Source organism: Specibacter sp. AOP5-B1-6, from assembly GCF_052376555.1.
Taxonomy (GTDB): domain Bacteria; phylum Actinomycetota; class Actinomycetes; order Actinomycetales; family Micrococcaceae; genus Specibacter.
Map to the genome: position 1 here is coordinate 1 of NZ_JBQSVT010000032.1, position 41,443 is coordinate 41,443.

The 41,443-nt window shown below is 62.9% G+C and carries 39 protein-coding genes; 18 read left to right on the plus strand and 21 right to left on the minus strand.

The features are described from left to right. Positions 1-72: 72 nt before the first annotated feature. Together xylB and ACT3TS_RS14645 are read right to left on the minus strand one after the other, a co-directional pair. Positions 73-1,584 carry a xylulokinase gene (gene xylB, locus ACT3TS_RS14640; RefSeq protein ID WP_444532251.1) on the minus strand — a complete coding sequence of 504 codons (1,512 nt, stop codon included), beginning with the start codon at positions 1,582-1,584 and terminating at the stop codon, positions 73-75. Continuing rightward, positions 1,581-2,534, minus strand: a complete 954-nt coding sequence (locus ACT3TS_RS14645; protein WP_444532252.1) for a sugar-binding transcriptional regulator — start codon at positions 2,532-2,534, stop codon at positions 1,581-1,583. Before ACT3TS_RS14645 ends, xylB begins: the two co-directional genes overlap by 4 nt. A gap of 126 nt (positions 2,535-2,660) precedes the next feature. Here ACT3TS_RS14645 and ACT3TS_RS14650 point away from each other — a divergent pair, with 126 nt between their 5' ends. From ACT3TS_RS14650 to ACT3TS_RS14665, 4 genes are read left to right on the plus strand one after another with little or no spacing between them, the layout of a single operon-like run. Then, positions 2,661-4,049, plus strand: a complete 1,389-nt coding sequence (locus tag ACT3TS_RS14650; RefSeq protein ID WP_444532253.1) for an ABC transporter substrate-binding protein — start codon at positions 2,661-2,663, stop codon at positions 4,047-4,049. Further along, on the plus strand, positions 4,049-5,014 hold the full coding sequence (locus ACT3TS_RS14655) for a carbohydrate ABC transporter permease (protein ID WP_444532254.1): 966 nt from the start codon (positions 4,049-4,051) through the stop codon (positions 5,012-5,014). Before ACT3TS_RS14650 ends, ACT3TS_RS14655 begins: the two co-directional genes overlap by 1 nt. Before the next feature lie 3 nt (positions 5,015-5,017). Further along, positions 5,018-5,920, plus strand: a complete 903-nt coding sequence (locus ACT3TS_RS14660) for a carbohydrate ABC transporter permease (protein WP_444532255.1) — start codon at positions 5,018-5,020, stop codon at positions 5,918-5,920. Positions 5,921-5,924: 4 nt separating this feature from the next. Beyond that, the gene (locus ACT3TS_RS14665; protein ID WP_444532256.1) at positions 5,925-6,974 is read left to right on the plus strand and encodes an NAD(P)-dependent alcohol dehydrogenase; all 1,050 of its coding nucleotides are present in this window, start codon (positions 5,925-5,927) and stop codon (positions 6,972-6,974) included. Between the two features lie 44 nt (positions 6,975-7,018). On the opposite strand, the gene ACT3TS_RS14670 is transcribed toward ACT3TS_RS14665, so the two are convergent. Genes ACT3TS_RS14670 through ACT3TS_RS14690 form a run of 5 tightly spaced genes read right to left on the minus strand, consistent with a single transcriptional unit; the run spans position 7,019 to position 9,905 of the window. After that, complete coding sequence (locus ACT3TS_RS14670; protein WP_444532257.1) at positions 7,019-7,438, minus strand: MarR family winged helix-turn-helix transcriptional regulator; 420 nt, start codon at positions 7,436-7,438, stop codon at positions 7,019-7,021. Next, positions 7,435-7,782, minus strand: a complete 348-nt coding sequence (locus tag ACT3TS_RS14675; protein ID WP_444532258.1) for a DUF6204 family protein — start codon at positions 7,780-7,782, stop codon at positions 7,435-7,437. The genes ACT3TS_RS14670 and ACT3TS_RS14675 overlap by 4 nt, the downstream gene beginning before the upstream one ends. Continuing rightward, complete coding sequence (locus ACT3TS_RS14680) at positions 7,775-8,425, minus strand: TetR/AcrR family transcriptional regulator (RefSeq protein ID WP_444532259.1); 651 nt, start codon at positions 8,423-8,425, stop codon at positions 7,775-7,777. The genes ACT3TS_RS14675 and ACT3TS_RS14680 overlap by 8 nt, the downstream gene beginning before the upstream one ends. 54 nt (positions 8,426-8,479) lie before the next feature. After that, positions 8,480-8,752 carry a MoaD/ThiS family protein gene (locus ACT3TS_RS14685; RefSeq protein ID WP_444532260.1) on the minus strand — a complete coding sequence of 91 codons (273 nt, stop codon included), beginning with the start codon at positions 8,750-8,752 and terminating at the stop codon, positions 8,480-8,482. A gap of 28 nt (positions 8,753-8,780) precedes the next feature. Continuing rightward, a complete protein-coding gene (locus tag ACT3TS_RS14690; RefSeq protein ID WP_444532261.1) occupies positions 8,781-9,905 on the minus strand; it encodes a WD40/YVTN/BNR-like repeat-containing protein in 1,125 nt (374 codons plus the stop codon). 149 nt (positions 9,906-10,054) lie between these two features. On the opposite strand from ACT3TS_RS14690, the gene ACT3TS_RS14695 reads away from it, so the two are divergent. Genes ACT3TS_RS14695 through ACT3TS_RS14705 form a run of 3 tightly spaced genes read left to right on the plus strand, consistent with a single transcriptional unit; the run spans position 10,055 to position 13,058 of the window. Then, positions 10,055-10,399: a metal-sensitive transcriptional regulator gene (locus ACT3TS_RS14695; protein ID WP_444532262.1), complete on the plus strand. Its 345-nt coding sequence runs from the start codon at positions 10,055-10,057 to the stop codon at positions 10,397-10,399. A gap of 4 nt (positions 10,400-10,403) precedes the next feature. Then, positions 10,404-10,631: a heavy-metal-associated domain-containing protein gene (locus tag ACT3TS_RS14700; RefSeq protein WP_444532263.1), complete on the plus strand. Its 228-nt coding sequence runs from the start codon at positions 10,404-10,406 to the stop codon at positions 10,629-10,631. Between the two features lie 51 nt (positions 10,632-10,682). Further along, positions 10,683-13,058, plus strand: a complete 2,376-nt coding sequence (locus tag ACT3TS_RS14705) for a heavy metal translocating P-type ATPase (RefSeq protein ID WP_444532264.1) — start codon at positions 10,683-10,685, stop codon at positions 13,056-13,058. Here ACT3TS_RS14705 and ACT3TS_RS14710 read toward each other — a convergent pair. Next, entirely contained in the window at positions 13,032-14,090 is a 1,059-nt protein-coding gene (locus ACT3TS_RS14710; protein ID WP_444532265.1) for an EamA family transporter, read from the minus strand. The two genes, ACT3TS_RS14705 and ACT3TS_RS14710, sit on opposite strands and share 27 nt — an antisense overlap. Before the next feature lie 71 nt (positions 14,091-14,161). On the opposite strand from ACT3TS_RS14710, the gene ACT3TS_RS14715 reads away from it, so the two are divergent. Further along, a complete protein-coding gene (locus tag ACT3TS_RS14715) occupies positions 14,162-14,743 on the plus strand; it encodes a CGNR zinc finger domain-containing protein (RefSeq protein ID WP_444532286.1) in 582 nt (193 codons plus the stop codon). A gap of 129 nt (positions 14,744-14,872) precedes the next feature. Here ACT3TS_RS14715 and ACT3TS_RS14720 read toward each other — a convergent pair whose 3' ends face one another. The 5 genes from ACT3TS_RS14720 to ACT3TS_RS14740 form a co-directional block, all read right to left on the minus strand. Further along, positions 14,873-15,664: a carbohydrate ABC transporter permease gene (locus ACT3TS_RS14720; RefSeq protein WP_444532287.1), complete on the minus strand. Its 792-nt coding sequence runs from the start codon at positions 15,662-15,664 to the stop codon at positions 14,873-14,875. Positions 15,665-15,765: 101 nt separating this feature from the next. Continuing rightward, positions 15,766-16,761 (minus strand): carbohydrate ABC transporter permease, encoded by a 996-nt coding sequence (locus tag ACT3TS_RS14725; protein ID WP_444532266.1) that lies wholly within the window; start codon positions 16,759-16,761, stop codon positions 15,766-15,768. Further along, positions 16,758-18,176 (minus strand): N-acetylglucosamine/diacetylchitobiose ABC transporter substrate-binding protein, encoded by a 1,419-nt coding sequence (gene ngcE / locus ACT3TS_RS14730; protein ID WP_444532267.1) that lies wholly within the window; start codon positions 18,174-18,176, stop codon positions 16,758-16,760. The genes ACT3TS_RS14725 and ngcE overlap by 4 nt, the downstream gene beginning before the upstream one ends. A 140-nt stretch (positions 18,177-18,316) precedes the next feature. Further along, entirely contained in the window at positions 18,317-19,090 is a 774-nt protein-coding gene (locus ACT3TS_RS14735; RefSeq protein ID WP_444532268.1) for a sugar isomerase domain-containing protein, read from the minus strand. Beyond that, positions 19,074-20,045 (minus strand): MurR/RpiR family transcriptional regulator, encoded by a 972-nt coding sequence (locus ACT3TS_RS14740; RefSeq protein WP_444532269.1) that lies wholly within the window; start codon positions 20,043-20,045, stop codon positions 19,074-19,076. Before ACT3TS_RS14740 ends, ACT3TS_RS14735 begins: the two co-directional genes overlap by 17 nt. A 92-nt stretch (positions 20,046-20,137) precedes the next feature. On the opposite strand from ACT3TS_RS14740, the gene ACT3TS_RS14745 reads away from it, so the two are divergent. Continuing rightward, entirely contained in the window at positions 20,138-21,262 is a 1,125-nt protein-coding gene (locus ACT3TS_RS14745) for an N-acetylglucosamine kinase (protein WP_444532270.1), read from the plus strand. Between the two features lie 129 nt (positions 21,263-21,391). Here ACT3TS_RS14745 and ACT3TS_RS14750 read toward each other — a convergent pair whose 3' ends face one another. The 4 genes from ACT3TS_RS14750 to dnaB all read right to left on the minus strand — a co-directional run bounded on the left by ACT3TS_RS14750 (position 21,392) and on the right by dnaB (position 25,239). Continuing rightward, positions 21,392-21,754, minus strand: coding sequence for a hypothetical protein (locus tag ACT3TS_RS14750; RefSeq protein WP_444532271.1), 363 nt, complete (start codon positions 21,752-21,754; stop codon positions 21,392-21,394). A 74-nt stretch (positions 21,755-21,828) separates the two neighbouring features. Next, positions 21,829-22,437: a hypothetical protein gene (locus ACT3TS_RS14755; protein WP_444532272.1), complete on the minus strand. Its 609-nt coding sequence runs from the start codon at positions 22,435-22,437 to the stop codon at positions 21,829-21,831. A gap of 9 nt (positions 22,438-22,446) precedes the next feature. Beyond that, positions 22,447-23,820 carry an MATE family efflux transporter gene (locus ACT3TS_RS14760; protein WP_444532273.1) on the minus strand — a complete coding sequence of 458 codons (1,374 nt, stop codon included), beginning with the start codon at positions 23,818-23,820 and terminating at the stop codon, positions 22,447-22,449. A 39-nt stretch (positions 23,821-23,859) separates the two neighbouring features. Continuing rightward, positions 23,860-25,239, minus strand: a complete 1,380-nt coding sequence (gene dnaB / locus ACT3TS_RS14765) for a replicative DNA helicase (protein ID WP_444532274.1) — start codon at positions 25,237-25,239, stop codon at positions 23,860-23,862. 564 nt (positions 25,240-25,803) lie between these two features. On the opposite strand from dnaB, the gene ACT3TS_RS14770 reads away from it, so the two are divergent. Then, complete coding sequence (locus ACT3TS_RS14770) at positions 25,804-26,274, plus strand: DUF1801 domain-containing protein (protein ID WP_444532275.1); 471 nt, start codon at positions 25,804-25,806, stop codon at positions 26,272-26,274. A 64-nt stretch (positions 26,275-26,338) separates the two neighbouring features. On the opposite strand, the gene rplI is transcribed toward ACT3TS_RS14770, so the two are convergent. The 4 genes from rplI to rpsF all read right to left on the minus strand — a co-directional run bounded on the left by rplI (position 26,339) and on the right by rpsF (position 28,117). Continuing rightward, positions 26,339-26,788, minus strand: a complete 450-nt coding sequence (rplI, locus tag ACT3TS_RS14775) for a 50S ribosomal protein L9 (RefSeq protein ID WP_444532276.1) — start codon at positions 26,786-26,788, stop codon at positions 26,339-26,341. Positions 26,789-26,803: 15 nt separating this feature from the next. Next, a complete protein-coding gene (gene rpsR, locus ACT3TS_RS14780) occupies positions 26,804-27,043 on the minus strand; it encodes a 30S ribosomal protein S18 (RefSeq protein WP_003800144.1) in 240 nt (79 codons plus the stop codon). Positions 27,044-27,137: 94 nt separating this feature from the next. Beyond that, positions 27,138-27,749, minus strand: coding sequence for a single-stranded DNA-binding protein (locus tag ACT3TS_RS14785; protein ID WP_444532277.1), 612 nt, complete (start codon positions 27,747-27,749; stop codon positions 27,138-27,140). Between the two features lie 62 nt (positions 27,750-27,811). Continuing rightward, a complete protein-coding gene (gene rpsF, locus ACT3TS_RS14790; protein WP_062286061.1) occupies positions 27,812-28,117 on the minus strand; it encodes a 30S ribosomal protein S6 in 306 nt (101 codons plus the stop codon). A 447-nt stretch (positions 28,118-28,564) separates the two neighbouring features. Here rpsF and ACT3TS_RS14795 point away from each other — a divergent pair, with 447 nt between their 5' ends. The 8 genes from ACT3TS_RS14795 to ACT3TS_RS14830 all read left to right on the plus strand — a co-directional run bounded on the left by ACT3TS_RS14795 (position 28,565) and on the right by ACT3TS_RS14830 (position 41,417). Continuing rightward, the gene (locus tag ACT3TS_RS14795) at positions 28,565-32,122 is read left to right on the plus strand and encodes a DEAD/DEAH box helicase family protein (RefSeq protein WP_444532278.1); all 3,558 of its coding nucleotides are present in this window, start codon (positions 28,565-28,567) and stop codon (positions 32,120-32,122) included. After that, complete coding sequence (locus ACT3TS_RS14800) at positions 32,119-33,408, plus strand: restriction endonuclease subunit S (RefSeq protein WP_444532279.1); 1,290 nt, start codon at positions 32,119-32,121, stop codon at positions 33,406-33,408. The genes ACT3TS_RS14795 and ACT3TS_RS14800 overlap by 4 nt, the downstream gene beginning before the upstream one ends. Positions 33,409-33,542: 134 nt before the next feature. Next, on the plus strand, positions 33,543-33,755 hold the full coding sequence (locus ACT3TS_RS14805; RefSeq protein ID WP_444532280.1) for a hypothetical protein: 213 nt from the start codon (positions 33,543-33,545) through the stop codon (positions 33,753-33,755). 5 nt (positions 33,756-33,760) lie between these two features. Then, positions 33,761-34,360, plus strand: coding sequence for a Fic/DOC family protein (locus tag ACT3TS_RS14810; RefSeq protein ID WP_444532281.1), 600 nt, complete (start codon positions 33,761-33,763; stop codon positions 34,358-34,360). Further along, entirely contained in the window at positions 34,357-35,862 is a 1,506-nt protein-coding gene (locus ACT3TS_RS14815) for an N-6 DNA methylase (RefSeq protein ID WP_444532282.1), read from the plus strand. Before ACT3TS_RS14810 ends, ACT3TS_RS14815 begins: the two co-directional genes overlap by 4 nt. A gap of 82 nt (positions 35,863-35,944) precedes the next feature. Continuing rightward, on the plus strand, positions 35,945-37,402 hold the full coding sequence (locus ACT3TS_RS14820; protein WP_444532283.1) for a DUF3375 domain-containing protein: 1,458 nt from the start codon (positions 35,945-35,947) through the stop codon (positions 37,400-37,402). Then, complete coding sequence (locus ACT3TS_RS14825; RefSeq protein ID WP_444532284.1) at positions 37,399-38,127, plus strand: DUF4194 domain-containing protein; 729 nt, start codon at positions 37,399-37,401, stop codon at positions 38,125-38,127. Before ACT3TS_RS14820 ends, ACT3TS_RS14825 begins: the two co-directional genes overlap by 4 nt. Beyond that, complete coding sequence (locus tag ACT3TS_RS14830) at positions 38,124-41,417, plus strand: ATP-binding protein (RefSeq protein ID WP_444532285.1); 3,294 nt, start codon at positions 38,124-38,126, stop codon at positions 41,415-41,417. The genes ACT3TS_RS14825 and ACT3TS_RS14830 overlap by 4 nt, the downstream gene beginning before the upstream one ends. Positions 41,418-41,443: the final 26 nt, after the last annotated feature.

Consider the following 41,443-nt stretch of genomic DNA (forward strand, 5'->3'; position numbering starts at 1 on the left):
AACTTTGCCCTCCTGTCGCCAGCCTGCCACGTCATCGGCACCGGCCGGGCACCGAATACCGGCCGGGGTCGTCTACTGCCCGTAGACCACCTTCCGGGCAGCAACGTACCGCCCGCGCACCTTGGCGCCCCATCCGCCGTCGGGTATGAAGGACTCCTCGATCTGCCGGCCCCACACGGGCAGCTCCCCGGTGGCTGCCCAGGCTGCCTGCCGGGCGGCACCCAGGGCCACGTATTCGCGGGGTTCAGGGACATCAACGGGCACGCCAAACACCGTGGCCGCCGCCTCCCGCAGCGCCCGGGACTTCGCACCGCCGCCAATGAGCAGCACCCGCTCCACCGGAACGCCAAAGGACGCCAGCGAGTCCAGCGCGTCGGCCAGCGAGTTCAACACCGCCAGCACGGAGGCCCGCGCCAGGTTTTCCGGCGTCATGTTGGCGCGGGTCAGGCCCACCATGGACCCCGTGGCATCGGGCAGGTTCGGCGTGCGTTCGCCGTCAAGGTAAGGCAACAGTGTCAGGCCGCCGGAATCGGGAGCGGCCGCGAGCGCCAGCCGGTCAAATTCGGCCAGGTCAACGTTGAGCATGGCGGCACCGGCCACCATCACGCGGGCGGCATTGATGGTCGCCTGCAGCGGCAGGTGCCGCCCCGTGGCGTCGGCAAAGCCCGCGAGTTGCCCCGAAACGTCGTGCACCGGCTCCTCGGAGACGGTAAAAACGGTGCCCGAGGTGCCAATCGAGACGACCACCTCCCCCGGCGCCAATTCCAGGCCCAGTGCCGCACCGGCGTTGTCGCCCATGCCGGCACCAACGACGGCGGCACTTGAGCCCCAGCGCGGGAGCAGCTGCCCGGCACTTTCGTTGGGCGCGAGAACCTGGGGCAGGGAGGGCGCGGCGCCGAAGAACCGTTCCAGCAGCTCGGCCCGGTACTTGTTGGCAACCGGGTCGAAATAAGCGGTGCCGGAGGCGTCGCTGCGGTCGGTGGACCATGCCCCCGAGAGCTGCAGGTTCAGCCAGTCGTGCGGCAGTCCCACGGTTTTCAGCCGGGCGGCCGCGTCGGGGCGGTGCCTGGCCAGCCACGCCAGCTTGGTCAGCGTAAAGGAGGCCACGGGGAGCAGATTGACCGCATCCACCCATGCTTTCGCACCCAACTCGGCAACCATGCGGCCGGCTTCTTCGGCACTGCGCACATCGTTCCACAACAGGGCATCATGGACGGGCTCATTGTCCCCGTCAACAGCCACCATGCCGTGCTGCTGGGCGGCCACAGCCACACCGGCCACCCGCGTCCCCAGCCCCGGAATCCCCGCCGCATTCCACGCTTCCTCCAGCGCGGACGTCCAAAGATGGGGGTCGATGGACGTGCCGTCCGGATGCGACGAGGCGCCGGCAGCCACCTGCGCCCCGGTGGCCAGATCAACGGCCACAACCTTGCACGACTGGGTGGAGGAATCAACACCCACCACCAGCCTGCCTGCCGGCCTGCCTGCCCGCCTGGCTGCTGAGGGCTCCGTTCGAATCTCGCCTGCAGCAGTCTCTGCAACAGTTTCGGCGCTCACGGCATCGGCGGCCAATGCGGCGCTCATGCCGACACCCCGTGGCCGGCAGAAAATTCCTGCAGCGCCATGGCGAGGGACTCATCCATGACGAGGGTGTGGACAATCCCCGCGGCAATGCAGGCGCGCACGGCGTCGGCACGCACAGCACCTTGGGCCACGGCAATGACCTTGGGGGTGCGCTGCAACTGTTCCACCGTGACGGACAGAATCCGGGCGTCGAGCTCCGCAACCACGGCCGTTCCGTCCCCGGCCAGCAACCGGCCGGAACACTCGGCGACGGCACCCTTGTCGACGCCGTCCCGGCGCACCGCGTTGTCCACGCGGTCCCACACCGTCGACAGGTTCGGGGCCCAGGCGCCGATGGCCACCACTGCCAGGTCCAGCGAGTCCGCCTTGCGCATGGCGTCGGCGATCTCCGGCTGGCGGCGCAGCCCTGTGGCCGTTGCGGCACTGTCGACGACGAGGGGCGCCCACATGGGCCAGGTCCGTCCGCCGCCCACACGCCCCAGGCGCTGGATGAGCTCCAGCGGGTTGCCTCCGCCAGGGACCGGGAGCGCCCCGGCCAGCTGGACGATATTGCATTTGGGCAGTTCCGGCACATGCCGTGCGGCCAGGTCCAGGGTCCGGGACCAGGAAATGCCAACCGTCATGCCTGTGCGCGCCTCGCGCATCAGCTCGTCCGCCACCGCGTGGGCCTGCAGGTCCCGCTGCTGGAAGTCGTCGCCAACTGTTGCCACGACCACGATCCGCCGAATCCCCAGCGCCGCGGCCAGCGCTTCCGTATCGATTGCCGCCGCCCTGCCCGGGGTGCGGATTTCAATGTGAACAATCCCCCGGGCGCGGGCCTCATCCAGGAAGCGCGCCACCTGAAACCGTGAAATTCCATGCTCGTTGGAGATTTCAACCTTCGACTGATTGTCAAGGTAATAAGCCCGCCCGATGCGGGCCAGCAGCTCCTCATGGGATATTTCCGGCACGGTGCACCTTCCTAAACTGAAACATTTGAGCGATTGCTCTTGCTCAAATGAGTATATATGACTAGAGTCACTTAACAAATGAGCGAGATCATCTTCTCAAATGAGCAACGAGATTGAGAGTGACCAATGAAGTTCCCCCCATTCCGCGCCCCGAAAGCGCCCCGCAGCCGCACGGGCACCCGGGCAGCCAAATTGTTGGCCGTTGCCGCCGCCGCAATGCTTGCCCTGGGCGGCTGCGCGCCCGCCGGATCCGCGCAGGACACCATCGTGGTGGCGATCGTGGCCAACCCGCAGATGAAGGACGCCGTCTCCCTGCAGGATGACTTCAAGGCCAAGCACCCCAACGTCAACGTCAAGTTCGTGACCCTGCCCGAGAACGAGGCCCGCGCCAAGATCACCGCCTCGGTCGCCACCGGCGGCGGTGAGTTCGACGTCGTCATGATCTCCAACTACGAAACCGAAATGTGGGCCAAAAACGGTTGGATCGAAAACCTCCAGCCCCTTGCCGACGCCACTGAAGGTTACGACACCGACGATTTCATCCCCACCATCAAGGACGCGCTGAGCTACCAGGACGACATGTACTCGGTCCCGTTCTACGGCGAGTCCTCGTTCCTGGTCTACCGCGAGGACCTGTTCAAGGAAGCCGGCATCACCATGCCGGAGCACCCCACCTGGGATGAGATCGGCGCGATTGCCCGCAAGCTCAACGACCCGGACAAGGATTTCGCCGGCATCTGCCTGCGCGGCCTGGCAGGCTGGGGCGAGGTCATGGCCCCGCTGGGCACCGTCATCAACACCTACGGCGGCCAATGGTTCGACATGGACTGGAACGCCAAGCTGGATTCGCCCGAGGTCAACGCCGCCGTCACCGACTATGTGGACCTGTTGCACGACGCCGGCCAGCCCGGCGCCGCAACCAGCGGCTACGGGGACTGCATCACCCGCTACAGCCAGGGCAAGGCGGCCATGTGGTACGACGCCACGGCCATGGTTTCCAGCATTGAAGACCCGTCATCCTCACTGGTTGCCGGGAAGTCGAAATACGCCCCGGCGCCGGTGGAGAAGACGGAGTCGGCGGGCTGGCTGTACAGCTGGTCGCTGGCCATTCCCACCACCTCCGAGCACAAGGACGAGGCCTGGGACTTCGTCTCCTGGATGACGAACAAGGACTACATCAAGCTTGTCGGCAACCAGATCGGCTGGGAACGCGTCCCTCCCGGCAGCCGCCAGTCCACGTATGAGATCCCCGAATATGCGGCCGTCGCCGAGGCTTACGCCAAGCCCACCCTTGACGCCATGTACAACGCCAAGCAGGAGACGTCCATGGTCAACCCCGTCCCCTACCCGGGCCTGCAGTTTGTGGGGATCCCGGAATTTCAGGACCTGGGCACCCGGGTCAGCCAGCAAATCTCGGCCGCCATTGCCGGGCAAAAAACAGTTGACGAAGCACTCAAGCAGGCCCAGCAATACGCCGTGCCCGTTGCCGAGTCCTACCAAGAAGGAGGCAAGTAGTGGCTACCACGCTGGTTGACAAGCACAACCTCAAACAACACGGCCGCAAAAGCGGCAGGGACGCCAAGAACAGCGGGGACGGCTCCGGCGTCTCCAGGGCTGAGGGGTGGCGCCGCCGCGGGCCACTCCTGCCGGCACTGATCTTTACCATCGTCATTACGCAGCTGCCCTTCCTGGTCACCATCTGGTACTCGCTGCGCAACTGGAACCTGCTGCGCCCCGACGGCAACCAGTTCATCGGACTGCAGAACTATGTGGACATCTTCCTGGATTCCACGTTCCGCAGCTCGGCCTTGAACAGCATTGTCATCACTCTTGGCTGCGTCTTCCTTGCCATGGTCCTTGGCATCATCTTCGCGCTCCTTCTGGACCGCAAGTTCCGCGGCCAGGGCATTGTGCGCACCATGCTGATCACCCCGTTTTTGATCATGCCCGTCGCCGGCGCCACGCTGTGGAGCATCTCCATGCTGAACCCGAGCTTCGGCCTGGTCAACTGGGTGATCTCACTGGTGGGCATCCCGCCCGTCGACTGGACGGCGTCGCACCCCATCGTCTCCATCCTCATGGCCTTGGTGTGGCAGTGGACCCCGTTCACCATGCTGTTGGTCCTGGCCGGGCTGCAGTCCCAGCCCAAGGATGTCCTGGAAGCCGCGCAGATCGACGGCGCCGGCTGGACCAAGACGTTCATCTGGGTCACGCTGCCCCAACTGCGCCGCTACATTGAGCTGGGCGTGCTGCTGGGCACCATCTACGTCGTCAACACCTTTGACCAGATCTACCTCATGACCGCCGGCGGGCCGGGCACCGCCAGCGCCAACCTGCCGTTTTACATCTACCAGCGGGCCTTCCTGGGCTTCGACATCGGCCAGGCCGCCGCGATGGGCGTTGTGGTTGTCATCGCCACGATCATCATCGCCACCTTCGCCCTCCGCCTGATCTTCCGCAGCTTTGACGCAAAGGACTAAGCCGTGACCAACACCTTCACTCCCCCCGCCCCCAAGCCGGCAGCCGCCGTTTCCCCGGCGCCGAAATCCGCTGAGCGGAAGTCCCGTGAGGCACGACGGCGTTTCACCGGTTCCAGCATCACCACAGTTACGTGGTTGCTTGCCTTTGTCTTCTTCGCCCCCGTGATCTGGCTGGTCATGACGGCCTTCAAGCCCGAATCGGCCGCGGCGTCGAACCCGCCGGTGTTCTTCTTCGTCCCCACCTTCGAGCAGTTTGAGGCGGTGCTGAGCAACGGTGCGGGCGCCTACTTCCTGAATTCGTTGATCGCCACGGGTGTCTCGACGATCCTTGTCATTCTGCTGGCTGTGCCGGCCGCCTATGCCGTGAGCATCCGGCCGGTGAAGAAAACCTCGGATGTGCTGTTCTTCTTCATCTCCACCAAGATGCTTCCCGTCGTGGCGGTCATCATGCCCATCTACGTCATCGCCGGGCAGCTCAAGGTGCTGGACAACATCGGCACGCTCGTCATCCTGTACACGGCCATGAACCTGCCGATTGCCGTCTGGATGATGCGCTCCTTCTTCCAGGAAGTGCCGGCCGAGGTTCTCGAGGCCGCGGCCATGGACGGCGCCGGACTGATCAAGACCCTGCGCACCATCTTGATTCCCATGGTCACGCCGGGACTGGCAGCCACGGCCCTGATTTGCGTGATCTTTGCCTGGAACGAGTTTTTCTTCGCCCTGAACCTCACCGCCGCCAACGCCGCCACGGTGCCGGTGTTCCTCGTCTCGCAGATGACGAGTGAGGGATTGTTCCTGGCCAAGCTGTCAGCCGCCTCGGTACTGGCGTCGCTGCCGGTCGTCATTGCCGGTTGGGTCGCACAAAAGCAGCTCGTTCGCGGGCTGTCGATGGGTGCGGTGAAGTAACACCATGGCAACGCGCAATACTGAGACCGCCACTTCCGCATCGCCGCTCCCGGAATCCATGACGGCCTCCGTCCTGGTCCGGCAGGGCGAGCTGCGCACCGAGCAGCGCTCCGTGCCCGCGCCTGGTCCCGGCGAGGTGCTGGTGCGCATCAGCTCGGTGGGCGTGTGCGGATCCGACACGCATTACTTCACCGAGGGCCGGATCGGCAGCTTCGTCGTCGAGGCGCCGCTGGTCCTGGGCCACGAGCCCGCCGGCGTCGTTGTGGCATTGGGTGAAGGCGTCACGAATCGTGAGGTTGGCCAGCGGGTCTCCCTTGAACCGGGCATCCCCGATCCGCTCTCGGAACAGTCGCTGGCAGGCTGTTACAACCTTGACCCGGGCGTGCGCTTCTTTGCCACGCCTCCCATCGACGGCGTATTTTCCGAATATGCGGTGCACCCGGCGGCGTTTTGCCACCCTGTCCCCGACGCTGTTTCCGACGATGCGGCTGCCCTGCTGGAGCCGCTCAGCGTGGCCCTTGCGGCCAGGGCTGCGGGCCGGATCCAGCTCGGCGACAAGGTTCTCGTGGCCGGGGCCGGCCCCATCGGACTGCTGATTTCAAAGGTGGCGCAGCTGGCGGGCGCCATCGTCACGTTGACGGACGTGCGCGCCGAGCGCCTTGAAATTGCGGGCAAATACGGCGCGGCGCACACGTTCACGGCGGCCGAACAGCCGCCTGTCGAGCCGGAGTTCAACGTGTTCATTGATGCCAGTGGCGCCGAGCGGGCCATCCTGGGCGGCTTGGCCCGGCTCGCCCCGCGCGGGCGCGCCGTCCTGGTTGGCATGGGCGCAGACACCATCGCCCTGCCCGTGCCGCTGGTCCAGGGCCGGGAACTCATGATCACGGGCACGTTCCGCTACGCGAATACGTGGCCGACGGCCATTGCCCTGGCGGCGTCGGGGGACATCGACCTTGACGGACTTGTCACCTCGACGCACGGCCTCGACGCCGTTGAGGCTGCTCTCACGGCAGGCGCCACTCCGGGGGCGCTGAAGGCCATGGTTCATCCCTGACCTGTTCATCCCTGGCCTTCGCGGAACCTGAAAATTCGGAATCGCTAATCGTCGCTGGGAGCCGGGCCCGTCTTCGCCAGCAGGGCCGAGAGTGTTTCGCGTTCAGCGCTGCTGAAACAGGACTCGAGGTACCGCTCGGTGGCGTCGGCGCAAATATCCCGGCCCTCGGCCTCGATTCCCTGACCGCTCTCCGTCAAAATGAAGGCAGCCGGTCCGAGGCGTTCGATCCATCCCAGCTTCTCCAGCGGCCGCACGCGGCGCAGGGCTGCGGAACCAGGCACGGACAGTGCACCGGCCGCACTGCTGATTGATGTGCCGGCCGGCCCGCCGGCCGCCACGGCGGACAGCACCCGCAGTTCGTCGGCACCGAGGCCAATCCTGGCCAGGGCACGGTCAAGCACCAATGTCGCAGCCGCGGCCGTGTCGAGCAGGTCAAGCAGGGCCGCCCGGCCGGCGCCGCTCATGAGGTTTCCGCCGGTTGCCGGGTTTTGATGTTGTCCATGCTGGTCAGGGCGACTTTCAGTATCCGGCCCGTCAGTCCCCGTGACAGCAGGGCGCCGGCAGTCAGCTCTTTAGCCACCATGGCGACCTCGACTTCGGCGTCGGCGGGGCTGGGCTCGTTGGATGTCAGCTCGTACCTGAATTGGAAGTTCACCAGTTCCCGCTCGTACAGGAACATGCCCTCGGGTGTGAATCGCGCTGAAAAAATCCCGTGGTCGTGCTGCCGTGCCAGCAGCTCGGCGCGTTGCCCGCCGTCGAGCACGCCAAATCTGCCGCGCACCGTCACCCTGAATGTCCGTTCAGTCATTGCTGGTCCTTCGGGTCGCTTGAATAAAGGTGTTCGCAATCTCGTCTGCGAGCTGCTCCCACCCGGGCTGTGCAGTCCCGGAATGTGTGGCGCTGCGGCTGAATTCCATCGAGTGGGCGTCGAGGGCGCTGCGGAGCGTCAACGCCATCATCCCCGGGTCAAAGGCACGCATCTGCCCTGCACGCTGCCCGGCGGCAAAAAGCTCAACAATCCCGGCCAGGCTCTCCCCAGCGCGGGCCTCGTAGCTGCCGCTTTGCTGCTGGCTTTGTTCGCGCACTATGGCAATCAGGGCCTGGGCCCGCTCCGGGCGCTCCGCGCAGAATTGCACGTAGCACCGGATGTATCCTTCCAGTCGCGCCAGGCTGTCGGCGCTGGACGTGAGGATGGCGCCCAACTGCGGTGCCAGGGAGGCGATGACGGCGCTCGAGACCGCGTCGAGCAATTCGTCCTTGCCGCTGAAGTTGCTGTGGAACGCGCCGCGGCTGTAGCCGGCATGCTCGGCAACGAGTTGGAGGGAAACTGCCGTCACGCCATGGCGGGCATAGAGCTCGATGGCAGAGTCGACCAGCCGCGCCCTGGTCTCCTCACGACTCTCGGCCCGTGTGCGGCGCAACGGGATTTCCGGGTGGCTGAGGTTTTTCACTCCACAAGCATACCATCCCGTATTTGAATACGTGATGGTATGACGGTGCTCATGTCAGCCTCCCGCCACTGACTGGATCACCATCAGTTCACGGCCCGCGGCCACCCGGGTTTTCAAGCCATCCAGGCGCCGCAGCTCGTCGCCGTCCAGATAGATGTTGACGTATCTGCGCAGCGCCCCGGTTTCATCGCGCAGCCGCCGGTCAAAGACGGGAAACTCGGCCTTGATGGCATCCAGCAGCTCGGCAACGCTGGCCCCCTCCCCCACGTCAAGACGCAATTCCCCACTGCCGCCAACCAGGGGCTGCAGCAGTCTCGGCACCAGCACTTTCACTTCCCCGGCCACGTCCGGTCCGCTACAGCTCGACGGCGGCGGCACGGACACACAAGACGTCCGGCAGGTGGGTGAGGACCGCACTGAAATGCCCGCCTTCGTCGGCGCTGGCATACACGGTGCCGCCGCGGGTGCCAAAGAACAGCCCCGCCGGCTCGGCCGTGTCAACGGCCGCGGCATCCCTGAGCACCACGTTGAATTCGGGCTGCGCCAGACCGTCGGCCAGACGCGTCCAGGACTCCCCGCCGTCGTCAGTCCGGTGCACGGCAAGCTGTCCGTCCGGCGGGATCCGCTCGGCATCGGCCTTGATGGGGATGACCCACGCGGTGCCGGAGCGGCGCGGGTGGGTGAGCACGGTGAAGCCGAAGTCCGCCGGCAGGCCCCGGGCGATGTAGTCCCACGTGTCGCCGTTGTTGCCGCTGCGGTATACGCCGCCGTGATTTTGCGCGAACAGCACCTCGGGCCGGTTGGCGTCGCGGGCCACCTTGTGGACGCACTGGCCGAACTCCGGGGTCTCCTCCGGCAGGAAGGTTGCGCCGATCCCCTTGTTCCGGGGCTCCCACGACGCGCCTGCATCCGTGCTGCGGTACACGCCGCCGGTGCTCATGGCCACGTGGATGGTGTTGGGGTCGGCGGGGCTGGGCAAGACGGTGTGGGCTGCGGCGCCGCCAAATCCGGCACCCCATTCAAGGCGGTGGGGGTGGTCCCACAATCCCCTGTTCAGTTCGAAATGTTCGCCGCCGTCCACGGACTTCCAGACGGAGATGGGTTCGCAGCCGGCCCACACAACGCCCGGCCGTCCGGCAGAATCGGGTCGGATCTGCCACACCCGCTCCAACGCGGTGTCGGTGTCGGCCGGGAAGATGATGGCACCGTTCTCGGGTTCGTGCCAGGTGGCGCCAAAATCGTCGGAGTGCGCCACCGTGGGCCCCCAGTGCTCGCTGCGCAGGCCCACGAGAATGCGGGTGGCACCACCACGCGTGTCGATGCCGATGCTGGGAATCTCCTGCATCAAGAAATGCGGCCCGGTGAAGGTGTAATTAACACGGTCCGGGCTCGTGCCCAGCCACAGGCCCTTCTTCGTGCCCACGGCCAGCAGGTGGGTTGTTCCGGAGCGCACGACGTCCGAAGATTCACTGTTTTCCATGGGTTAAAGTCGACCACCGCAACCACGGCCCGGCAAGGGTTACCTGCTGGTAACTTGCGCCGCCGGGCCACGTTCTGGGCGCACCGGCACGGCGGCTATACCCCCAGGGGGTACTTGACCCATACCCTATGGGGGTATACATTGGGGTTATGGACACAGCAGACATGGACGCAGCGCACATGGACACAGAACAGCACAGCCACGGCTATACCGACGAAAAGCAGGCCTATCTGCGGCGCCTCAAACGCGCTGAAGGCCAGGTGCGCGGCATTGCCCGGATGGTCGAGGAGGACAAGTACTGCATCGACATCCTCACCCAAATGGCAGCCGTCAACAAGGCCCTGCATGCAGTCAGCATCGGCCTGCTCGAAGACCACATAGCGCACTGTGTCGTCAATGCCGCCAACGAATCCCAGGCCACCGGGAACCCGGAGATCGTCTCCGAAAAGGTTTCCGAGGCCACCGCCGCCATTTCCCGCCTACTCAGGAGCTAATCACATGAGCAACACCACCACCATCAACGTTTCAGGCATGACCTGCGGGCACTTCGTCAACTCCGTCACCGAGGAACTGACTGGCCTGAAAGGCGTTGAAAACGTCACCGTTGACCTCAATGCCGGTGGCGTCTCCGAGGTCACCATCACCTCCACCCTGACGCTCGACCCCGCGGAAATCGGCGAGGCCGTCGCCGAAGCCGGCTACCTGGTCGTCGCCAACAATGCCTGAACCAACAGTGCCTGAAGCTCCAACGTTCAGGCCACCACAGTAAGGAGCGCCATGAGCGCCTCAGACATTTTGTCCCAAACCGCCATACCCGGCCCCCGCATGGTCGAGATCGACATCGAAGGCATGACCTGTGCCTCGTGCGTCAGCCGGGTTGAGCGCAAGTTGGGCAAACTCGAAGGCGTCAGCGCTTCCGTGAACCTCCCGCTGGAAACAGCTACGGTCACGGTCCCCGCCGGCATTACCGACCAACAAATCATCGACACCGTCAAGGCCACCGGCTACAAGGCCCGGCTGAAGAACCCACCGGCCCAGCGCGCCATCAAGCACGACGCCGGACACCCCCTGCCGCACGATTCCCACCCGGGTGCCACCCAAGCAGGCGGCTCCGCGCAGGGCGGCCACACCGGCGAGCATGCCGGGCACGACGAGGCAGATAGTTCCCATGAGGACCACATGGCCCATGGCGGCACGGCGTCCACCCTGCGCCCGCGCCTGATCCTGGCTGCGGTCCTGACCATCCCAGTCTTCCTCGTCTCCATGTTCCCGGCCCTGCAGTTCCCGCATTGGGGCTGGGTTGCCGGCATCCTGACACTGCCCGTGGTGACGTGGGCGGCCTGGCCGTTCCACCGCGCGGCAGCAATCAATGCCCGCCACCTCGCCTCCACCATGGACACCCTGGTCTCCATCGGCGTCAGCGCCGCGTTCCTGTTTTCCGCCGTGGAACTCGGCCTGGACCCGATGATGACCGAACACGGCAACACCATGGCAGGCCACGCCCCGCTGTACTTTGAGGTCTCGGCCGTTGTCGTCACCTTCCTGCTGCTGGGCCGCTACCTGGAGGCGCGGGCCAAGGCGAAGGCCGGCGACGCACTCAAGGCGCTGCTCAGCCTGGGCGCCAAGGAGGCAACCGTCCTTCGTGGCGGCGTCGAGGTCAAAATTCCGGCGGCGGAACTGGCCGTGGATGAGATTTTCGTGGTCCGCCCCGGCGAGAAGATCGCCACCGACGGCATCATCACCGACGGCACCTCCGCCATCGACACCTCCCTCATCACCGGCGAATCCCTGCCCGTCAACGTCACCGTCAATGACACGGTCACCGGCGCCACCATCAACACCTCCGGCCGCCTCCTCGTCAAGGCCACCCGCGTCGGCAGCGAAACCACGCTCGCCCAAATGGGCAGGCTGGTCAGCGCCGCCCAGGCAGCCAAGGCGCCCATCGCCCGTCTTGCGGACCGCATCAGCGCCGTGTTCGTGCCGATCGTGCTCGTCATCGCGGTGGTCACGTTCACCCTCTGGCTGCTTCTCAGCGGCGACATCCAAGCCGCTTTCACGGCAGCCGTCGCCGTACTGATCATCGCCTGCCCCTGCGCCCTGGGCCTGGCCACGCCGGTCGGCCTGCTGACCGGAACCGGCCGCGCCGCCCAGCTGGGCATCCTGATCAAGGGCCCGCAGGTCCTCGAGGACACACGCACGGTGGACACCATCCTGCTGGACAAGACCGGCACCGTCACCGAGGGCCGCCTGTCAGTGGTCGACGTCGTTCCCCTCACCCAGGTGCCCGCCGCCGAAATCCTGCGGCTGGCCGGGGCCGTCGAATCCCACAGCGAACATCCCATCGCCCACGCCATCACGGCCCACGCCCGCCAACAGGCTGGCGAAAATGGCACCCTCCCCGAACTGTCCGACTTCATGTCGGCACCGGGCGGCGGCGTCCGTGCCGTCATCGAAGGGCACACCGTGCTGGCCGGAAGGGCAGGCTGGCTGGAGGAAAACGGCGTCGAGCTTTCACAGGCAGCCAAGACTGCACTGCTGGAACAGCAGCAACGCGGCACCACGGCAATCTGGGTTGCGGTGGACGGTGACGCTGCGGGTCTGATCGCCCTCAAGGACACCGTCAAGGCCGGGTCCAAGGAGGCCATCGCCAAGCTGAAGGAACTGGGCCTGCGCCCGATCCTGCTGACCGGCGACAACGCCGCCGTCGCCGCCCAGGTTGCCACAATGGTGGGCATCGCGCCGGAGGATGTCTACGCGGACGTCCTGCCCGAAGGCAAGGTGGAAGCCGTCAAGAGGCTGCAGGCGGAGGGCGCCACGGTCGCCATGGCCGGCGACGGCGTGAACGACGCCGCCGCCCTGGCGCAGGCCGACCTCGGCATCGCCATGGGATCCGGCACGGATGTTGCCATCGCGGCCGCCGACCTGACGGTCATGGGCAGCGATTTGGGACAGGTGGCCACCGCCATTGAGCTGTCCCGCAAGACCCTGGGGACCATCAAGACGAACCTGTTCTGGGCCTTTTTCTACAACGCCATCGGCATCCCGGTCGCCGCGCTGGGGCTGCTCAATCCGATGATCGCCGGCGCCGCCATGGCCGCCAGCTCGGTGCTGGTGGTGGCCAACTCGCTACGGCTGCGGCGCTTCGGCAGGTAGCCTGCCGGCCGGCAACCCGTCAGGATCAGAACCAGCATCAGTGTCAAGGTCGACGGCGTGGGACGGGCCGCGGCGGGGAGGCCCGCGCAGCTCGTCCAGCCTGACCAGCACCACACCGCCCATGATGCACAGCCCGCCAAGGAGCTGGACCGCCCGGGGCAGCTCGCCGAGCAGGATCCACGCCCAAATCACCGCGAACAGCACCTCGAACAAGGCCACAAAGGACGCCACCTTTGAGCCCAGCCCGCGCGTTGAGATGATGCCCAGGATGTAGGCGAAGACAGTGGTGATCAGCACCAGGCCCAGTACCGGCACCAGCCAGTGCACCTCGGTCCCGGCAAACACGGGATTGTTGAAGGTGAACACCATGGGCAGCACGCCGACCACGCCCAGCCCCAGGATCATGGCCGCACCAAACACCATTCCGCCGCCGGCCATGAGAATGGGCGGGACCTTGTCGCCCGTCCGGGACGACATGATGAAGAACACGGCCGAACACACCGCCGCGGCAAGCCCCCACAGGATTCCCTCAATGCTGACCTTCTGGCTTCCCGCCACATCCAGGACCAGCACCAGGCCGGACATGGCGCTGATGGCGCCCACAATAGTCAACACACGAGGACGCTGCCTCGTGATGACCCAAGCCCACCCCACCAGCAGCACCGGGGAAAGATATTCCAGCAGCAGCGCCACACCCACCGACAGGTGCTGGACGGCATTGAAGTAAAACAACTGGCACAGCGCTATGGGCACAACTCCGTAGATCGCGATCCGCCCCAGCGAACCTTTCACCTCGGACCAGTGCCGCAGCAGGGCGAGAAGTGCGGGGATGAGAAGCACGACGGCGGCACCCCCAATGCGGACGGCAACGGCGGCGCCGGGCGACCAGCCGACGTCGAACAACGACTTGGCAAAGGAGCCGGACAAGGCAAAAGCCGCGGCCGAGACGAAGGCCAGCAGGAGCGCCGGCGACGCCAGGGCCCTGCGTGCCACCGGCCCGGACAGTGGGAAAGTGTTCATCGGAGTGGTCATGAAATTCCCCATGTCAGGAGTGATTGACGTTATGCTAGTGACACTACGCTCGCGCAATGTCAGGAGTCAACATGGTCTTTAGTCATGACACGGAGGTGGCGCTGCTCTCTGCCGTCAACCTCATCAACACGGCACCCATTACAGTTGCCGCCGACAACGAGGTGACAGGCCCCGACTCACTGGAAACCCTGGCCGCGCTGGACGCCTTTGTTGAACAGGAGCAGTTTTCAGGGTCACGCGAGCGCTCTGCCGCTGAATTGGCGGAAGTGCGGGACATGCGCCGGGAATTGCGCACAATTTTTACGGCTGGCGAGACAACTGCCGCGAGCATGGTCAATGCCCTGCTTGCGCGCGCACAGGCCTTGCCGCAGCTTGTCAGGCACGACCAGTGGGACTGGCACCTGCACGCAACAGCACCCGCCGCGCCTCTTGCCCAGCGCATGGGCGTGGAAGCGGCCATGGCCCTGGCGGATGTCATTCGAGGCAAGGAGCTCGACCGCTTGAAGGTGTGCGCAGCCCCCGACTGCTGCGCCGTGGTGATCGACCTGTCCAAGAACCGATCGCGCAGGTATTGCGACACCGGAAACTGCGGCAACCGGGCCCACGTTGCCGCGTACCGCCGTCGAAAGTCCGACCAACGCCCGGAACAGTGAGCCAGGCAACAGTGAGCCGAACCCTGGGCAGCCACCGCTTGTCCCAGCTCCAGGCCGGGAGCAAACCGCAAGGGGCCCGCACCACCAACAGATGCGGGCCCCTTGCGGGCAATTCGATGGTGCAGGAAACTACTTCATGGTCCCCGCCGACACCGAGCCCTGGAGCTGGCGCTGGAACAGGACGTACATGATCAAAACAGGGACAATCACAATGATGGCGGCCGCGAACAGTGCGCCGAAGTCCACCGCATAGCCCATCTGGCCCGCGTACCGTGCAATACCCTGCGAGAGCACATAGTTCTCTTGCTTGGTGTTGATGGCCACCGGGATCAGGTACTGGTTCCACAGGCCCAGGAAGTTGAAGATGGCAACGGAGGCCATGCCCGGCTTGGCCATGGGCAGCATGACCTGGAAAAAGGTGCGCCATTCACCGGCACCGTCAATTTGGGCCGCTTCGGCAATCTCGTTCGGGAGTGCCTTGAAGAAGGAGAACAGGAAGAACACGGTGAAGGGCAGCGCGAACGCCACGTACACAATGATCAGGCCGGGGAGCGTGTTCAACAGTCCGAGGTTCTTCAGGATGAAGAACAAGGGCACGATGGCCAGAAAGACCGGGAACGTCAGGCCCGCGAGCATCAGGTAGTAGATGGCGCGCGACCCCGGGAACACGTAGCGGGCCAAAACATAGGCACACATGGCACCCAGAACCATCACAATGACGAGGGCAAACCCCACCACGATGACGGTGTTGAAGAAGTACTGGCCAATGCCGGCGGTATTCCAGGCGTTGATGTAGTTTTCGAATTTCCAGTCGGCGGGAAGCGCGAAGGGCGAGGCGAAAATTTCGGACGTGGTCTTAAACGACGACAGCAGGGTCCAGCCGAGGGGAATAAGCACCAGCAGCGCCCAAAGGGCGAGCATGGTGTGCGAGACGCCGGCTACAACCTTGTCACCCTTGGTGTCCTGCCCCTTGCGCTCAACATGGTCGTTGAGCGCCGTGGTTTTTGAAAGTTGGATTGACATTATTCAGACACATCCTTGCTGCCGCCGGTGATCCTGTTGACCAGGAATACGAGCGCAGAGAAGAGCAGGGTGATGACAGCCAGCACCACGCCCATGGCACACGCCAGGCCAAACTGGCTCTTGCCAAAGGCCGTGGAGAACAGTTTCTGGGACATGACGAGCGTGGAGTTTTCCGGTCCGCCCGTGGAGTTCAACACGGACATGTAGACGAAGGCGTCCAAGGCCAGGATCCCCATGTAGACATAGGCCGTCTGGATGTTGTCGCGGATGAGCGGGATGGTGATGTTGATTGCAGTGCGGAAACGTCCCGCACCGTCAATGCGGGCAGCCTCAAACGTCTCAGCCGGGATGCCCTTGATGGCCGCAATGAACAAGATCATGTAGAAGCCGACGAAGCCCCATACAATGACAAACATGGAGGCGATCATGGCCGTGCGTGAGTCACCCAGCCACGGGTAGTCCTTGAACCCCTCCAGGCCGATGCCCGTCAGGATGCCGTTGAGCAGACCATTGCTTGGGTTGAAAATCTGCTGCCAAATGATGCCGATGACAACGGCGGGGATGACGTAGGGGAAGAAGGAGATGACGCGGTAGAAGCCGGATCCCTTGAGTCCCTTGATCTGCCCTCGGCTGCTGCCGCCAATCGTGACCAGCGTGGCCAGGATAAGCGACAAAATCACGGTGATGACCGGCAGGAAGACGGCCAAGGTGACGCTGTTGCGCACCGAAATCATAAAGATGTCGTCGTTGAAGAGCTTGACATAGTTGTCGAAGCCAATGAACGGCATGTTGTTGTCGAAGCCGCCCCAGCTGGTCATTGAGTAGTACACCGCCTGGACAAACGGCGAGATTACAAAGACCAGATAGATCACCAGCGGCAGTCCCAGGAAGACCGCCATGAAGCTGACCTTGTCGAATGTCAGTTTTTTCCGGCGCCGCCGGGCGGTGGCGACAACGCCACCGCCCGATCGCACGTCTTGTGTTGCTTGAGTCACTTCACTTCAATCTTCGTAACCGAGTCGTCTTTCGCAACCTTGTCGGTGATCTCCTGCAGGGCCTTGGTCAGGCCGGCCACGTCGAGCTTGCCGTCAAGGAAGGAGTTCCACGGCACCAGCTGGTCGGGGTTCATCCCGTAGGTGTCCACGAAGTTCCAGGTGAAGATGTTCTTGCCTGCCTTCTCCAACATGCCGGTCTGGGAGACCAGTGCGGTGGAACCGAAGCCGTCGGCAGGAACGGTACCCTTGACAACTGTCGGAGCCAATTTTTCCTTGGCGAAGTTGGTGGCAGCTTCCTTGGAGAGCATGATGCGCAGCAATTCCTTGCCTGCAGCAGGATTCGCACCCTTTGTCGGGACGATGAAGGGCTCGCCGCCTGCGGAGCGCACGCCCTGCTGGTCGATCTTCGGGCTGTCGGAAACAACCGGAACCGGAGCGCCCGTCATTTCAAAGCCGGCCTTGGTCTGGTCCTTCATCTCGTTTTCGATCCAGGAACCGGAAGGGTAGAGCAGAGCTTCCTGGCCGTTGCTCCACTGGGCTTGTGCAGCAGTGAACACGGTGCCGGAGCCGCCGGGCTTGAAGAAGCCGGCCTTGACAATCTTTTCCATGGCGGTGAAGACACTCTGGACGGCAGGCAGTGACCAGCAGTCGGGCTTCAGGTTTTCAAGGCTGAGGCGGACTTCATCGCCGCCTTCCTTGATGGCCGACTCGATGGCCATGGTCTGGTAGTACGTTGCGGCTTCCTTGCCCCAGACAAACAGGTATTTGCCCTTTTCCTTGGCCTTGGCGCCGAGATCGTAGGCTTCGTCCCAGGTGGTGGGAACGGTCCAGCCGTTCTCCTTGAACAGGCTGGCGGAGTACCACCAGGCGTAGACGGTCAGCACGTAGTTGATGGCCGCGAGCTTGCCGTCAAATGTGCCCGGTGCCAGCACGCCGTCGAAGAGCGTGTCAGCGATCTTGGTGCCTTCGAGGTTGTTCGCATCGACGATTGACTGGAGGTCCTCGAGCTGGTCAAGGATGGTGCTGAAGCCAATGGACTTGGCACCCGAGTTGTCAATCAAGTCAGGAGGGGTGCCACCGGCAAAGCGTGGCTGCAGTTCCTGGGCGATGTCGGTGGACGGGTTGATGCTGACGTCAACGTCGGGGAAGTTCTTGGCGAAGATCTTGCCGGCAAATTCTACGTAGTCAATGCCATACCCGCCCTTGAAGATGACCGCGTCAAGCTTGCCCGTTGAGGCAACACCGAACGGGTTCTTCTGGGGGTCCACTTCTCCGCCCGGTGCGGCCGAGCTTGACGACGAGTCGCCGCCGCCCGCACAGGATGCCAAGGCTCCACCCAAGGGCAAAAGCACGGCGGTGGCCAGGGCTCCGCGGAGGAACCCGCGACGCTGCAGAGGCTTGTTTTGAATGTTCATTCTGTGTACTGCCTTCCATTGATGGTACGAGCGCTAAATCGGTACGGCGTTGTACTTTTTAGTACAGTTACTGCATTTCACTGCAATTCATTCGGCTGACTTCATGCGATGTAGCTGACTTCAACTACGTGCCGTTGGAATCATGCCTCACGCCTGAGCCGGCCAACATACTGGCCCACCAGTGCGGTATTGTGTTCGTCCCCGCCCGGGATATTTGCTGAAATATAGATGGGCGGTTTCTTCCCTGCACGGATCAGGCATTGGGTCGTCTCAATGGTCAGCAGCTGCGCAATGTACGCGGCCGTGATCGAGGAGACGGCACCAACACCTCCTCCGCCGGAAACTTCGAGGGTCGTGTCGCCATAGGGCGCACGATTGTCGATAACAATGTCTGCAATCTCGCTGAGCCGCAGCCCACTGGGATGTTTTGTTTCGACAGCGTTGGTGTGTTCGATGCTGGTGACGGCGATGACCTTGTGGCCGCGTTCCTTGGCAGCCAGGGCCAATCCCACGATCGAGCCGTTCACACCGGAGTTTGAGGCAATGATGAAGATGTCGCGCGGATCGACAAGGGAGAGGTTGAACAGCTCCTCGGCAACCCCCGTGTCACGCTCCAGTACGGAGCCTTCCAGCGAGTCCAGCTCAGCAACGTCCCGGTTGCCATGGAGGACCAGGTCGCGCAGGGCGATTTTGCTGGTGGGAATCAGTCCCCCGGCGCGGCCGGCGATCTCCATGGCGAAAGCCTCGGAATGGCCGGTGCCGAACGCCTGAATGACGCCCCCGCTGGCGAGTGCGTCCGCCATTGCGGTGGCGGCGTCGCTGACGCCGCCGGCAACAGCCCATGCCGTGATGGCCTCAAGCCTGCCGGAGACTTCAAGTCCAAAGGCGGTAATGGTGTCAGGAATGATCTTCACCCTTTCCAATCTTGCGCTGGCCGCGGTGCGTACTGACTTCAAGGCGGGCAGCCCGGGTGGGACGCCTGTGCGGCGACACGGCCATGGCGGACGCTGCGAGTTTTGAGGTGGTCTGAGCGAAATTCACCTGGGCCACAAGCAAATACAGGACATCGATGACGAGCAATTGCACATGCTTGGCGGAGAGGTCGTCCGGCTGCAGGAATTGCTCATGGACAGAGGTGATGATGGATTCATCGGCGCTCTCAGCCAGTGGGGAACCCGGGTTGTTGCTCAGGGCCACCGTCAGTGCTCCGGCCTCGCCTGCTTCACGCAACATTTGCAGCGTCTCGTCGGTGCGGCCCGTATTTGAAATGCCGATTGCCACGGTGTTGGTGTCCTGGATCGCTGCACTTGTCAGGCCGGCGTGGACCTCCGACCAGTGGTGGGCGTTGATGCCAATCCGATACAGACGCGACTGCAGCTCCTCGGCCATGACTGCGCTGCCGCCAATGCCGTAGATATCCACGTGGGAGCTCATGGCGATGCGGCGGGCAATCTTGTTCATCAAGGACAGGTCCATGACGGCCGCAGTTTCCTCCAGTGAACGCGTGTGGGCGTTGACAAGGGTGCTGAGCACATCCCGCGGGGAATCATCGGGGCCAAAGGCGCGTCCGATGTCAGCCTTCCAGGACTCCCGGGCGTCGCTGCGGCCCAGCTCGGAGGCGATGCTGACCCGGAAGGGGACATAGCCGGCGTAGCCCAGCAGGCGGCAAAAGCGTGTCACAGTGGCAGGAGAGGTCTTGGTTTGTTCCGCCAGTTCCATGATCGAAAGTTCCAAGGGAGCCTGGGGATGTTCCAGAAGGAAAATGCCGATTTTTGCCATGGCTGCCGGCATGTCAGGTAGCTTGGCCTGAATGCGGTTCACGACGCCGGCAGCTGTCACCGCTGCGAGAGGGGACGTGAAGGTTGACATGTGAAAATCCATTTCTTCTAAGTGGGTACATAATGAAAACTATTATCGTCCCGCATGTAAGTCAAGTCACACCTAGACACAGAATGATAACGATGCCTAATTTCCTTGCCATTGATGCCGGCGGCACCTCCACCAGGGCCGCAATTCTCAATTCCTCGGGACTTTGTCTCGGGTACGGGACAGCAGGGGGTGGAAACCCGGTTTCCCGCGGATTTGAACCGGCCCTGGAGGCACTCACACAGGCTTCGGCCGCGGCCCTCGGGGACGCGCCCGCCCCGTTTTCGGAAGTACTGCTGGCGATGGCCGGCGCATCCCTTGAACTGCCGACACAGCTGTTCCGCGACCGGTTCGCCACACTCGGGTTGGCCGGAAATGTGATGATTGAATCTGATTTATTGGCAGCCTTTTACTCTGGAACCCATCATGACCATGGGTGCGCATTGATAGCGGGCACCGGCGCCGTCGGTGCCCGCATCGCAGGCAGCCGGCTGGCCGCCGTTGCCGATGGGACCGGCTGGCTGCTGGGGGACGCCGGTGCGGGCTTCTGGCTGGGCAGGGAGGTCGCCCGCGCCGTCGCGTCGGCCCTTGATGGCCGCGGCCAGGCAACTTCCCTAACCGGACTCGTGCTGGCCGAGCTGGACATCACCCTTGACCCCGGCGCACGCACCCAGGGCCGGCTCCGCGCCCAGCAGCAGCTGATTCTCAAGGTCTACGAGCGCAGCGCCATTGAGCTTTCACGTTTTGCCCCGCTGGTGTTTGCCGCGCCTGACGACATCGTTGCCCGGGACATCATTGAGCGCGCGGCCCAGGCCCTGGCCCGCACCCTGCTGGCCGTCAGCGAGGGTGCCTCAGACGAGGCTGCAGCTGATGGGGCTGCTGGTGATGGGCCGGGTCAAGCAGTGCCCCTCGTCCCGCCTTTCGCCGGAGCGGCACTTCCGGGCGCGCAGGCGGCCGGGGCCGGGTCGTTCCGCATGACGGATCAGCCATTGATTTTTGGCGGAAGTGTGCTGACCAAGGGTGGGACAGTGGCATCGGCAGTGGTCGACCTTCTGACAGCCGGGACAGCAGAGCCGGCCGGGACCACGGAACCGATCACGCCCGTGTTGGTTGAGGACGGCATGGTCGGCGCTGCCGTGCTGGTGCTCAAGCGCAATGGCATTGAGGTGGATGCGTCCGTTTTTGCCCGCATCCAGGGCAGCTTGGCGGCCCTGCGGTGAGACAGCGCGACTGCCGGCAAGAGGCACGGCCGCGGTAACGGCCGCGCCGTCGTGAGAGGCATGCCGCGGCTTGGGACGCGGCAGCACATCGGACCCTCGCCCAGGGGCGGCCGAGGGCCTGCTGCGGGCTTAGTGCCCGGCGGTTTCGCCGTCGTCGTCAGTGTCCTTGCCAGTCCGGGCAGCACCATTCTCGGCGTCGTTTTTTGTCTTTCCCAAACGGTCGGAGGACCTGCGGTTCACTCCTGAACCTTCACTGAGGGAGGGGTCATTTTCCTTGTGGCCCATGACCAGCAGGGAGGCAATAAGGAGGGTGGCCACGAAAGCGATGCCGAAGGCAATGGCGCCCAGGTCCCAGCGGAGCCCGTGGTCAGTTCCGCCGGCGGACACCACCAGGGTGACAAGTCCGGCAACGGCACCCAAGGCGAACGAGAAGCTGAGGGGAAACTTGATGGAATTACGCGAATTCGGGTTCTGCGGCTCTACACTGCCCACAATTGGTCCTTTGGCTTGTTTGGTGTCTCAGGCACCACGCGATTCTACGCACAGTAGAACATACGGTGCCTAGTTTACTGGGCTTTTGCCCTGCCGCCGTCATGGCGCAATGTGAGGGCTGACAATGTCCACAACGCTCCCGTCATCAAGGCCCCGCCGCCGGCGACACCCATCAGCGCATGCGGCCCGGCCGCGGCAAAGAAGGGCAGCAAAATTCCCGTGCCCAGGCCGAGGATGCCGGAGATCATCCAGTCGCTGCGAAGTGAGGATTTGGCTCGGGAGCTCCCGGCAGGCTTGTGCAGTGCAGCGAAAAGTTCGGCGGCACCCATGACCGCCAGGGCCGCGCCGCCAAGCCAGGCGGCCACAACCGCGCTGACGGAGACGGCCACCACCACGCCGCTTACGGCCAGCAGGGCGGAGGCGCCCAGCACCACCAGCCGCCGCCTGTCACCGAGGGGAAGCGCAACGGATCGCAAAACCACATACTGGGCTGCGGCCACCGCCAGGAAGTAAGCGGCGAAAAGGACGCAGAGGCCCAGGGCCCCCGGCGCTCCCCAAAAGACTGTAATCAGGCCAAAAGCCAGTGTGGCCAGCGCCCGCAACAGCACAGGCTGCCACAACGGGGCGGTGCCGTCCACGGCGTGGTTGGCATTGGCAGGCTGGGGCAGGGCAGTTTCACTCACCCTGCAAGTCTAGCCGCGGCTGGCAGGCACGCCGACCTGCATCCACCGGCCGGTGCGCGCACGCAGCCCCAGCGTCAGTCCGCGGGCCCCCATGTAGCCCACACTGAACGCTGCCCAGACCCAGAACATCCCGGACACGGTGTCGCCAAACTGCAGGTGGGACACCCAGAACAGCAACGGCAGGTAGATCACCAGGTTGCCCACGCCCACCAAGGCCAGGTAGCGGGCGTCCCCTGCCCCGATGAGAACGCCGTCGAGCACAAAGACGTACCCGGCCAGCGGCTGTCCCACGGCCATGACGAGCAGGGCCGCGGTGAGTGCGGCATGGACACCCGCATCCGTGGTGAAGATCCACCCGACGGCGCCGGACGCCGCCCACAGCCCCAGCCCGGTGAGCACGCCAAAGCCAAGACCCCAGCGCGTCATGGTCCGGGTCAGGACCCGGACCTGCGGTATGTTCCCACCCCCAAGCTCCTTGCCAATCAAGGCTTGGGCGGCGATGGCAAGTGCGTCAAGGGCGAAGGCCAGGAAGCTGAAGAGTGTCATCGCCAGCTGGTGGGCGGCCAGGTTCGTGGGGCCCTGCGCCGTCACCACGAGCACTGTGACCAGGATGGCGGCGCGCAGCGACAAGGTGCGCAGCATGAGCCAGCTGCCCACGCGTGAGACCGCGCGGACCCCCGCCCAGTCGGGACGGAGTCCCACATCATGGCGGCGGGCTGCCCGGCCAACGATGACAAGGTACACGGCTGCCATGCCCCATTGGGCGATGACGGTACCCAAGGCGGCACCGCCAACAGACATCCCCAGGCCGTAGACAAAGAAGAAGTTCATGACGATGTTCACGCCAAAACCGGCTGCGGCGACGAGCAGCGGCGTCTTTGTGTCCTGCAGGCCGCGCAGCACGCCCATGGCTGCCATTACCAGGAGCATGGCGGGTATTCCCGCCAGGCTGATCATGAAGTACTCGTGTGCGTATTCAAATACGTCGCCCCTGGCGCCCATGGCATTGAGCAGCCCGCCCCCGGCAAACATGCCTGCAACGGCAAGCACGAGGCCAAGAAGTGCTGCCAGCCACAGGCCGTCCCGACCAACAGCGAGGGCGTCAGCATGCCGCCCGGCTCCCAACAACCGTGCAACGGCAGGGGTGGTGGAGTATGCCAGGAACACCATGAGTCCCACTACGGTCTGGAGAACCGTCGCAGCCAAACCCACCCCTGCCAGCTGCGGAACACCCAAGTGTCCGACGATGGCCGAGTCAGCCAGGAGGAACAGCGGCTCGGCGATGAGGGCGCCAAAGGCCGGGATGGCCAGCGCCCGAATTGCTCTTGCCGTTGAGCGGCGGTCGGGCGCGGAGGCGCCTTTTGGCGTCACTGATTCAGGCATGGCTCAACAATATCTGTCCCCTGGAGTGACATCCGCCGGTTAGTAGCCCTGGCCGCTGTCGCTGGCCATGTTGGCGAAGCGTGAGTAGTGGCCCTGGAAGCCAAGCACGATTGTCTTGGTGGGACCGTTACGGTGCTTGGCCACGATCACGTCGGCCTCACCTGCGCGGGCAGATTCCTTGTCGTAAATGTCTTCACGGTGCAGGAGGATCACCATGTCGGCGTCCTGCTCGATCGATCCCGATTCACGCAGGTCCGAAACCATGGGCTTCTTGTCGGTTCGCTGCTCGGAACCACGGTTCAGCTGTGACAACGCCACCACCGGAACCTGTAGTTCCTTGGCCAGCAGCTTCAAGGCACGGGAGAATTCGGAGACTTCCTGCTGGCGGGATTCCACACGCTTGCCCGAGGACATCAGCTGCAGGTAGTCAAGAACAACCAGCTTCAGGTCATGCTGCTGCTTCAGGCGGCGGCACTTGGCCCGAATTTCCATCAGTGACATGTTGGGGGAATCATCGATGAAGAGCGGGGCCTCGTTCATCCTGCCCATCGTCGTTGCGATCTTTGACCACTGGTCGTCCTTGACCGTGCCCTTGCGCAGGTCCTGCAGGCTGATGGTGGCCTCGGCCGACAGCAGGCGCATGGCAATTTCGTTGCGGCCCATCTCCAGGGAGAACACCACGGTGGCCATATTGTGGTCAATCGCTGCCGAACGCGCCCAGTCCAGGGCAAACGTCGACTTGCCAACGGCCGGCCTCGCCGCAATCACGATCATCTGTCCCGGGTGCAAACCGTTGGTCAGTTCATCAAATTCATAGAAACCGGTGGGCACGCCTGTCATGCCCTGGCCCTTGTGCCCCGACGCCTCAATTTCGTCGACGGTGGCTTCCATGACGTCCTTCAGAAGCACATAGTCCTCTGTGGTGCGACGCTCCGCCACGGCAAAGATCTCGGCCTGGGCGGCGTTGACGACCTCTTCAACTTCACCGTCCTGGGAGTAGCCCATCTGGACAATTTTGGTTCCGGCCGTGACCAGCCGGCGCAGCACGGCACGCTCAGCAACGATTTCGGCATAGAACCCGGCGTTGGCCGCAGTGGGCACTGACTGGATCAGTTGGTGCAGGTAGGCGGCGCCGCCTACTTTGGTGATCTCGCCGCGCTTGGTCAGCTCGTCGGCCACTGTCACGGCATCGGCTGGCTCGCCGCGTCCGTAGAGATCCAGGGTGGCCTCGTAGATGCTTTCGTGGGAGGGCCGGTAGAAGTCGCTGCCGCGCAGGACTTCGACCACATCTGCGATGGCATCCTTGGAGAGCATCATGCCGCCCAGGACGCTTTGTTCAGCGACGAGGTCCTGCGGAGGTGTTCTGGCGAAATCCGGTTCGCGGGAGGAAGAGCCTGACTCTTTGGTTGGTGCCGACATGATGTTTGGTGCCCTCTTTCTGCCCTGCTGGCCGGGCTTTCACCACCTCAAGGCGATGCATTTCCTGGTGCTGCCACTCCTTACCAGCTGGTGCCGACAAAGGTGTCGTTGCGGAGAGCTCAATTGCAACGTTAGACGCTGAAAGGGCATCCACCAACCCCGTTGTCCACCGGGCCTGTGGACAACCGGTGCATTAACTGCCCCAGCTTGTGCACAGGATGTGGGCAAGAATGTGGATAAGTCTCGACTCGGTCCACAAACAGGCTTCTGACCTGCATAAATACTGTCCACCGCCTGTGGAGAAAAAGAATTCTGCCCGCAAAGGCGGGCTCAAAGCGGGGGCTTGACGCAGGCGATACTCAGGAGTACGGGTGTGATATCCACAGATATATGTCCCGGTGTGGATATCCTCGCCCGCACCGCGCCAACGGCGGCATCTGCCACCATGCGCACCCCGGCATGTACAGATTGGAGAAGAAGCGTGAAGCTGGGCCCACGCCTGAGCCCGCCCCGTTCCCACGGCCTGCAGGCACTAAGCTGCAGGAAGGAACAAGGAGGCACACAATGGGCGATGTCCCTGCCCCGCAGAAGGCGTCCCGTACGGTCAACAAGACAGTCCCCACCACAGTGGATCCGCTGGCGTTCATCAACACCGTGGACACCACCGCAACGCGACGCTCCGACGCGCTCGTGCTGGTGGAGATGATGCAGGAAATCACAGGAGAACCGCCGCGCATATGGGGGCCTAGCATCATCGGCTTTGGCAAGTACCACTACAAGTACGCGTCGGGGCGTGAAGGTGACGCGGCCGCCGTCGGATTTTCACCGAGGAAGGCGAACCTGGTGCTTTACGGGCTCAGTCAACCGCCGGCCTCGGCACCACTGCTGGCGACGTTGGGCAAGTTCAAATCAAGTGTGGCCTGCGTGTACATCAACAAGCTGGCCGACGTCGACCTGGCCGTGCTTCGTGAACTGATCGGGTTGGCCTACCGGCACTTTACGACGCAGGACATCGCCTCGCTGCAATCACAATAGGATTAACCAAAGAAGCCCGGCCCCCATAACGGGGACCGGGCGCTTTGAAGCGGTGCAGCGGGTATTAGCCTGCTACAACGTTCAAGGTGATCGTCGCTGAAACGTCGTCGTGGAGACGGAGCGTTGCAGTGTGCTTGCCGGTGCTCTTGATGTGAGCAGGCAGTTCAACCTTGCGCTTGTCAATGGTTCCCAGACCTGCATCGGCAACAGCCTTTGCAACGTCGGCAGCCTTGACGGTGCCGAACAGGCGGCCGGAGTCGCCTGCCTTGACCTTGAGGACAACGGGGTGTGCCTGCAGGGCAGTTGCCTGCTCCTGGGCAGCCTCGATGGAAGCGTGTGCGTGAGCAACACGTGCAGCCTTGATGGTCTCCACCTGCTTCTCACCGCCCTTGCTCCAGGTCAGGGCGAAGCCGCGGGGCAGAAGGAAGTTACGTGCGTAACCGTTCTTCACCTCAACGATGTCGCCGGCGGCACCGAGGCCGCTTACTTCGTGGGTCAAAATGAGCTTTGCCATGTTTATTTATCTCCCTTAACCGCGGCCAGCGCCGGAGTAGGGCAGCAGTGCAACTTCGCGGGCATTCTTGATTGCCTGGGCGATCTTGCGCTGCTCCTGAACGGTGACACCCGTGACGCGGCGCGCACGGATCTTTCCGCGATCAGAGATGAACTTGCGCAGCAATGCTACGTCCTTGTAGTCGATGACGGTGATGTCAGCGGCCTTCAAGGGATTGGACTTTGGTTTGGGCTTACGGAGTTCAGCCTTAGCCATCGTGGAGCTCCTTAGTATTCGTGGAGCCCGTGGATATTAATCCGCGGGATGGAGTGCGTACGGCGGTTGCCGCACATTTCTTGTAAAACGTTTGTTAGAAGGGAGGCTCGGAGTTGTCCGCGCCTGCGCCCCAGCCACCGGAAGAGTTGCCACCGGGCGTTGCCCAGGGGTCTGCTGCCGGTGCGGATTGCTGCTGCTGGCCGCCATTGCCGCCGAAGTTTCCTCCGCCGGAATTGCCGCCACCATAGCCGCCTTGTCCTCCGCCGGCGTTGCCGCCGCCGAAGTTTCCGCCCTGGCCGCCATTGCCGCCACCGAAGTTGCCCCCACCCTGACCGCCGGAGCGTTGGGTGCGGTTGACCTTGGCGTTGGCATAGCGCAGCGAGGGGCCGATCTCGTCGACCTCAAGCTCCATGACGGTGCGCTTTTCGCCTTCTTTGGTGTCGTAGGTCCGCGACTTCAGCCGGCCCGAAACGATGACCCGCATTCCCTTTGTCAGGGATTCGGCAACGTTTTCGGCCGCTTCCCGCCAGATCGACGCGCGGAGGAACAGCGTTTCGCCGTCCTTCCACTCGTTTGACTGGCGGTCCAAGGTCCGCGGAGTCGACGCAACGGTGAAGTTCGCTACTGCTGAACCGCTCGGGGTAAACCGAAGTTCCGGGTCACCGGTGAGATTACCAATGACCGTGATAGTCGTATCGCCTGCCATCTGCTCCTGCTTCCTGCTTGGTGTTTTCCTACAAAGAAAAAGCTATAAAGGGTTGACCGAAATTACTCGGCAACAACCTTCTGCTCTTCCGGACGTGTGATCTTGGTGCGCAGGATGGTCTCGTTGATACCAAGCAAGCGGTCAAGTTCCTGAGCGGTAGCCGGCTCAGCGGTGAAGTTCACCACGGCGTAGATACCTTCAGACTTCTTCTGGATGTCATAAGCCAGGCGACGACGGCCCCAGATGTCAACCTTTTCGATGGTTCCACCATCGTTGGTGATGACATTCAGGAACTTCTGAAGCGACGGCTCAACGGTACGCTCATCAACATCGGGGTCGATGATTACCATCAGTTCGTAAGGACGCATATGTGAACCCACCTCCTTTGGTCTAGGCGGTTACGGCATTTCCGTAACAGGAGGTTCATTTGCGGTGCCTGTCAGGTGCCCATTCCACTCGGTGAGTGGTCCCGGCACCAACACAGACTTGTCCATCTTACCGTAAGCACGACGCCGGACACTCACCCCTGTGCGTAACTCTCACCACACACTGCACTCGGGTAGGTGCATCTGGATTCCACTCACGGTGTCCCGTGCAGAAGCCAGTTAATGTGGGTCCCTTAGGCCTTGAACACGACGTGAATCGGTCTTTGCATTCGGAAACGGGATGAAATGCCGCCTATCACTGTCTTTTGTATGCGGTTTTTGTGCCATCAACGTAGACGGTCCCGGGCCCCTGAGGTCTATCATCCGGTTCATATGGAGTCCTTTCGGGTAGTCTCAATCACAACGACTGACCAGTCCGAGGGGGACGTTTTGACGCACCTAGATCCAATGATCCTCAGCGCCGCCCAAAAGTCGGTCAACTTTGGGCTCCTCCTCGACGTGGAGCCCCTGCTGGCTGTTTATGGCGCCGGAGCAGAAGCCAGTCTCTACACCGATCCCAACGGTTCCCTCATCAAGTGCCGGCAGCTTGCCGAAGTCCTGACCGAACAGCTGTTGCTGCGAAGCAACACCGCTGTGGACAGCAGCAAACAGATTGACCGTATCCAAGCCCTTGCCGGGGCCGGCGTCCTGGGAAAGGACGCCATTGAAGCCCTGCACCGCATTCGCAAGACGGGCAACCAAGCCACCCACAGCCACCTCTTCAACGCCAACATCACTCTGGGCGTCCTGCGCACCTGCTGGGAACTGGGCACCCTTCTGTACCGGGCAGTCACCAAGGACCGCACCGTTCGCACCTTCCTGCCGCCTAGCCCGGCAGACCTCACACCGGTAACTGCGGAGGACGCAGCCAGCCTGCATGCAATTCATGAGGCGCTGGACTCCAGCCGTGACGAGCTGGCGGAGGCCCTGACGGTTCTCGATTCGAGCCGCACGCAGGCCCAGGCCGAAGCTGCGGCCCGCGCAAAGGCTGAGGCCGAATTGGCTGCGGCACGGACAGAACAATCGGACATGGCAGCGAAATTGGAGCAGCTGCAAGCCCAACTCGCCGAGCTTGTCTCCAGTGAACGGCGGCTCAGCCGGGACGTGCCGAAGCCAACTCCGGCGGCACGGCAAACCTTCATCGATCGAGCCACCGCCCCCCGGCCACTTTCCGAAGTCCAGGCCCGGAAGAACATCGACAGGATGCTGCGTGCTGCAGGCTGGCTGGTCCAGGACTATCGCGACATCGCCCCCATGGCCGGACTGGGGGTTGCCGTTCGCGAATTCCCGCTGGACTCCGGTTTCGCGGATTATCTGCTGTACGTGGACACCAAGCTTGTTGGCGTGCTGGAGGCCAAGAAGGAAGGCGTGAGTCTGACGGGTGTGGAATGGCAAACATCCAAGTACGCCACGGGCCTGCCGGCAAGCGCTCGTCTTGCCACCTGGCACCCTGACACACCGCTGCCGTTCTGTTACGAGTCCACGGGTGCCGAAACCCGGTTCACGAACCTCCTGGACCCGGATGCCCGCTCCCGTGAGGTCTTTAGCTTCCACCGCCCCGAGACACTCAAGCGTTGGATGGCAGAGGCGGACACCACGCCGGAGGCACCAACGCTGCTGGCCAGGATCCAACAGCTGCCGGTACTTGATGTAGACGGACTGCGCCCTAATCAGGTCCAGGCCGTCACCGGAGTTGAAACGTCACTGAAGGGCCAGCATCCGAGGGCGCTCATCCAGATGGCCACCGGGGCTGGTAAAACGTTCACTGCGGTGACCAGCGCGTACCGGCTGATCCGCCACGCCAACGCGGGACGGATCCTATTCCTGGTGGATAGGAACAACCTTGGCATCCAGGCGGAGTCGGAATTTGTGAACTTCGTGAATCCCGATGACGGCCGCCGCTTCGGTGAAACGTACGCTGTGCAGCGGGTTGCCGGGAGGACCGTTGCAGATTCCACGAACGTGGGGATCTCCACCATCCAGCGGCTGTTCCGCATGCTCGCTGGCGAGGACCTGCCGGATTCGGCCACGGAGAATGATGAGAACGACGACGGCGAGCCAGACTCTCCTGTCGAAGTCACCTACAGTGCGGCCTTGCCGCCGGAGGCGTTTGATTTGATCATCGTGGACGAATGCCACCGCTCCATCTACGGCAAGTGGCGCGCGGTTCTGGAGTACTTTGACGCGCCTGTGGTGGGCTTGACTGCCACACCTACCAAACAAACCTTGGGTTTCTTCAACCAAAACCTTGTCAGCGAGTACCCGTATGAGAAGTCCGTGGCCGACGGCGTCAACGTCCCGTTCGACGTCTACCGGATCAAGACCCAAGTCACCGCGCAGGGCGCAACGGTTGAGGCAGGAACCATAGTTCCCATGCGGGAGCGGGCCACCAGGCGCAAGCGCTACGAGGAGCTGGAGGAAGATTATTCGTACACGGGCAAGCAGTTGGGCCGCAGCGTCATCAACAAGGACCAGATTCGCACCGTTCTAAGCACTTTCCGCGACCGGCTCTACACCGAGATTTTCCCGGGCCGCAGTTACGTCCCCAAGACGTTGATCTTTGCCAAGGATGACAGTCATGCGGATGAGATCGTCCAGCAGGTGCGTGAGGTGTTCGGCAAGGGCCAGGACTTTGCGGTGAAGATCACCTACCGCTCACGTAGCCAGGGCAATGATCCGCAGCAGCTTCTGCAGCAGTTTCGCAACAGCCCATCCATCAGGGTTGCCGTCACGGTGGACATGATCGCTACGGGCACCGATGTGAAGGCCATCGAGTGCGTGTTCTTCATGCGCGAGGTCCGTTCGGCCGTGTACTTCGAGCAGATGAAGGGCCGCGGTTCCCGCACCATGGATTCCGATACCTATGCGCAGGTCACCCCGGATGCGAAGGACGGTCTGACCAAGGACCGATTTGTCATTGTCGATGCGGTGGGTGTCACGGAATCCGAACTGGTGGACGCCGACCCTATGGACCGCCTTCCCAAGTCTGTCTCCCTGCAAAAACTGATGGACAAGGCTGGCGCCCTGACCATCACTGTGGATGAAGTCTCCACGCTGGCTGCCCGGCTGGGCCGGTTGGCAACACAGCTTAAACCTAGCGAAGCTGCGGAAATCGAGCATGTTTCCGGTGGCACTTCGCTGCGTTCCATCGTCCAGGGGCTGTCCGCCGCTTCGGACAATGACGCCGTGGAGCATGCGCGTGAGTCCGGCGACGGCGCCGTGGCGGAACTGATCCGTTCGGGTGTGGCTCCCCTGGCGAGCAGCGCTGAGCTGCGAAAGAGAATCATGGACATCCGCCGCGCCAAGGACATCATTTTTGATGAGGTGAACGCCGACGAACTGCTCAGTGCTGAACCGGTTCTGGACGGAACCGTAGCAAAGTCGCCCATCGAGTCCTGGCGGGACTTCATCGCAGAGAACAAGGATGAGCTTGCCGTACTGCAGCTTCTCCATGGCAGTGCCACCGCCCGGCCGAGCTATGCGCAGCTGAAGGAACTCGCAGAACAGGTCCAGCGCATCCCTACAATTGGTTCAATTGACACCATCTGGAGCGCCTATGCCGCCCTTGGTGAGGTTGCCGAACCAAGCCACAAGCCGGGAGTGACCGATCTTGTCACGATACTCAGGCACGAGCTGGGCGGTGCAGTGGCAGTAGGTTCAACTCGTGCAATCCCGAGCAGCGGTATCCGCGCCTACAGCTCCTTGGTGGACGAACGGCTAATTGCCTGGTTCGCACGGCAGCAACACGCCGGAGTGCAGTTCACCGACGAGCAGCGCTGGTGGATTGGGCGGATTGCCGAAGTAGTGAAAACATCTGTAACCGTGGAACTCGACGATTTAACCAAAACCCCCTTCACCGAGCGCGGTGGCCAGTTCGGCTTTGCCAAGGCCTTCCCGACGGACGCCCTCGCCATCTTTGAACAGCTGCAACACGAGCTCGCAGCGTGAGCGCACTGGCAGAACTGCCAAACGGCTGGGTTCGGACGACGCTCTCAACTGCATGTGACGTCGTCATGGGGCAGTCTCCGCCAGGGGAAACCCTCAACGGGGCAGGAGATGGCGTGCCATTTTTTCAAGGCAAAGCCGAGTTTGGGAAATCGACTGCCACCGTTAGGAAGTGGACTTCAGATCCAAAACGCCACGCTCGTGCAGGCAGCATTCTACTCTCTGTTCGAGCCCCCGTAGGTGCCATCAACTATGCGCCCGTTGATTGTGCCATCGGACGTGGCCTCGCTGCCATCGATGCCGGGCGCGCTTCAGATCAAAAATTCATCTTTTGGTATCTAAACTTCGCGCAGCCTGTTTTAGAGGAGCAGGGAACGGGCACGACGTTTTCAGCGGTTAACGGTCCTACCGTTCGAAACTTCCGGCTTCCACTCCCACCACTCGCCGAGCAGCACCGCATCGTCCAAGCCCTCGAAGAACAGCTCTCCCGGCTTGATGCGGCGGCTTCCTACACCGCTCATGCCCAAACCAGCTTTAAAGCGTTGGAGAAGTCCCTGCTGCATGAGACTTGGAAACGAGCTGAAGGTTATGGCGGGTTGACCCCGATCGGTGAAGTCGCTGAAACAACTCTTGGAAAAATGCTCGACGCGCGTAAGAACTCCGGGGTTCCAACCCCATACTTGGCAAACATCAATGTTCGTTGGGGATCGTTCAGAATGGACAGCCTACGGTCAGTTCCACTGGAAAGCCGTGAAGTCGACAAATTCTCAATCAAAGCTGGCGACGTGCTGATCTGCGAAGGTGGCGAACCTGGCAGGTGTGCAGTCTGGAACAGTGAGGATCGAACCATCGCGTTTCAGAAAGCCCTCCACCGGGCACGCTGTCGAGTATCCATCCGGCCCCATTGGCTCGCATTGTGTCTGAAAGCTGCAGTCGTTTCTGGCAAGACGGATCGCCTACTCACCGGTACCACCATCAAGCATCTGCCTCAGGAGAAATTGCGCGCACTCAAGATCCCTGTCCCTTCACTCGAAACACAAGATGAATTGCTCCTTGGCTTCCAAGAGGTCATGGAATCGCTGCTACGCCAAGGCGAAGCCATCGAAATCCATACACGTCGTAGCAAGCACCTTCGGGAAATGGTTCTAGCGTCCGCATTCGCCGGCACCCTCGTCGACCAGGACCCGGCCGACGAACCCGCATCTGTCCTGCTTGAGCGCATCGCCGCTGAACGTGCCAACGCAAAGCCAACCGTCCGGCGTCGTGCTTCTGTGAAGGCGAAAGTCTAGGCCTCAAACCAGCACACAGAATTGTCCACAGCCAGCCCTGCACTCAGGCCCGTGTCAGCCCGGGCCAGTAGAATGAAAGGGTAGGGCGATGCATCCTGATGAGGATCACCACGTTGAACGCAAAGGAGTGCGGCATGTCTACACTGAAGAACAAGAGCGGGCTCACCGAGGCTGAAGTTCAGTCGGGCATGGAGTTCGCTGATGCAGCACAATATCTGGCCGGAGGCCGAGCATCAGAGCGTGCCCGCGACTTATCCCGCGAAGTCCTCCGGGGAAACATGGAAGGTGACGAGGCCGTCGAAATCCTACTCGCGGAGGTCCTGGCCCTGCAGGCTGAGAGTGAGTAGAGCCGATGCCGGATAAATACACGTACCCCGGCACAGAAGTCCTCATCAATATTCCGGGGATTCTGGATCAAACACTCCTCGACAATGCCGAACGTAACATCGCTAGGGCCCGGCTCGCAGAACTCAGAAAAGCTCCAATTCCCGGGAAGTTCGATTTCCCACACCTGCAAGCCATTCACCGCAAACTTGTCGGAGACCTCTACTCCTGGGCAGGTGAGCTCCGGACCACCGACACCCAAGCCATGGGCACAGGAGTTGCACATTGTCGCCCCGAGTTCATCGAGGCCTTCGCCAACGAGGTCTTTACCGGTATCGCTGCCGACAATTTCCTGCTCCACCTCGACCACCACGAATTTGCCGAAAGGCTTGCCCACCATTGGGGCGAGCTGACGTCCCTGCACCCGTTCCGCGACGGCAACACACGCAGCCAATCCACCTTTCTTGACCAACTTGTCACAGCCGCCGGCTGGGAAATCCATTGGAGCAAGCTGGACTTGGATGCGGTCAAAGAGGCCCGCGTCATTGCCATTTCACGCAGTTCCGAACCACTCTGCGACCTCCTCCGCCCCGCAATCACCGCTCGCCACCAAAGGAACCACGAATGACCCGCAATCCGGCCGAAGTACGCAGACTCGTCGACAAGCTCTGGAGCTACTGCGACGTGCTGCGCGACGCCGGGGTCGCGGCGATCGACTACGTGGAGCAGCTCAGCTTCATCCTGTTCTTGAAGATGTGCGATGAAAAGCAAAAGAACGCCCTCATCCCGATGCAGATTTTCCCTCCCCATCTGAAGATCTCCTGGGACTATCTGGTGTCCTTAAGTGGCGACGACTTGGAATCGGAGTACCAACGAATTCTCCGTTCACTGGGCACCCAGCCGACAAACCTCGGCGTTGTCTTCCGCAAGGCACAGAACCGCATCCAGGAACCGGCACTGCTGCGCAAAATCATCAAGGACCTGATCGGCTCCGAGACGTGGGCCGTGGGCGGGGACCTCAATGGCGACGCCTACGAGGCCCTGCTCCAGCGCTCCGCTTCAGACGTGAAGTCCGGAGCGGGCCAATACTTCACACCGCGTCCACTGATCCATGCCATGGTGCAGGTCATGGAACCCCGCCCGGAAGACACCATCAGCGATCCGGCCTGTGGTACCGGAGGATTCCTGCTCGCCGCGATCGAACACATTGAGGAAAACTTCGGCTCGTCCCTGACACCGGAACAGCGCAATGATCTTAGCGAGGGCCGCACCGTCCACGGTACGGAACTGGTGGACTCCACGGCCCGGTTGGCCACCATGAACCTGTTCCTGCACGGTGTGGGTCGTGAAAACAGCCCACCGGTAATCGATGTTCGTGATGCCTTATCTTCGATCCCTACCCGGCACGCCAGCTTGGTGCTCGCTAACCCTCCGTTCGGGAAAAAGTCCTCCATCACCGTTGTGGGTGAAGACGGAAGAGCGGAGCGAGATGATGCATCGTATTCCCGTCAGGACTTCTGGGTCACCACCACCAACAAGCAGTTGAACTTTTTGCAGCACATCGCCAGCCTGCTGGCCAAGGGAGGCCGGGCCGCCGTCGTGGTTCCCGACAACGTGTTGTTCGAAGGAGGGGTCGGTGAAACTATTCGCAAGCGGCTGCTGCGTGAATTCGATGTCCACACCCTGCTGCGGCTTCCCACGGGGATCTTCTACGCCGGCGGAGTGAAAGCCAACGTCCTGTTCTTCGACCGGAAGCCCGCCAACCCTGACACAGTGTGGACTGAGCAACTGTGGGTGTACGACTTCCGGGTGGGCGAACACTTCACCATGAAACAAAACCCGCTGCGCGAAGAGCACCTGGCTGACTTCATCGCCTCCTACAAGACCGGCGCGCGTTCCGAGCGGGTGGAGTCCGAACGTTTCAAACCGTTCAGTTATGCGGAACTGCTGGAGCGTGACAAGACAAATCTGGACATCACGTGGCTCAAGGATCCGTCCTTGGAGAACGCCGACGACGGCGTGCCACCTGAAGTTATTGCAGCTGAAATTGTGGAGGACCTCCAAGCTGCATTGGAAGAATTCCAAGCCGTTGCCGACGCGTTGGCGGAACGGGCTGCCCAGCGCGCCTAGCCGCACGAAAGCGGGCCATTTGTACTTTGCCCATGCCTTAAAATGGAAACAACCCCGTTTCCCTTTGCCGAAAGGCCCTGCCATGCGCTCCACTGACAACGCCGTCGCACAATGGCACGCGCAAAAACAATTGCGGCTCAGCCCGGCCTGGAAGCTGCTGCAAGGGGCTCCGTGGACCGTGGCGTTCCTGCGCTCGGCCTTCACGGCAAGCCGGCAGCGGGTCCCGCTGGAGACGTTCCACGCCGACCTCGCCGACTTCATGAAGGAACTGCGCGGGGAGAACCTCAGCCTCAACGAAGCGTGGCAGGCATCGAACTACGCCGATTCCTGGGTCCGCAGCCAATTCCTGTCCCGGCCGATGGTCGACGGCAAGTTCCTCTACGAACCCACCGCGGCAACCGCCCGGGTGCTCGCCTTCATGGACACCCTGACGGGCAGCCGCACCAACCTAAACAGTTCACGGCTGAGCACCCTGCTGAACAGCATTGAAGCCCTGTCGCTGCAAAGCGACCCAAATCCGGAGTCCCGCATTGCCGCACTCGAGGCTGAAATCGCCGAGCGGGAAAACGAGATCGGCGCCTTGAAGAGCGGCGCCAATCCGGCCGTGCTCTCCGACGACTCCGCTGTTGCCGCCACCCGCAGCGTGCTCGACCTGGCCGCAAGCCTGCCTGCGGACTTCAAGCGCATGCGCGACGGCGTCGAGGTCATGTTGCACTCCATCCGCCAGGAAATCACGGAATCCTCCGTGACCAAGGGTGTCGCCGTGGGCCAGATACTGGCCGGTGACAAGGCGCTGCGCGGCACAGTCGAAGGCGAGACGTTCCAAGGTTTCACCGAGTTCCTCAACGACCCCGTCCAACAGGCCCGTTTCCGGCAGTCCGTCAACGAGGTGCTGGAGCGGGACTTCACCGGCCAGCTCAGCTCAGAGGAGCGCGGAAACCTGGCCTCCCTGCTGCGCGAGATGCGCCGCCAGGCCGCCGATGTGCACACCATTTACGGGCGCTTGTCCGAGAGCTTGCACGCCTATGTCCAGTCGGCGGAATTCAAGGAATCCGTGCTGCTGCGCAAGGCCATCCACGCCGCCGAACAGGCCGTGGCAGCGGCGGCGCTGGGTTCACGCACAGGCGTTGTTGAACCCTTGTTGTATTCCCCCGACTTTGAGACTCTTGCCGGACTCGGCATCTTCAACCCGGAAGACCACGTGCCACCACCAAAGCTGGCGGCACCCCCGGCACTAAGCGACGCGGACATCCACCGCACCCCAGCGACACCGGCGGCCGACATGCCAAGGCTGCATGCCGCCGTCGACCGCGTCAGGCAAACCCGCAACGGCGCCGCCCCCTTGGGCGAGGTGTACGCGTCGCTGCCGGCCGAACTCCACCACCTCAACACCATTCGCGGCTTGATACTTGCCGCACGGGTGTCGGGAAACAATCTTGACCCGGACCGCACCGAAACACTGACTTTCACCCAGATCGACGGCACCACGCGCTCAGCCCGCGTCCCGTTGTTCACCTTCATTAAGGACTTCTCGTCATGAGCACAAGTTCCCACCCCACCCCGGAGATGCGCAACGGCACCGGCAGCTCGGGCAGCACCGAACGGGCCCTGTTCGACGGCGACACCGGTTCCTTCCCGCTCGAGTTGCGCCAGGCCCTGGTCCGGCTGCTCCGCGGGCCGTACGTTGATGGCACAGCGGATCCCGCGCTGTGGACAACCATCCTGACCCACGGAGTGTCGCTGCAGCAGTACCTGAGCGAGATTTTCCTGCTGCTCACGGTGGACTCCGACCGCAAAATCGCACTGCTGACCCCGGCCGGCGTCGACGCCGTGCACACGCAGCCCATCGTGGCCCGCAAGCCGCTGCGCCGCGAGGAGACGCTGCTCGCCCTGCGACTGCGCGTCCTGTTGGACCGGCACGCCGGATCCGGCACGGATGTGGGCATTTCCCGCGCCGGCGCCCGGGAAATACTGGCCGAACACCGCCGACCCGGCACAGTTGACGACAAGCGCCTTGACGAACAAACCGACGCGGCACTGGCCAGACTGCTGAATCTGAAGCTGATCCTGCCCACCGAGCTCGCCCATGAATATCGGGTCAGCAACGCCCTGGCGCTGGCACTTCCCTTTGACTCGATCGAGCAAATTCCCGCGTATCTCGCAGCCCTGGACGCGGCAGCCGGCAGCGAGCCGCTGGACTTGGACCCGGTTGAACCCGGCCCGCCTGAAGGCAACGACGACGCGACGCAGGAGATTTTTCAGTGAGCATTGCAACCACCCTGCCCTTCGGCGAGGAACTCAACCCCGGCCAATTCCGTCTCAGCCAGATCCAGATCATCAACTGGGGCACCTTTCACGGCCGGCACAGCATGTACGTGGACCGTGCGGGCACGCTGCTCACCGGCCATCCGGGTGTCGGCAAGTCCACCCTCTTTGACGGCATCCAGCACATCTTCTATGCTGCGCCGCGCCTGAATGAATCCGCCCACGAGGCGTCCAACAGGAAAGACCGCCGAACCACCTTCAGTTACATGCGCGGCCGCAAGATCAAGACGGACGACGGCGTGGTGTACCAACGGCCCAGCGCCACCTGGTCGGCCACCGCCCTCGTCTTTGAGGACGGTCTGGGCAGGCACGTCACCATCACGGCGCTCTTTGACCTTCCCGCCAACGGGCTCGAGGGGCAGGTTGGCAAGCACTATGTCATCCACGACAAACCCTTGGACACGGACGCCCTGGAGAACCATGGAAGCCGGCGTTTTTCGCCGTCGTCGCTGCAGGCGGCGCTGCCCGGAGCCGAGACTTTCGATGTCCACAAGACCTTTGCCGAACGTTTCCGGCGCAAGCTGGGCATCCATAATGACAAGGCCTTCAGCCTGCTGCGCACCCTGCAAAACGGCAAGGGGCTGGACAAGGGCGTCAACCGCTTCTTCCGTTACGAGGTGCTCGACAAGCCGTCGACGCTGACGGCTGCCGCCGCGGCCGTTGAGGACTTCAACCACCTCAGCGGCATCTACCGCCAGCTCGAGGACGCCCGCGGGCAGCGGGATGCGCTGGCGCCTGTGCCTGAGCTGCATGAAAAGCTGCGCGAACTGACACAATCACACCAACGCACAGTTGAGTTAAAAAACATTCAGCTGCCGTTGTTGCGCCATCAGTTCCAGGCCGAGCTGCTCGCCGCCAAGGAAGTCGCCCTCAGTAGCGACAAAACGGAAAAGCAAGCCGAAATCGAGGCGGCAACGCAGGCCAAGGATGCGCTGGCCGAATCTGCGGCAGCGCTCTCGGAACAGCACGCCAACCATGGCGGGCGTGCCATCGAGGGCCTGGAAAAGGACATCCGCACCGGAAAGCGGGAACTGCTCGAACGCCAACGCTTGGAAGCGTCCGTGCGCGAAGACCTTGACGGTGCCGGGCTCGTGTATGACTGGAGTGCCCAGGGACTTGACGCCGCTCGCTCGGGTGCCGCATCCGACGTCGAACGGCAGCTGGCGGAGACCGAAGCTGCCCGGACCCGTGAATACCAGGCCGTGGCCGCCAGCGTCAACGTCAAGGCGCAGGAAAAGGCACTGCGGGCCGAGATTGAGTCGTACCAGCGCCGCGGCTCCAACATCGATTCCCGCAGCGCTGCGGCCCGTCGCGCCATTTGCGCGGCAACCGGCCTGACCCCGGAGGACATGCCGTTTGCCGGTGAGCTCGTGGACATTGGCAGCGGCCACAGCGCCTGGCGGCCTGCGGCGGAAAAAGTCCTGCGCTCGCTCGCCACCACCCTGCTTGTCCGAGGCGCCGACATCGCGGACGTCACCAGCGCCATTGACGGACTCGACGGAGTGGGAAAGCTGCGGTGGATCAACCTCGGCATGCCGGCACGCCCGGCCAAGGCTGGCAAGGACCATCTGGTCAGCAAGCTGGACTTCCACGATTCCGACGCCGGAACTTGGCTTCGCGAGAAAGTCGCCGGCGACTTTGCCTTCACCTGCGTCGAAGACGACGCGGCCCTGCACGACCACGGCAAGGCACTCTCGCGTGCAGGCACCGTCAAGCTCAACGCGGCGGTGTTTGAGCGCGACACCCGCACCATCAATCCCGCCGACTACCTGCTCGGCTTCAACAATGTTGCCAAGATTGCACAGCTGGAGGAGCAGGCACAGGCGTTGGCCGCACAACAGCTGGAGACAGCCGCGGCGGCGACGCAGAGCAGCCTCGCGAAGGAGCAGTCTGCACGCCGGCTCGGAGCTTTGAAACGAATCGCTGCGGATGACAGGTCATTCGAGCAGCTGGATTCAGCAGCGCTGTCGGGTCATCTGGAATTGCTGCACGCCACGTTGGAGCAGACCATCGCAGGCAGTGCCACCCTCGCCCAGCTGCGTGAGTCACTGGCGGAAGCCAATGCCGGGCTCGAGGCTGCCGTGGGCCGGGTGGCAGTGCTGCACCATGACCTATCCGGGCTGGAAAAGGATCTTGCCGGTGTGCAGGCGGTCCTGGCCGGAAATACCCAAGGGGCACAAGCAGAGGATTGGGCACTGGAGGCGTTTGCACCCTATCTGCTCGACGGCGAGCCCACATCACTCGACGAGCTGGAAGTACTGTTCAGCCGCGTTGCCGTGGATCTGGGAGAGCGCATCGCCACCATCAAGGAGAGCCGCTTCCGCACCGAGGGTGCCTTGAGCGAAATCTTCAAGGCCTTCGCCCGCCAGTTTGGCCCCACCATGAGCGCAAGCCATGGCACAAGCGCCGACGCGGCTGCACACTATGAAGAGTTGTACGCGCGCATCGTTGCCGATGGCCTGCCGCAGCGCCAAGGCGAATTCAAGGAGTACTTCAACAATCGCTCCTATGAGCGTTTCTCCGATCTCCTGCAACTGCTCGAGGAAGAACGCCGCTCCATCGAGGAACGCATCCTGCCGCTGAATCAGATCTTGGCGGACGTTCCGTTTGAGAAGGGCAGCCGGCTGCGGCTGGAGGTGAAGACCACCACTCCCGATGAGGCCAGGGCGTTCCGGCTCGAGCTCAAGGATGCATTGGGTAATGCCTACACGAAGGCCACAGAGGAAAAGATGGCCGCCAGTTACCTGCAGCTGGAGCGACTGGTCAATGCCCTGCAGGATCCCGCGCTGGCGCATTGGGCCGATACCGTGCTGGACGTGCGACAGCATGTCACGATCAGCTGCAACGAGCATCGCCCCAACGGTGAGGTGGAGGTGGGTCTGGAGCCGGGGACGCTGTCAGGCGGTGAGGGGCAGCGGTTCACCTCATTCATCATGGGCGCAGCCCTGGCCTACCAGCTTGGCATCGACACCCAGGGCTACAGCACCTACGGCACTGTCATGATTGACGAGGCCTTCATCCAGGCCAACTCCGAATACGCCGGTGCGGGCATCAACGCACTGCAGGAGTTTGGCTTCCAGCTGCTGCTGGCGGCCCCCGAGGACAAAGTCGACCTGTCCCGCCATCTGGGCTCGGTCACCGACATCATCAAACATCCTCAGGCCAATGTGTCCGGCTTTGTCTCCACCGGGCAGTCCCCAGCAACAGCAACGGACATCATCCTAAGATAGCCGGTCTGCCCCGGCTGGGACTCCTT

What these genes read in the sequence shown, in the direction of transcription:
- xylB (WP_444532251.1), bottom strand. Translation starts at nt 1,584, where the DNA reads ATGAGCGCCGCATTGGCCGCCGATGCCGTGAGCGCCGAAACTGTTGCA.
- rpsF (WP_062286061.1), bottom strand. Translation starts at nt 28,117, where the DNA reads ATGCGTCCTTACGAACTGATGGTAATCATCGACCCCGATGTTGATGAG.
- ACT3TS_RS14770 (WP_444532275.1), top strand. Translation starts at nt 25,804, where the DNA reads ATGGGCGATGTCCCTGCCCCGCAGAAGGCGTCCCGTACGGTCAACAAG.
- ACT3TS_RS14690 (WP_444532261.1), bottom strand. Translation starts at nt 9,905, where the DNA reads ATGGAAAACAGTGAATCTTCGGACGTCGTGCGCTCCGGAACAACCCAC.
- ACT3TS_RS14810 (WP_444532281.1), top strand. Translation starts at nt 33,761, where the DNA reads ATGCCGGATAAATACACGTACCCCGGCACAGAAGTCCTCATCAATATT.
- ACT3TS_RS14760 (WP_444532273.1), bottom strand. Translation starts at nt 23,820, where the DNA reads ATGCCTGAATCAGTGACGCCAAAAGGCGCCTCCGCGCCCGACCGCCGC.
- ACT3TS_RS14740 (WP_444532269.1), bottom strand. Translation starts at nt 20,045, where the DNA reads ATGTCAACCTTCACGTCCCCTCTCGCAGCGGTGACAGCTGCCGGCGTC.
- ACT3TS_RS14815 (WP_444532282.1), top strand. Translation starts at nt 34,357, where the DNA reads ATGACCCGCAATCCGGCCGAAGTACGCAGACTCGTCGACAAGCTCTGG.
- ACT3TS_RS14715 (WP_444532286.1), top strand. Translation starts at nt 14,162, where the DNA reads ATGGTCTTTAGTCATGACACGGAGGTGGCGCTGCTCTCTGCCGTCAAC.
- rplI (WP_444532276.1), bottom strand. Translation starts at nt 26,788, where the DNA reads ATGGCAAAGCTCATTTTGACCCACGAAGTAAGCGGCCTCGGTGCCGCC.
- ACT3TS_RS14785 (WP_444532277.1), bottom strand. Translation starts at nt 27,749, where the DNA reads ATGGCAGGCGATACGACTATCACGGTCATTGGTAATCTCACCGGTGAC.
- ACT3TS_RS14710 (WP_444532265.1), bottom strand. Translation starts at nt 14,090, where the DNA reads ATGACCACTCCGATGAACACTTTCCCACTGTCCGGGCCGGTGGCACGC.
- ACT3TS_RS14670 (WP_444532257.1), bottom strand. Translation starts at nt 7,438, where the DNA reads ATGAGCGGCGCCGGCCGGGCGGCCCTGCTTGACCTGCTCGACACGGCC.
- ACT3TS_RS14650 (WP_444532253.1), top strand. Translation starts at nt 2,661, where the DNA reads ATGAAGTTCCCCCCATTCCGCGCCCCGAAAGCGCCCCGCAGCCGCACG.
- ACT3TS_RS14745 (WP_444532270.1), top strand. Translation starts at nt 20,138, where the DNA reads ATGCCTAATTTCCTTGCCATTGATGCCGGCGGCACCTCCACCAGGGCC.
- ACT3TS_RS14695 (WP_444532262.1), top strand. Translation starts at nt 10,055, where the DNA reads ATGGACACAGCAGACATGGACGCAGCGCACATGGACACAGAACAGCAC.
- ACT3TS_RS14825 (WP_444532284.1), top strand. Translation starts at nt 37,399, where the DNA reads ATGAGCACAAGTTCCCACCCCACCCCGGAGATGCGCAACGGCACCGGC.
- ACT3TS_RS14665 (WP_444532256.1), top strand. Translation starts at nt 5,925, where the DNA reads ATGGCAACGCGCAATACTGAGACCGCCACTTCCGCATCGCCGCTCCCG.
- ACT3TS_RS14705 (WP_444532264.1), top strand. Translation starts at nt 10,683, where the DNA reads ATGAGCGCCTCAGACATTTTGTCCCAAACCGCCATACCCGGCCCCCGC.
- rpsR (WP_003800144.1), bottom strand. Translation starts at nt 27,043, where the DNA reads ATGGCTAAGGCTGAACTCCGTAAGCCCAAACCAAAGTCCAATCCCTTG.
- dnaB (WP_444532274.1), bottom strand. Translation starts at nt 25,239, where the DNA reads ATGTCGGCACCAACCAAAGAGTCAGGCTCTTCCTCCCGCGAACCGGAT.
- ACT3TS_RS14805 (WP_444532280.1), top strand. Translation starts at nt 33,543, where the DNA reads ATGTCTACACTGAAGAACAAGAGCGGGCTCACCGAGGCTGAAGTTCAG.
- ACT3TS_RS14820 (WP_444532283.1), top strand. Translation starts at nt 35,945, where the DNA reads ATGCGCTCCACTGACAACGCCGTCGCACAATGGCACGCGCAAAAACAA.
- ACT3TS_RS14675 (WP_444532258.1), bottom strand. Translation starts at nt 7,782, where the DNA reads ATGACTGAACGGACATTCAGGGTGACGGTGCGCGGCAGATTTGGCGTG.
- ACT3TS_RS14720 (WP_444532287.1), bottom strand. Translation starts at nt 15,664, where the DNA reads ATGCTCGCCCTTTGGGCGCTGCTGGTGCTTATTCCCCTCGGCTGGACC.
- ACT3TS_RS14700 (WP_444532263.1), top strand. Translation starts at nt 10,404, where the DNA reads ATGAGCAACACCACCACCATCAACGTTTCAGGCATGACCTGCGGGCAC.
- ngcE (WP_444532267.1), bottom strand. Translation starts at nt 18,176, where the DNA reads ATGAACATTCAAAACAAGCCTCTGCAGCGTCGCGGGTTCCTCCGCGGA.